The sequence below is a fragment of the Arthrobacter sp. UYEF20 genome, assembly GCF_040546335.1.
Taxonomy (GTDB): domain Bacteria; phylum Actinomycetota; class Actinomycetes; order Actinomycetales; family Micrococcaceae; genus Arthrobacter.
On the sequence record NZ_JBEPNP010000014.1, the window covers coordinates 55,575 to 113,245 of the forward strand.

At 67.2% G+C, this 57,671-nt stretch carries 52 protein-coding genes (1 of these 52 only partly in view); 33 read left to right on the plus strand and 19 right to left on the minus strand.

The window, feature by feature from the left end:
- On the plus strand, positions 1–646 hold the 3' portion of the coding sequence (locus ABIB26_RS15715; protein WP_354244997.1) for a M20/M25/M40 family metallo-hydrolase. 659 nt of this gene lie to the left of the window's left edge; only the last 646 of its 1,305 coding nucleotides appear in the window; its start codon lies off the left edge, out of view; the stop codon is at positions 644–646.
- Between the two features lie 20 nt (positions 647–666).
- Positions 667–1,830 carry an acyl-CoA dehydrogenase family protein gene (locus tag ABIB26_RS15720; protein WP_354245000.1) on the plus strand — a complete coding sequence of 388 codons (1,164 nt, stop codon included), beginning with the start codon at positions 667–669 and terminating at the stop codon, positions 1,828–1,830.
- Between the two features lie 397 nt (positions 1,831–2,227).
- On the opposite strand, the gene ABIB26_RS15725 is transcribed toward ABIB26_RS15720, so the two are convergent.
- Positions 2,228–3,523 (minus strand): alpha/beta hydrolase, encoded by a 1,296-nt coding sequence (locus ABIB26_RS15725; protein ID WP_354245003.1) that lies wholly within the window; start codon positions 3,521–3,523, stop codon positions 2,228–2,230.
- Between the two features lie 233 nt (positions 3,524–3,756).
- Between ABIB26_RS15725 and ABIB26_RS15730 the strand changes: the two genes are divergently transcribed.
- On the plus strand, positions 3,757–4,470 hold the full coding sequence (locus ABIB26_RS15730) for a response regulator transcription factor (protein WP_354245006.1): 714 nt from the start codon (positions 3,757–3,759) through the stop codon (positions 4,468–4,470).
- A 28-nt stretch (positions 4,471–4,498) separates the two neighbouring features.
- On the opposite strand, the gene ABIB26_RS15735 is transcribed toward ABIB26_RS15730, so the two are convergent.
- From ABIB26_RS15735 to ABIB26_RS15750, 4 genes are all read right to left on the minus strand, one after another.
- Positions 4,499–7,156 carry an ABC transporter permease gene (locus tag ABIB26_RS15735; protein ID WP_354245008.1) on the minus strand — a complete coding sequence of 886 codons (2,658 nt, stop codon included), beginning with the start codon at positions 7,154–7,156 and terminating at the stop codon, positions 4,499–4,501.
- Positions 7,153–7,764, minus strand: a complete 612-nt coding sequence (locus ABIB26_RS15740; RefSeq protein ID WP_354245011.1) for an ABC transporter ATP-binding protein — start codon at positions 7,762–7,764, stop codon at positions 7,153–7,155. Before ABIB26_RS15740 ends, ABIB26_RS15735 begins: the two co-directional genes overlap by 4 nt.
- A gap of 116 nt (positions 7,765–7,880) precedes the next feature.
- On the minus strand, positions 7,881–8,582 hold the full coding sequence (locus ABIB26_RS15745; RefSeq protein WP_354245014.1) for an ABC transporter ATP-binding protein: 702 nt from the start codon (positions 8,580–8,582) through the stop codon (positions 7,881–7,883).
- Positions 8,570–9,085 carry a hypothetical protein gene (locus ABIB26_RS15750; RefSeq protein ID WP_354245017.1) on the minus strand — a complete coding sequence of 172 codons (516 nt, stop codon included), beginning with the start codon at positions 9,083–9,085 and terminating at the stop codon, positions 8,570–8,572. The genes ABIB26_RS15745 and ABIB26_RS15750 overlap by 13 nt, the downstream gene beginning before the upstream one ends.
- A 303-nt stretch (positions 9,086–9,388) precedes the next feature.
- Between ABIB26_RS15750 and ABIB26_RS15755 the strand changes: the two genes are divergently transcribed.
- Entirely contained in the window at positions 9,389–10,579 is a 1,191-nt protein-coding gene (locus tag ABIB26_RS15755) for a sensor histidine kinase (protein WP_354245020.1), read from the plus strand.
- A gap of 186 nt (positions 10,580–10,765) precedes the next feature.
- Here ABIB26_RS15755 and ABIB26_RS15760 read toward each other — a convergent pair whose 3' ends face one another.
- On the minus strand, positions 10,766–11,704 hold the full coding sequence (locus ABIB26_RS15760; RefSeq protein ID WP_354245023.1) for an alkaline phosphatase family protein: 939 nt from the start codon (positions 11,702–11,704) through the stop codon (positions 10,766–10,768).
- 771 nt (positions 11,705–12,475) lie between these two features.
- Here ABIB26_RS15760 and ABIB26_RS15765 point away from each other — a divergent pair.
- Positions 12,476–13,810, plus strand: a complete 1,335-nt coding sequence (locus ABIB26_RS15765) for an alpha/beta hydrolase (protein ID WP_354245026.1) — start codon at positions 12,476–12,478, stop codon at positions 13,808–13,810.
- 216 nt (positions 13,811–14,026) lie between these two features.
- Here the strand turns inward: ABIB26_RS15765 and ABIB26_RS15770 are convergent, their stop codons facing one another.
- A complete protein-coding gene (locus tag ABIB26_RS15770; protein ID WP_354245029.1) occupies positions 14,027–16,663 on the minus strand; it encodes a bifunctional lysylphosphatidylglycerol flippase/synthetase MprF in 2,637 nt (878 codons plus the stop codon).
- A gap of 919 nt (positions 16,664–17,582) precedes the next feature.
- Positions 17,583–17,816 (minus strand): DUF5703 family protein, encoded by a 234-nt coding sequence (locus ABIB26_RS15775; protein ID WP_354245032.1) that lies wholly within the window; start codon positions 17,814–17,816, stop codon positions 17,583–17,585.
- Positions 17,817–17,855: 39 nt separating this feature from the next.
- Between ABIB26_RS15775 and ABIB26_RS15780 the strand changes: the two genes are divergently transcribed.
- Positions 17,856–18,122 carry a hypothetical protein gene (locus ABIB26_RS15780; RefSeq protein ID WP_354245035.1) on the plus strand — a complete coding sequence of 89 codons (267 nt, stop codon included), beginning with the start codon at positions 17,856–17,858 and terminating at the stop codon, positions 18,120–18,122.
- Between the two features lie 43 nt (positions 18,123–18,165).
- On the opposite strand, the gene ABIB26_RS15785 is transcribed toward ABIB26_RS15780, so the two are convergent.
- The gene (locus tag ABIB26_RS15785; RefSeq protein WP_354245038.1) at positions 18,166–19,101 is read right to left on the minus strand and encodes an aldo/keto reductase; all 936 of its coding nucleotides are present in this window, start codon (positions 19,099–19,101) and stop codon (positions 18,166–18,168) included.
- Between the two features lie 52 nt (positions 19,102–19,153).
- Between ABIB26_RS15785 and ABIB26_RS15790 the strand changes: the two genes are divergently transcribed.
- Together ABIB26_RS15790 and mshC are read left to right on the plus strand one after the other, a co-directional pair.
- Entirely contained in the window at positions 19,154–19,987 is an 834-nt protein-coding gene (locus ABIB26_RS15790) for an undecaprenyl-diphosphate phosphatase (protein ID WP_354245041.1), read from the plus strand.
- 15 nt (positions 19,988–20,002) lie between these two features.
- Positions 20,003–21,283, plus strand: coding sequence for a cysteine--1-D-myo-inosityl 2-amino-2-deoxy-alpha-D-glucopyranoside ligase (gene mshC, locus ABIB26_RS15795; RefSeq protein ID WP_354245044.1), 1,281 nt, complete (start codon positions 20,003–20,005; stop codon positions 21,281–21,283).
- Positions 21,284–21,338: 55 nt separating this feature from the next.
- On the opposite strand, the gene ABIB26_RS15800 is transcribed toward mshC, so the two are convergent.
- A complete protein-coding gene (locus ABIB26_RS15800) occupies positions 21,339–22,244 on the minus strand; it encodes a PAC2 family protein (protein WP_354245047.1) in 906 nt (301 codons plus the stop codon).
- Between the two features lie 164 nt (positions 22,245–22,408).
- Here ABIB26_RS15800 and ABIB26_RS15805 point away from each other — a divergent pair, with 164 nt between their 5' ends.
- The 18 genes from ABIB26_RS15805 to ABIB26_RS15890 all read left to right on the plus strand — a co-directional run bounded on the left by ABIB26_RS15805 (position 22,409) and on the right by ABIB26_RS15890 (position 43,188).
- Positions 22,409–23,152 (plus strand): HAD family hydrolase, encoded by a 744-nt coding sequence (locus ABIB26_RS15805; protein ID WP_354245049.1) that lies wholly within the window; start codon positions 22,409–22,411, stop codon positions 23,150–23,152.
- The gene (locus ABIB26_RS15810; RefSeq protein ID WP_354245052.1) at positions 23,149–24,351 is read left to right on the plus strand and encodes a site-2 protease family protein; all 1,203 of its coding nucleotides are present in this window, start codon (positions 23,149–23,151) and stop codon (positions 24,349–24,351) included. The genes ABIB26_RS15805 and ABIB26_RS15810 overlap by 4 nt, the downstream gene beginning before the upstream one ends.
- Before the next feature lie 126 nt (positions 24,352–24,477).
- Positions 24,478–25,602, plus strand: a complete 1,125-nt coding sequence (locus tag ABIB26_RS15815) for a tRNA (adenine-N1)-methyltransferase (protein WP_354245055.1) — start codon at positions 24,478–24,480, stop codon at positions 25,600–25,602.
- A gap of 97 nt (positions 25,603–25,699) precedes the next feature.
- Positions 25,700–27,502, plus strand: coding sequence for a proteasome ATPase (arc, locus tag ABIB26_RS15820; RefSeq protein ID WP_354245057.1), 1,803 nt, complete (start codon positions 25,700–25,702; stop codon positions 27,500–27,502).
- A 59-nt stretch (positions 27,503–27,561) separates the two neighbouring features.
- Positions 27,562–29,172, plus strand: a complete 1,611-nt coding sequence (dop, locus tag ABIB26_RS15825; protein ID WP_354245185.1) for a depupylase/deamidase Dop — start codon at positions 27,562–27,564, stop codon at positions 29,170–29,172.
- A gap of 90 nt (positions 29,173–29,262) precedes the next feature.
- Entirely contained in the window at positions 29,263–29,466 is a 204-nt protein-coding gene (locus tag ABIB26_RS15830; protein ID WP_024365265.1) for a ubiquitin-like protein Pup, read from the plus strand.
- Positions 29,467–29,544: 78 nt separating this feature from the next.
- On the plus strand, positions 29,545–30,396 hold the full coding sequence (prcB, locus tag ABIB26_RS15835) for a proteasome subunit beta (RefSeq protein WP_354245060.1): 852 nt from the start codon (positions 29,545–29,547) through the stop codon (positions 30,394–30,396).
- Between the two features lies 1 nt (position 30,397).
- The gene (prcA, locus tag ABIB26_RS15840; protein ID WP_354245063.1) at positions 30,398–31,105 is read left to right on the plus strand and encodes a proteasome subunit alpha; all 708 of its coding nucleotides are present in this window, start codon (positions 30,398–30,400) and stop codon (positions 31,103–31,105) included.
- A gap of 1 nt (position 31,106) precedes the next feature.
- Complete coding sequence (pafA, locus tag ABIB26_RS15845; protein WP_354245066.1) at positions 31,107–32,471, plus strand: Pup--protein ligase; 1,365 nt, start codon at positions 31,107–31,109, stop codon at positions 32,469–32,471.
- A gap of 110 nt (positions 32,472–32,581) precedes the next feature.
- Complete coding sequence (locus tag ABIB26_RS15850; RefSeq protein ID WP_354245069.1) at positions 32,582–33,514, plus strand: FKBP-type peptidyl-prolyl cis-trans isomerase; 933 nt, start codon at positions 32,582–32,584, stop codon at positions 33,512–33,514.
- Between the two features lie 50 nt (positions 33,515–33,564).
- Positions 33,565–33,960 carry an FKBP-type peptidyl-prolyl cis-trans isomerase gene (locus ABIB26_RS15855; protein WP_354245072.1) on the plus strand — a complete coding sequence of 132 codons (396 nt, stop codon included), beginning with the start codon at positions 33,565–33,567 and terminating at the stop codon, positions 33,958–33,960.
- A gap of 128 nt (positions 33,961–34,088) precedes the next feature.
- Complete coding sequence (locus ABIB26_RS15860; RefSeq protein ID WP_354245075.1) at positions 34,089–36,122, plus strand: helix-turn-helix transcriptional regulator; 2,034 nt, start codon at positions 34,089–34,091, stop codon at positions 36,120–36,122.
- A 26-nt stretch (positions 36,123–36,148) separates the two neighbouring features.
- Positions 36,149–36,547, plus strand: coding sequence for a hypothetical protein (locus tag ABIB26_RS15865; RefSeq protein ID WP_354245078.1), 399 nt, complete (start codon positions 36,149–36,151; stop codon positions 36,545–36,547).
- A gap of 33 nt (positions 36,548–36,580) precedes the next feature.
- The gene (gene tatA, locus ABIB26_RS15870; protein ID WP_354245081.1) at positions 36,581–36,850 is read left to right on the plus strand and encodes a Sec-independent protein translocase subunit TatA; all 270 of its coding nucleotides are present in this window, start codon (positions 36,581–36,583) and stop codon (positions 36,848–36,850) included.
- A gap of 6 nt (positions 36,851–36,856) precedes the next feature.
- Positions 36,857–37,693 carry a twin-arginine translocase subunit TatC gene (gene tatC / locus ABIB26_RS15875; RefSeq protein WP_354245084.1) on the plus strand — a complete coding sequence of 279 codons (837 nt, stop codon included), beginning with the start codon at positions 36,857–36,859 and terminating at the stop codon, positions 37,691–37,693.
- 24 nt (positions 37,694–37,717) lie between these two features.
- On the plus strand, positions 37,718–40,624 hold the full coding sequence (locus ABIB26_RS15880; RefSeq protein ID WP_354245086.1) for a DEAD/DEAH box helicase: 2,907 nt from the start codon (positions 37,718–37,720) through the stop codon (positions 40,622–40,624).
- Positions 40,625–40,664: 40 nt separating this feature from the next.
- The gene (locus tag ABIB26_RS15885) at positions 40,665–42,332 is read left to right on the plus strand and encodes an amidohydrolase (protein WP_354245089.1); all 1,668 of its coding nucleotides are present in this window, start codon (positions 40,665–40,667) and stop codon (positions 42,330–42,332) included.
- Positions 42,333–42,453: 121 nt separating this feature from the next.
- Positions 42,454–43,188 (plus strand): polyprenol monophosphomannose synthase, encoded by a 735-nt coding sequence (locus ABIB26_RS15890; RefSeq protein WP_354245092.1) that lies wholly within the window; start codon positions 42,454–42,456, stop codon positions 43,186–43,188.
- Positions 43,189–43,310: 122 nt separating this feature from the next.
- Here the strand turns inward: ABIB26_RS15890 and ABIB26_RS15895 are convergent, their stop codons facing one another.
- The 9 genes from ABIB26_RS15895 to ABIB26_RS15935 all read right to left on the minus strand — a co-directional run bounded on the left by ABIB26_RS15895 (position 43,311) and on the right by ABIB26_RS15935 (position 51,682).
- Positions 43,311–43,658: an RNA polymerase-binding protein RbpA gene (locus ABIB26_RS15895; RefSeq protein ID WP_354245095.1), complete on the minus strand. Its 348-nt coding sequence runs from the start codon at positions 43,656–43,658 to the stop codon at positions 43,311–43,313.
- A 350-nt stretch (positions 43,659–44,008) separates the two neighbouring features.
- Positions 44,009–45,031 (minus strand): SPFH domain-containing protein, encoded by a 1,023-nt coding sequence (locus tag ABIB26_RS15900; RefSeq protein ID WP_354245098.1) that lies wholly within the window; start codon positions 45,029–45,031, stop codon positions 44,009–44,011.
- Between the two features lie 183 nt (positions 45,032–45,214).
- Positions 45,215–45,676, minus strand: coding sequence for an NfeD family protein (locus tag ABIB26_RS15905; RefSeq protein ID WP_354245188.1), 462 nt, complete (start codon positions 45,674–45,676; stop codon positions 45,215–45,217).
- 161 nt (positions 45,677–45,837) lie between these two features.
- Positions 45,838–46,716 (minus strand): methyltransferase domain-containing protein, encoded by an 879-nt coding sequence (locus tag ABIB26_RS15910; protein ID WP_354245100.1) that lies wholly within the window; start codon positions 46,714–46,716, stop codon positions 45,838–45,840.
- 39 nt (positions 46,717–46,755) lie between these two features.
- Positions 46,756–47,436: a peptide deformylase gene (locus ABIB26_RS15915; protein ID WP_354245103.1), complete on the minus strand. Its 681-nt coding sequence runs from the start codon at positions 47,434–47,436 to the stop codon at positions 46,756–46,758.
- A 9-nt stretch (positions 47,437–47,445) separates the two neighbouring features.
- The gene (locus ABIB26_RS15920; RefSeq protein WP_354245191.1) at positions 47,446–48,357 is read right to left on the minus strand and encodes a hypothetical protein; all 912 of its coding nucleotides are present in this window, start codon (positions 48,355–48,357) and stop codon (positions 47,446–47,448) included.
- Between the two features lie 215 nt (positions 48,358–48,572).
- Entirely contained in the window at positions 48,573–49,742 is a 1,170-nt protein-coding gene (locus ABIB26_RS15925; protein ID WP_354245106.1) for an FAD-dependent oxidoreductase, read from the minus strand.
- A complete protein-coding gene (locus ABIB26_RS15930) occupies positions 49,735–50,472 on the minus strand; it encodes a class I SAM-dependent methyltransferase (RefSeq protein ID WP_354245108.1) in 738 nt (245 codons plus the stop codon). Before ABIB26_RS15930 ends, ABIB26_RS15925 begins: the two co-directional genes overlap by 8 nt.
- 10 nt (positions 50,473–50,482) lie before the next feature.
- Entirely contained in the window at positions 50,483–51,682 is a 1,200-nt protein-coding gene (locus ABIB26_RS15935) for a type III polyketide synthase (protein WP_354245111.1), read from the minus strand.
- Positions 51,683–52,371: 689 nt separating this feature from the next.
- Here ABIB26_RS15935 and ABIB26_RS15940 point away from each other — a divergent pair.
- The 7 genes from ABIB26_RS15940 (at position 52,372) to ABIB26_RS15970 (ending at position 57,608) form a co-directional block, all read left to right on the plus strand.
- The gene (locus tag ABIB26_RS15940; protein ID WP_354245114.1) at positions 52,372–52,809 is read left to right on the plus strand and encodes a TnsA-like heteromeric transposase endonuclease subunit; all 438 of its coding nucleotides are present in this window, start codon (positions 52,372–52,374) and stop codon (positions 52,807–52,809) included.
- Positions 52,806–53,078 carry a hypothetical protein gene (locus tag ABIB26_RS15945; RefSeq protein WP_354245117.1) on the plus strand — a complete coding sequence of 91 codons (273 nt, stop codon included), beginning with the start codon at positions 52,806–52,808 and terminating at the stop codon, positions 53,076–53,078. The genes ABIB26_RS15940 and ABIB26_RS15945 overlap by 4 nt, the downstream gene beginning before the upstream one ends.
- Positions 53,075–53,299 carry a hypothetical protein gene (locus ABIB26_RS15950; protein ID WP_354245120.1) on the plus strand — a complete coding sequence of 75 codons (225 nt, stop codon included), beginning with the start codon at positions 53,075–53,077 and terminating at the stop codon, positions 53,297–53,299. The genes ABIB26_RS15945 and ABIB26_RS15950 overlap by 4 nt, the downstream gene beginning before the upstream one ends.
- A 108-nt stretch (positions 53,300–53,407) precedes the next feature.
- Positions 53,408–54,913: a TnsB C-terminal domain-containing protein gene (locus ABIB26_RS15955; RefSeq protein WP_354245122.1), complete on the plus strand. Its 1,506-nt coding sequence runs from the start codon at positions 53,408–53,410 to the stop codon at positions 54,911–54,913.
- Between the two features lie 246 nt (positions 54,914–55,159).
- The gene (locus ABIB26_RS15960; protein WP_354245125.1) at positions 55,160–55,492 is read left to right on the plus strand and encodes a TniB family NTP-binding protein; all 333 of its coding nucleotides are present in this window, start codon (positions 55,160–55,162) and stop codon (positions 55,490–55,492) included.
- A gap of 877 nt (positions 55,493–56,369) precedes the next feature.
- A complete protein-coding gene (locus tag ABIB26_RS15965; protein ID WP_354245128.1) occupies positions 56,370–56,945 on the plus strand; it encodes a DUF6262 family protein in 576 nt (191 codons plus the stop codon).
- 234 nt (positions 56,946–57,179) lie between these two features.
- The gene (locus tag ABIB26_RS15970; RefSeq protein ID WP_354245130.1) at positions 57,180–57,608 is read left to right on the plus strand and encodes a hypothetical protein; all 429 of its coding nucleotides are present in this window, start codon (positions 57,180–57,182) and stop codon (positions 57,606–57,608) included.
- The last annotated feature ends 63 nt before the right edge of the window (positions 57,609–57,671 follow it).

Below are 57,671 nucleotides of genomic sequence, written 5' to 3' on the forward strand. Positions count from 1 at the left end.
CGCCGTGACTCGGCTCGCCGGTGCCGTCTCACGGATCGGTGAATACAAGTGGCCCGTGGAACTGACGCCCACCACCCGGCAGTTCCTGGACGGCGTGACGGAACTCACGGGGGTTGAGTTCGATCCCGATGATCCGGAAAAGATCCTGAAGGAGCTCGGCACGGTGGCCCGCTTCGTCGGCGCGACGCTGCAGAACACCACCAACCCGACACTCCTGAAGGGCGGCTACAAGCACAACGTGATCCCCGAGTCCGCCGAGGCCCTCGTGGACTGCCGGACGCTGCCCGGCCAGGAACAGCAGGTCCTGGAGATCGTCCGCGAACTGGCCGGCACCGGCGTGGAGGTGAGCTATGTCCACAACGACGTCTCCCTGGAAGTCCCCTTCGCCGGGAACCTGGTCGATTCGATGATCGATGCCCTGCACTCCGAGGACCCCGGCGCCAAGGTCCTGCCGTACACGCTCTCCGGGGGCACGGACAACAAAGCGCTGAGCCGGCTCGGCATCACCGGCTACGGCTTCGCCCCGCTCCAACTGCCGGACGAACTGGACTTCACCGGAATGTTCCACGGCGTCGACGAACGCGTACCGGCCGAGTCGCTGAAGTTCGGCGCGCGGGTGCTGGACACCCTGCTCACCAACTACTGAGCCTGAAACGACGACACACCATGAGCCCCGAAGATGTCCTGCCCGAGGCCCTGCTGGAGCGGATCCGCGGCCGCGCCGCCGGTTACGACCGCGACAACTCGTTCTTCCACGAGGATCTGGCCGAACTCGCCGCGGCGGGGTACCTGAAAATCTTCGTTCCAGCTTCCGACGGCGGCCTGGGACTGGGGCTCGCCGCGGCGGCGCAGCTCCAGCGGCGGCTCGCGACGGCGGCCCCGGCCACGGCGTTGGCGATCAACATGCACCTGGTCTGGACCGGCGTCGCGCACGTCTTGGCCGCCCGGGGTGACTCCTCGCTGGATTTCGTCCTGAAGGAAGCCGCCCAAGGGGAGATCTTTGCCTTCGGGAATTCCGAGGCGGGCAACGACTCGGTGCTCTTCGACTCCCGCACCGACGCGGTCCCGCAGCCGGACGGCGGCTACTCCTTCACCGGCCGCAAGATCTTCACGAGCCTCTCTCCGGCGTGGACCCGGCTCGGGATCTTCGGCAAGGACCCTTCTGCCCGGGACGGCGAGGGGGAGCTGGTGCACGGCTTCATCAGGCGGGACACCCCCGGCTACCGGATCCTGGACGACTGGGACACACTGGGCATGCGGGCCAGCCAGTCGAACACCACGGTGCTGGACGGCGCCGTCGTGCCGGCGGAGCGGATCTTCCGGAAGCTGCCGGTGGGCCCGAACGCGGATCCGCTGATTTTTGCGATCTTCGCCTGCTTCGAGACGTTGCTCGCCGCCGTGTACACCGGCATCGGCGAACGCGCGCTGCTGCTCGGCGTGGAGGCTGTCACGCGCCGTACCTCGTTCAAGAACGGCGGCCGCAGCTACGCCCAGGACCCTGACATCCGCTGGAAGGTGGCCGAGGCGGCGATGGCCATGGACGCGCTGTACCCCCAGCTGTCCCGCGTCACCGGGGACGTGGATGAACTGGCCGAGCACGGCAGCCAGTGGTTCCCGCAGCTGGTGGGACTCAAAGTACGGGCGACTGAGACGGCACGCACCGTGGTGGACCTCGCCATCCGGGTATCGGGCGGCTCAAGCTACTTCCGCGGTTCGGAGCTGGAGCGGCTGTACCGTGACGTGCTGGCGGGCATGTTCCACCCGTCCGACGACGAATCGGCGCACAACACGGTGGCTAACGCCTGGCTGGGTCCGCTGGAAACGCCGTAGCGGCGCGGTTGTGCAGGGCGGCCCAGCAAGCACATCCAACTTCTCGATCAAATTTCCGGCGAGCACACGGCCGAAGTTCGCAGAGCACCGGCAGAAACCTCCTTCAGGCCGCCGGAAGCTTAGGCGGGACGCCGGCCACAAGATGCTCTGTGCCCCCGGCAGCGTGGCCTCTTTCTCGGCCAAGCTTCCGGCTCGATTGAGGTCGGACCGTGACGAGCTCATAGGGGATGTCTGCACCGCATTGGCCATTGACAGAGGAACGCGGGTGGCCACGACGCCGCGGCCGCACAACGCCCCGACGTCAATGACGCCGGGGGATCCTGCAGACAAGTCCGCGCCGAACCGAGACGTGCGGTTGGGGCCGGCGCCGGCCCGGGCAGCGCTGACGGGCATGCTCCTACGGGGTGGGTGGGGAGAGACCGAGCCGGGGGTAGAGGACTTCGAATCCCTTGCTCAGGCCGCCGTTCAGCGCCCCGATTACGTGTCCCCCGTTAGGGACCTCGTAGTAGGTGACGGTCATTCCCGCGGCCGCGGCCGCTGCCGAGACATGACGGGCAGCCTCCAGGTAGACGGGATCGTCGGTTGAAGCCGTGAAGATGGCTTGGGTATCGCGATACGTCTGTTGCTTCATGATGTTGACCGGTTTTTCGGCGTCGTAGGCTGCCTGGTTGCCGCTGAACATTTCTTGGAGGTTGGCCTCGGGATCCTCTGCCCCCGGGTATTCTTCCCCGGATATGTCCAACACATTGCCCCAGATGGTGGGGTACTTGGCGGCGAAGGAAATAGCGCACTGGCCGCCGTGTGAATAGCCCGCGATGGTCCAGTATTTCGGGTCGTCACTGATGTTCAGGTGGCTTCGTGCCCAGTCGACCACGTCACGGTTGACGAAGGTCTCCGGTCGACCATGAAGGGTTGAATCGAGGCACAGGTTGTCGACCAGGGGATCCCCGAGCTGGTCCGCTACGATAACGATCGGCGCCAGCCCGTCGTGGCGTGCTGCATAGTCGTTCAGGACAGCCGCGGCGTACTGCGGGTCCGGATTGCCGGGCTGTCCCATCATCAAGACCACCAGAGGAAGATCCGGAGGATTGGGGACCCGTGCTGCCGGGGGCAGGTACAGACCCGCCGGCCGCGAGGGAAAACCGGAAATCTGCGCCGGGATGACGATCTGGGCCGTTGAACCCTCGGAGGGCATTCCTGCAGGCGCCTTCCAAGTTTCCCACAGGGGCACCTGGGGCGTGGCGGAATGGGGCGCGACCGGTCCCAAGTCAACCCTCGGGGCGAGGGGGACGCCCAGGAACGACGCCAGGGTCGGGTTCAGTCCGTAGAATGCGTTGATTCCCAAGGCCGCCGTGGCAGCGAAACTGAGAGCTGCCACCGAAGCGAGCACCTTCCGCCGTGGTCCGGATGTCCGGAGGTTCGCGCCGCAGATGCCAAGGCCGGCGAAGAACGCTATGACCCAGATGCGAACAGGCCACCCGAGGGGACCGCCGACTGCGTGCATGATCCGCTCCGCCACCAGTAGGATGACGGCCCCGACCGCGGCGCCGGCGGCGCCTGAGAGAACCGCAATGGCCACCAGCCTGCCCGAGCGTCGCACCAGAAGAACGGCGCCCAGGACCACGCTGAGCACGTAAGACACGACGATCAAAGGCCCGTCAACGATGTTGAGAGCCAGAACGTATTTTTCCATGGCACCTGCCGACCATATTGTGCGGCCACCGTCCCGCCGGAACTGCATCTTCCGGAGCACCAGAGCGGTGATACCGCTGAACCAATCCCGGACTGCCGGTCCGGTCACCGGGGCCGATCATACCGGCTGAAGATGGCAGCCGGCTGTGCGCGGGCGGCTGTTCCGGGCGCCGAAAAGATGTCGGCACCTGCTTGCCCCGGGTACCGGGCTGGTCCGGAGTCTAGAATTCCGGTATGTCCAGAATCCTGGTAATTGAGGATGACCAAACCATTGGCGGGGTTCTGGTGTCCGCGTTGAGCGCCAACGGCTATAGCGTCCAGTGGCAGTTGAACGGCGGCGGCGGGTTGGCTGCCGCGGCCGCGGGCGCCGATCTGGTGCTGTTGGATCTGGGGTTGCCGGACCGGGACGGTTTCGGCGTGTGCCGGGAACTGCGGAGTATTTTGCCTGGCGCCGTGATTGTGGTCCTGACGGCACGTCGGGAGGTCATGGACGTGGTCTCGGGCCTGGAATCCGGCGCCGATGATTACCTGATCAAGCCGTTCCGGGTCATCGAGCTGCTGGCCCGCGTCCGGGCACATCTGCGCCGTAACGCCGGGTCCGCCACCGATGCGGACGGCGCCTCGTCGGTGGTCGTGCTGGGATCGCTGAGGATCGATGGGGCGCGGCGGGCCGTCGTCGGCGAGGTGGAAGTGCCATTGCGGGCGCGGGAATTTGATCTGCTGCTCAGACTCGGGCGGGAGCCAGGACGGGTGGTGAGCCGGGAGACGCTGATGGCCGATGTCTGGGACGTCAACTGGTTTGGTTCCACGAAGACCCTCGATGTGCATGTGGCGTCGCTGCGGAGCAAGCTTGCCGCCGCAGGGCCGGGTACCGCGGGCACTCCAGTGATCAGTACCGTGCGTGGACGGGGGTACCGTCTGGAGGACCCGGGCCGTTCTGGCAAGTGAGGGCCGGGATCGCCCGAGGCCCGGCTCGTCAGGGTTCCCGCAGGGAATCGATCGCCGGGAGCCGCCGGGCGCGGAGGGCAATCAGGTCTGCTGTCAGGATGCCCGCCACGGAGGCGACTAGCAGGAGGGCCAGATACGGGCCGGGGACGGCCGGCGCCGCCGGGGGCGGATCGAATACGCCGCTGAGCACGGCAATCAGCATCAGGGATAACGCCCAGCCCGCGGCCGCCCCGGCGGCGACGCCTGCGACAGTGGTCACTGCCCCTTCGCTCAGGATGAACCCCCGCAGTTGGGACTTGGTGGCACCGAGCACCGTGGCAATGGCGAAGGTGCGTCGTCGCTCCACGAGCCCGAGGGCCGTCAACAGGCCCCCGGCCGCGAGGGCCAGGACCAGCGCGAAGCTCAGCTCGACCCGGGTGAGGCCGGTGAGGTCCACGGAGGTCAGGCTCGACCCGATGGTCGAGCGTACCGTGTCGATGCCCGTCACCGTTGCCGTGGGCCCGAGTTTCCGGGAGAGCTCGGCCGCCACGGCGGACACGTTCCGGCCCTCGGTGTTAACCAGGACGGTGCTGTTTGCCCCGTCGTGTGTGGCTTGTGCAACGTAGCCGGCGTTGGCTACGAAGAAGCTGTCCTTGGGTGCCGTCGGGAATTCGGTCACGACGCCGACGTACCGGAATTGGACGGGCGTGAGTCGGTGGGTGGCGGCGTCCTGCAGCCGCAGGGTCAGGCTGTCCCCGGCCTTCAACTGGAAGTCCGTTACGGTCTCTGCGCTGACCAGCACGCCCTCGGGATCGGCGGCGAGCCGGTGCATCATCTCTGCGGCAGTCGCGCCTTGGAAGTAGCCGTCCTGCAACGCGGCGGCCTGTGCGATGGATCCGGGGTTGACCCCGTACATGTCCTGGAGGTCAGCTCCCACATAGGCGTAACGGTGCAGAAGCGCTTCGACAGACACGACCCCGGGCGTACGGGTGATCGCCGGCCCGATGCCGGCGTCCAGCGTGGTGCCCGGCGGCGCCGTGACCGCGACGTCGGCGCCGTTGGTCAGCCTGGCATCGACCTCGGCCTGCTGCCGGTAGGTGGCGTTGAAGGTCGCCGTCGAGGCAGCGAAGGCGAGGGCCAGGGCAAGGACTACGACCGCCTGGCTGATCACCGACCGCTGCCGGACCATGCTCGCGGCCACGGTGGGGGCCAGATTCCCGGCCAACGGCCTGATGAACGCGGCGATTCCCCGCCGGCGGCGCAGGAGGACATCCATGACCCGCCAGATCAGCAGCCCTGTTCCGATCCAGAGCAGGGCCGGGCCCAGAAAGGCCCAGTAGTCGACGGAAATCGAAGCGACACCCTCCGGCGCCAGAACCAGCTTGTAGCCTGTCCCACTCGTTCCCAGAAAGGCCAGCAGGGCTGCCGCGAGGACTATCAGATCGAGACCGGTGCGCAGCCACCAGGGGGCGCGGTGGCGGCCCATCTGCAGACGCGCACCGGCGACCGTGCTCGTCCGATAGTCACGCAGGGCCGGTGCAACGAGGGACGCCCCGGAGATGAGAAGGCCTCCGGCGAACGCACCGGCACCCCAGAGGACCGCGGTGGCGGGGGAAGCCCCGAAAGCGCCCGACCCGAAGGTCGCTGCACCGATCACGGCCGCTCCGCCGAGCCCGGCCAGGCCGCCGGCCGCACCCACCAGGGCAGCTTCGAGGACCGCCACCCGGGCCACCTGGGCTGCGGTTGCACCTCGGGCGCGCAGCAGCGCCTGCTCCCGGCGGCGGCGCACCGCCCCCGTCCCGGCGATGCTGATGCTCAGGATTCCGGCCAGCACCGCGCCCGGCAGGCCAAGGAAGAGAAACAACACCTTGGAATAACTGGCGTCGCTCCGCGCCGCATCAAGGGCTGCCCCGAGGTTGTTCCCCACAATGCCGGATCCGGCCAGTGCCGCTTCCAGATTGCGGGCAGCGCCGCCCACGAAGATGAAGGCCTCGGCAGGGTCGGCTGGCAGTTCGCCGGACCGTTGGACGTGGATCTGTGTGGACACCAGGTCGGGGCGGGACGCAGACAGTGCGGCCGTGACCTTGGCGAACGTGGCGGCCGGCAACAGCACTATGTTATCCGGGGGCGCCGCAGGCTGGGACTGTGCCGGTGCGCCCACGGTCTGGAACAGCGAATTGGCCTGCGGGATATCCACGACACCCCGGACGGTGACGGTCTGTGGCGCCGTTCCCGCCAGCCGGATGGAAATGCTGTCTCCGGGGCCGACGTGGAGATTGGCGGCGGTCTGCTGTGCAATCAGGATCCCGGTGCCGGAGCCAACCAGTGTCCGGGTCTCGTGGGGAAAAGTAGACGCATAGTTCTCGGGCAGGCCCAGGACGATCCCCGGCCCGGTGGTCTGTGCGGAACCGCCGGCGGCGCTCTGAAAACCGTCCGTCCTGGCAAAACCCACGGGCAGGGCGCTTTTGACGCCGGGCGCCGCCGCGATGGTGGACAGGGAGCCTTGGACGTCTGAGCCTTGGCTGAGCTCCACCTGCCAGTCCACGGCCACTGTCCCGGCCGCCCGGGCAGTCATGGATGCCTGCGCGGCGGTCAGGAAGGAGCCCAGGCTGGCCACCAGGGCGACGGCGACGGCGATTCCGGCGGCGATGCCCAGCAGGCGGCCGCTGCGGCGGATACGAAGCCCGCGAAGCCATAGCCAGATCATGATGTCTCCTGTTCATCCGGGTCCCTCAGTCCGCCGTCCTGCATCTGCCACATCTCCGCCAGCATGCCGGCGATCAACGGATCATGAGTGGAGACCAGCAGGGCCGCGTCGAGGGAGTCCGCCGCCTGGATCAGAACCTCGATGACGTGGACCCCGGTGGCGTGGTCAAGCTGGCCGGTGGGCTCATCGGCCAGGATCAGCCGCGGCTGGCAGGCGAGGACACGGGCGACGGCGGCCCGCTGGGCCTGGCCGCCGGAAAGCTGTTCGGGAAGATTGCCCTCCAGCCAGTCGATCCCCAGCAATGCCAGGGCGTCACGGGCCGCACCGCGCGCCGCACCTTCCGGACTCCCTGCCAGGATCAGGGGCAGGGCCACGTTCTCCAATACATCCAGAGCCGGGATGAGGCTCGGGCTTTGAAAGACCAGGCCGACCGTGCCGGGTCCTGCAGGCTTTCCTGCCTCCACCAGCTCTCCCTCGATAGACCCGGACGTCGGCCGTACAAGGCCGGCCAGCAGGTGCAGCAAGGTGGATTTCCCTGACCCGGACGGTCCCATCAAGGCAACCCTGGCCCCCGGGAAGATCGCGCAGCTTACGTTCCGCACTGCCACGACGGCATTCGCCCCCGAACCGAACGTGAGTCACGCCTGATGACAGCGGACCAGCGGCGCGGATGCGGTTTCCGCAGAATCCGCGCCTGACGGACTGGACTGTACGCGGCCAATGTTCATGATGCTTCCTTCCGTGGCGGTTCCTGGACCCGGCCGTCCGCCAAGAACACCACGCGGTCGGCGGCGGCCACGGCGTCGGGGCTATGGGTAACGATCAGGATCCCGCAACCGGAATCTGCCTGACGGCGGAGCAACTGCACGAGCCGGAGCCCGGCCTCCGAGTCCAATTCACCGGTGGGTTCATCAGCCAGCAACAGCTCCGGCTCGTTGGCCAACGCCACCGCGAGTCCGGCGCGGGAGGTCTCACCGCCGGAAAGCTGTGACGGATACGCCCTGGCGCGGGTGCTGAGGCCCACGGATTCGAGGACCTCACCGGGTCCATTCGACTGTTTCCCGGCAAGACGTTGAACCAGCGCAACGTTTTGTGCCACGGTCAGGTGAGTGAACAGATTCTCGGACTGGAAGAGGATGCCCACGTGCCGGGCCCGCAGGGCCGCACGTTCGGCCTCCGTCCGGGCATTCATGCGTTGCCCCAAAATCCGCACCGTGCCCCCGGCCGGTTCATCGAGCCCGGCCAGACAGCCCAGAAGGGTTGATTTCCCGGATCCGGACGGTCCGACTACGGCCACGACTTCGCCCGCGGCGACGCTGAGGCTGACACCGCGCAGGGCCAGTACTTCTTCCTCGCCGTTGCGGTAGAAGCGGTACAGTTCATCGGCGTCCAGCAGGGGACCGGGCCCGGGCCCTACCGGAGCCATCGGAACGATCCGCTCACCTTGGACCACGGATCCGCGTTGTCCGCGTCCTTCGGCCCGGCCAGGGTCAATGCGGCAACTGTTCCATTCTTCCAGAACAAATACCGTTCAACCGCCTGGCGCCTGACCTTTTGCGTCACCGGGTCCGGGCCCGAGTCCGCCTGATACCGGATTCGTAAGCCCTTCCCGCCAGGGAGGCTGAACTCGGTGACATCCCCCAGCGCCATGCTCGGCGTGGTTTTCTGCAGCTGGGGCAAATCGTTGGCGGTGACGGACTTAATGGTCGGGGCCGCCGTGGCCTGCGCCTCGTCGACGGTGATGCTGTTGAGTTTGTCGGTGTAACTGATAGAGGATTCGGTGCGGGTCTCCGCCCAGCCTTCGGGAACCTCGAGCCGGTAGCTGCCGGACGGCCCTGCCGCAGTGACATAGGCCTGGTTGTCCGGAATGTCGCCTGGGGGGGGGGGTGGTTTCCGGGACCGCGGCGCTGACCGGCCCGGAAGCGGCACCGGCGGGTGCCTGGGGCGCGGAGCAGGCGGACAGGCCCGTCAGTACGGTCAGGGACACCGCCAGCACAACGGCAGTAGGATGAAATTTCATGGGGCCCTCCACTCCGGTGTTGCTGTTGTTTTCAGCGTACTGAGGCGACAGTTAGCTCCCGGCCAGCCGCAGGTTAGGGCTTGGCAAAATCAGCTATCCCTCGGAGGTGATTGTGAGGCGCCGGATCATCGGAGTGGCGGTGGCCAGCGCGGCCCTGGCCGTGCTGCTCTTCCTCGTTCCGCTCGCGGTGGCGGTGCTCAACCTCTTTTTTGGTGCAGGAACAGTCAGACCTTGAACGCGAGGCGCTGAACGCCGCTCTCGTGGTGGACCCGGCCTTCTCGGGCCGGGACATGCCCGAGATTCCCTCCGCGGCCCCGGAAACTGAGCTGGGGCTCTACAACACCGCCGGGCAGCTCGTTGCGGGGGCGGGCCCTGCTAGAGCGGACGCCGCAACCGCCCCTGCCCTGGGCCTGCCGGCCGGTCACGACAGCCAGGAATGGCTGGTCGCCGTCGTGCCCGTTGCGGCCGGCGAAAAAACGACCGGCGCACTCCGGGCAGCCAGCCCGGCGGCCCGCGTGTGGCAGCGGGTCGGCATTGGCTGGGCTGCCCTGCTGGCCGCTGGCCTGCTGGCCGTCGCCGTCGCCTGGCTCCTGGCCCGGAAACTCGCACGCCAGATCAGCCGCCCCATGGAGCAGCTGGCGGAGGCATCCGTACGCCTCGGCCACGGCGAGTTTGACCTGCAATTGCCGCACACCGGGGTGCTCGAGGTGGACCGGGCCGGCTCGGCCCTGAACGCTGCGGCGGCCAGCCTGGGAGAGCTGGTGACACGGGAACAACGTCTCGCCGCGAACGTCTCGCATCAGCTCCGCACCCCGCTGACGGGGCTGCGGGCGACTCTCGAACACGCGCTGTCGGATCCGACCGCCGATCTGCGCGCCGCAGCCCGGCAGGCGATCGGCAGCGCCGACAAACTCGAATCCACCATCGCGGATGTGATGACACTGACGCGGGGACCAGTGCCCGCGTCGCCGGAGGTGGACCTCGCAGCGCTCGTGGACGGAATCGCCTCCCTGTGGCACGGGCCGCTGGCCGCCCGCGCCCGGCCCTTGCGGGTAAGCCTCGCGGAGGACGTGGCGCCGTTGGCTGTCGCACCCAGAGCCGTGGAGCAGATCCTTGACGTGCTCCTCGACAACGCCCTCCAGCACGGTTCCGGTACCGTACGGTTGGAAGTCCGGGCACTGGAACGGGCCGTGGCGATCGACGTGGCAGACAGCGGAGGCAACGCGCCGGACGAGGACATCTTCCTCCGCGGAACGTCGGGTGACGGCGGCACGGGTGTCGGCCTCGCCCTGGCTCGCCAGATGGCAGAAGACCTCGGCGGCCGGCTCCTGCTGTCAAGGAGAAGCCCGGAGACACAGTTCACCCTTCTGCTGCCGCGGCAAAAGGCACCCGACGCCCCCTGATCAACCGCCTGATGGCGATATCGGACCAACCATGCCCGCGGCACGGTCCTTGTTTGGACGATCGGATTCGTTCCCCGCCCCAGCCGTTGCGCACGCATCGTCCAATAGTCGCCAGGTCAACGACCCGTGGCGCGGCCGTCGCGGGACAAGCCACCTGCACCCGAAGCGGCAACCGCAGGCGCCGGGTCAGGGCTTGCTGTTGAAGACGTCCGGGCCGAAGCTGTTCTGACCGGGCGCCCCGGCGTATCCGAGGCGGGGCAGGGAAAAGATGTCTTCGATGCTGGCCAGCAGGCTGAAGTGGTTGTACGTCCTGTCCGACGTCGTGCCGCCCTTGGTGAACGGCGAAAGCACCAGCGCCCCGACCCGTCCGCCCGCGGTCCCGCCGGGAACCCCGGCCGGGCCGGACGTGTTGCCTTCGGATTCGTCGAAGGTGATGACCAGCACGCCGTCCTGCTTGAAGGCCGGGGAGTCCAAGATGGCCGGGACCTGCTGCTGCAACCAGCTGTCGGCACTTTCCAGGCCACCTGGGCTGCCGTCGACGCAGGGGTTGTCATGCCCGTCATTGCACAAGTTGGGCGAGATGTAAGAGAGGTTGGGAGTCGTGTCCGCGGACTTCAGGTCCTCAGCCAAATGTGTGAAGTCGACAACGTTCTGCTGGCAGTCCGGGGACGATGTGATCGACTCGAAGTAAACGAACGGATTGTGGCGGGTCGCGTACTGGTCGCCGACCTGGGCGCTTTGGTGATCGTCCCTGGCGCCGAGCTCGGGATGCCGGCAGGGGGTCCCCATGTCCTCCATGTAACCTTTCCAGGTCCTGCCGGCCGCGCTGAGCTGGCCGGCAAGAGTGGGTACCGAGGACGGATACACGCACCCGGTACCCTGCACCTGGCCCGGCGCGGACGTGCCGGTCTGCTTGAACGCGGCATAGGTCGGGCAATCCTTGCGGGTCATCTCGTTCGAGGCCTGCCCGGAAATCTGGGCCAGGTAGTCCGGGTGGGAGTTGTGGGCAGTCCCGTAATATCGGGAGAGCAGCACGCCCTGCGCGCGCAGGGTCTTCGACAAAAAGGGAGCAGCCGAGCCGCCGCCCCAGACCTTGTCGTAACCCTTGTTCTCCAGATTGATCACGAAGACATGCCCGGGTTTCCCCGACGCCACTGTCGATTGTGGAGAGGGGGTTTTGGAGGGCGTGGCGGTGGGGGTGCCTGACCTACCCGTTGTGGCGCTCGTGGTTGGTGATGGTCCGCCCCCTGGCGGCGTGGGCTCACAGGCCGTGGCCGCCACGGCAAGGACCATGGCAAGAATCAGCCACGCGGATCGCGCCGCACGGTTCAGGCCTACGAATTTTGCGACATTCCGGCTCATCGATTCCGGCTTTCTCTCTGGCGAGACGCTTATGGATCTGGCACCCAGATGCCACCACAGTTCCACACCTCGATTAGTAGTGTTCCGCAGTTCCCTGCGGAGACCCTGTGAACGCCCATTTCCTGGAAGTGATTCCATCCCGGGCACCAGCGGAAGGATTGTGCCGCAGCACCCTGCAGCGCTGCACCAGGTATCAGCGTTGTCATGGCCGCAGGAGTGGGGATTTTGCGTCGGCTGCAGGGTCCGACCATGGTCAGGAACATCAGGACACCGGCCAGGACCGCGACGGTCCGGCAGCTAACGCCGTTGCCGGGAGGGGGAGGACCGGCGACGCTGCCGATGGGCGGTTCGCGGGTTTTGCTTCGCCGGTGGCGGGAAGGGCGCCGTCGTCATTGCCGTGTTGGCCCAATTTCCCAGCTTCTCTGATGGCTGCCGTGCTATAAAAAGCCTTAGTAGCCGCTGGCGGCGGCCGCCGTGGATCGGCGCCCGAGCTGGACGGCCGGCACGGGCCAATGCCAAACAGAAGGAGGCGGGGTGGAGCAGCTTTTCAACCTCAACATCGTCGAAAAGTCACTGCTGTACGCCCTCTATGCCCTCTGCGCCATGGCAGCCCTCTACCTACTGATACGCCCCGTGCGGTTGCCGCGTCCGATGCGCCGCGGGACCACGGAGCCGGGACCTCGGACGTGGATCATCACCGCCACCGCGGCCGTGGCCGGCGGCGCCCTGACAGGCGCCGTCACACTGTTCATCTGCGAAGTTATGCTGAACGTCTTCGGTCTCCCACTGGACGCGGACACCCGCGCCTGGGTGATCTTTGCGTTCTCCGGCGTCGGTCTTGCCGCCGTGAACCTGTGGCGGTCACGCTGGTGGCGGAAGGCGGCTGCCATTGTCGCCGGTCTGGTGTTCATTGTGACGGCGGCCCTGGGGATCAACGCAGGGTACGGCCTGAACCCGACGTTGGGAGCCATGCTGGGCATGAACCAGACACAACATCTGGCCCTTCCCAAACTCAACCCGGCGCAGCAGACGCAGGGTGGGGCCGCGTTGTGGCAAAGCTGGAAGCCCCCGGCGGGGATCCCCGCTGCCGGACGGAGCGGGACAGTCACGATACCGGCGGACGCCTCTGGATTCCACGCCCGCGACGCCTATCTGTATCTGCCGCCCGCGGCACTGGTGGACAATCCGCCGGCGCTGCCGGTCATCATCATGATGATGGGCCAGCCGGGAGGCCCCGAACAGAGCAAATCCGCCGTTCGGGAGCTGGATGCCCTGGCGCAGCGAAACCACGGACTGGCACCGATCGTGCTCACCGTCGACCAGTTGGGCGATCCCTACCGGAATCCGGTCTGCGTGGATTCGGCGAAAGGCAAGGTCTACACCTACGTCACCACCGACGTCGTCAACTACATCCGCAAGAATTTCAACGTGGCGTCTGGCCGGACCCAGTGGGCCGTGGCCGGGTACTCCAACGGCGGCGAATGCGCCCTGTCCTTCGCGGCCAAGAGGCCGGAGCTCTTCGGCTCGCTGCTCGACATCTCGGGGGAACTGGACCCGCTGGTCGGCTCAGTGGACAACACGGTCAAGACCGTTTTCGGAGGGAACAAAGCCGCGTTCACCGCGGAGAAACCTGCCACCATCCTCAAAGCACACAAATACTCCGACAATCTCGCCATTTTCACCAGCGGCGCCCTAGACTCGAAGTACGGGCCGCAGGGCGCCACGGCCGAGGCGGACGCGAAGACCGCCGGTATGACCACCCGCCGGTTCGTCGGCGACGGGGTCGGGCACCGCGGGGACGCAGTTGACTATGGCCTCAAATCCGGGCTCCCGTTGCTGTACCAAAGGTTCGGCCTCGCCCCGCCCTGAGCAGTGTCCCCCATCGCCGCCGCAGGACACGCCGAGGGCCCCGAGGACTGGCAGAGGACCCAGCCGGGCGGCGGACATGGGTTTCTCCGGTCTCTGCCCGGCGGGATTTTGGCACCCTTCAAGGGCCGGTGCGGCGAGGGCGGAGGCCCTCCTGCTGATGGCCGTACTGCGGGTCCGCTCTGGCCGTTTTGCCCGGAGTTACTGCCGCCCGGACGTTCATCCCTTGGGCCCGTCGCCGTGCTTTGGGCCGGGGACGTGCGTTGGGTTGCGGCCGCCGGCGGGTTGGGAGCGTTTGGGGCGGCGGAGGATCCGGCGGGCCAGTGCCAGGCTTTCTCCGAGGCTGATGGTGGGGAGGTAGGCCCGGGTGACGGCGTTTCCGATGGCGGGCAGCGACGCCGCGTCGGGGTAGAGCATGTAGAGAGGTTCGTAGTGGGGCTGGAATTTTGCCTTGAACGCCAGCAGGGACCTGAACCCGTACACGGGTTCCAGGGTTGCGCCGAGCCAGTCGAGCAGCCGGTCCAGGCCGCCGGCGGCCTGCGGGTCTGAAGGTGCGGGCAGGTGCGGTGAGTCGGTGTTCACCCGGGCCAAGGGCGCGCCGGAGAGGCTGATGAATCCACATCCTTCGTCCTTGAGGCTGAGCGCGGCGGAGGCGATGAGGAATTCGATGCCGGCACGGAATCCGGTGCTGCGGCGCCGCATGTAATCCAGGGTCCAGCCCTCAATTATTCCGTTGCGGTAGACGGGCAGCCAGGACAGGACGGCGTGGACCCTTTGATGCCCGTCGATGGCGAGCAGCAAGCGGACGTCTGGGTCGTTGAGTTCGTCCAGGCTGCCGAGGGTGAACCCCATTTCGGGCAACTTTTTGTCGGCCACCCATTCTTCGGAGAGCTCCTGGATCTGGGCCAGGACGGAGAAGGGTGCGGTGGCGTATGTCGTCCATTCGGCGCGTATGCCGGCTTTGGCCGCGTTGTTCATGGCGGTGCGGATGTCCTGGAATTTCTTTCCCCTGAAGGACATCGATTCCAGCGGCAGGATCGTCTCCTGTGCCACCTGCACGGACCCCCAGCCCAGTGACGCGGCGTGGTCCCGCAGGTCCTGGGGGACGGAATAGAAGCACGGTGTCCATCCTTCCCCGGTGCAGAACCGGGTGAAGTCCGCGAAGGTGGCTTTGGTCTGGGGTCCGGGTCCGACCGGGACGCCCAGGGTGAGGGCGATCCCCCCGACAACACGGTAGGCGATGAAGCTCTCGCCCGTGGAGGAGAACCAGTAGCTGTTCCCGGGCCAGGTCGTCATCCACGACAACGAGCTCCCTTGCCGTGTTTTCAGTATTTCCCGGGCGCGTGCGGCGCCGGCGTTGTGCTGGATCGGGGCCGCGCGGAGGAAAGTGTTCAGGACCAGACCGGCGGTGGCAGCCCAGAAGATGACGCCGATGCCTTCGTAGAGCAGAACCGCCGCGGTGCTTTGGGGGAAGAACGCCGGGGACACGTCCAGCATGTATCCCAGTGGCAGGAACCTGTCCGGAATGTCTGCCAGCAGTTCGGCGGGTCCGGGAACGGGCGTGAAGTCGCCGGCGAGAGCAAGTCCCGCAAGCAGGTAGAACGCCCCGAGGGCCGCTCCGACGAGAAAAATCTGTAACGCGAGCCGGGTGTAGGTCCCCGGCGGGGCCGCCACAAGGAAGAGTCGCCGGGTTATCAGCAACACAATGCTCAGGACGACGGGCAGCAGCAGCGGCAATACCAGGCTGAACGGATGGGGGTACCCCGGTGCTTCGATGGTGCCGATCCCCTCGACGGCCGCGGTGTCCGGTGCTGCTCTCTGAAGAACTCCGGCAATGGTGATGCCGGCCAGCAAGGACAGAGCCAGCTGGATCAGCACGGCGCCGGCCCAAGCGAAGCGGCGCCCGCGGCGAAGACCGTCGGCAAGCAGCAGCAGCAGAAACGATGGAAGGATTGCCATGAAGATCCCGCCGGCCCCGGCGCGCAGCTGCAGTTGGGCGGCGGCACAGTCCTTGGCCTGCCCCGGGTCGGTGCACAGGCTCTGGAGGGTCTGCGGGTCCACGGGCTGGATGTTGGTGAACAGGAAGCGCAGGACCGATAAAGGTCCGGCTGCGTGCGGGACAAGGCCGGCCACGACCGGGCCGGCGGCCGAAACCGCCACCAGGAGCGCGATCAGGACGCGGCCTTCATGTCTGGAGCTCACGGGGCGCCGGAACCGGGGAGGCCGGCCCAACAGGAGTGGCCCCAGGAGGGCGCCGGTGCCTGCGGCGCCGAGCCGGACAAGGTCCGCGAACCCCCCGCTGTAGAGGGCCAGGAGTACCAGTAAGGCGAACACGACCAGGCGGACCCGGCGCCGCCACAGGGTAGGCATCATGGCGGTCCCCGCCATCGCCACCCCGGCGGTAAGGGCACTGGGACCCAGGAACAGATGCCCGCTCATTTCCTGGGCCCAGCTCCCCATCGTCTGCCGTGCCGCGGCCAGCAAGGCCAGGGCAGCGCCGATGCCCAGAACATGAGAAGCCAGGGCAGCTGCTGCGAACTTCAGGCTTCCCATCCGACGTTCCAGGGGCATGCCGACGGCGAGGACCAGAGCCGTGCCCAGGACGTACCCTCCCAGGTTCTGTGCCCAGAGCGCGCACGTCAGCAGAGCCCACCAGTTTCCGGGCAGGGAGTGCGCGGTCGCTGCCACGTGGGGCCGCAGGGCCCCGGTAGGACCGGAGAAGAGGCTGGAGGACAGTGCCCCCGCAGCCCAGAAGGCCAGGACAAAGCCCACGGTGAGCGGTGCGCCGCGCAGAATTTCCTGCCATAAGGGCCTGGTGCCGGAAGATGCCGCGCTTACGTGATGCTGCGGCAGCACTGGCACGGGAATCCTTTCAGCGCGGTCGGCGTCAATGAGCACCCTTGGACATTCCGGCGGGGTGTCCGGTCCACTGGCTCACCACCGTTCTGAAGCCCTGGCGTCGAGCCCGTGCATCCGATTCACAGCGGAGACCGTGGGTGCAAGGAAATTGTTCCACACCATCACCTGGTTCAAGGACGGCTGCACTGCTGATGAGAACGGAACCGATCACGTCGCGGAGGTAGTGCACCCCGAGATGCTAATTTCAGCAGCGGACACGCCAGTCGAACGCTGGCGATGAGCAGCCGATCAGCTGTTTTCATGGTTCCCCGTCAAGTTCTTCCATCCCATGGCAGGCGTCCCGATAGGAGATTTCGCCGTCCCGCCAAGCCTGTTCCAGTCCGCTGGCAATGCGCTTCCTGTAAGTGCTCCCGGTTGGTCCTGGCAGGCCGTCGAGATGATCGAAGCGGGAGTATGTGGGGTGAGGGTCCCCGGGGATCAGATGCCGACGGATCATCGTTCGGAACCAGATGCTAAAGTGCGGGGACCGGTGCTCGTAGGCTCTTGCATCGACCAAGTACATGCCTTCATGCTCCAACTGCCGACTGGGAGGACCATGAACATTTACTGGGTGATCGGCCGTAGAGGCGCTGCCCGGCTGGTCCAGGCGTCGCCAGAAGTGGCTACCGGCCCCGGATTCCTCCCACCCAAGCTTCGCCGGACGGGATACTCGGGTGAAGCTGTCCTCAAAGCGACCCGAACCCTCGGCATCCGGACCTCACCTGGCGCTCAGAATGGCACTGACGGCGGAGCCTTGAGTGTGCGGCCGCGTAGTCCGGCTAAGCGGGGTCGCCAGCGCGGACGCACTTATTGTCGAAGACGGTTTATGTCCAAGAAAGGCGATGCACACAGAGTCTGCGGACTGCGGGAATCTCAGTCACACGGTCCGCTGGACCTGGATGACCTTGCGGCGGAGCCAGAAGCGCCGTCCGCCGCCCAGATAGAGGACGCTGCGCTCCAGTTCCCACTTGCCGTACTCGGAATGCTCCACGAGGCGGCGCCGGGCCTCGGACAGGGAATCCTCAGGACTGACGGTCAGTACGAGGTACTCGTACTGCTTCAGGTAGTCCCGCTCCCGCCGGACCGAGCTGCTCAGAAAATGTTCCTTCATTGCTCTCCATTTTCGTCCTTTTCCGGCTAACGTGAAGTCATGAGCATCGATCCGCGTGTCGCGCTTCAGTCCCTGACCGCCGCCCTGGAAGAACACATGGTCGCCGCTGCGGCGCGCCGGGGCGACGGGGACCCCGCGGTCGAGGCGGCGTTTTTTGCCGTTGCTGACGCCTTCGAAGTCTACGACGATTCACTCTATGAAGCGTATGGCGAAGTTACTCCGCTTGAGGTGATCGACGACGACGGCGAAGAGGACGATGAGGAAGACGTCGACGACGAGGAAGACCTCGAGATCCTCGCGGACTGACCGGCTGACGCGGACTGACCCCGGCCGGATCGGAAGTGTCTGCTCAGGCCGGGCTGGACACGTCTTCCAGCGCCTGGGCAATCTCCGGCGGCAGCGGTGCCAGCGTCGCATCCAGCAGTTCCTTGAGCTGCACGGGGGTCCGTGCGCCCACGATGGCGGCGGCAACTCCGTTCTGTGACAGCAGCCAGCCGAGGGAGACATCCAGGGCCGTCCGGCCCAGTCCCTTCGCCGCCATCGCCACGGCTTCCACCACGCTGGATGCGGCACCCTCGAGGTACGGTTCCACGTAGCTGGCCAGCCGCGAATGCGCCGCCCGCGAATCCGCCGGGATGTGCCCGCGGTACTTTCCGGTCAGCACCCCGCGGCCCACCGGCCCCCACGCCAACAGACCGAGTCCCGCGTCCTCGACGGCCGGAATCAGCTCGGCCTCCGGGGTTCGGTGCACGAGGGAGTACTCGGACTGGTTTGCGATGAGCGGGAAGCCCGCCACCGCGGCTGCCTTTGCCGTCTGCCAGCCATTGAAGTTGGAGACGCCTGCGTACCGGGCCCGGCCGGAGCGGAGGGCAAACTCAAGCGCGGACAGGGTTTCCTCAAGCGGGACGTTGGGATCCCAGGCCTGGGCAAACCAGATGTCCACGTAGTCGGTGCCGAGCCTGGCAAGGCTCGCGTCCAGACCGGAGAGCATCGCATTCCGGGAGGTGTCAACGCTACGCCGCTCGTCCGACGTCGAAAGTCCTGCCTTCGTGGATATGACCACTTCCGACCTGGCCACCACATCGCCCAGCATGGCGCCCAGCATGGCCTCGGCCTGGCCGCCGGCGTAGGAAGCGGCCGTGTCGATCAGCGTGCCGCCCGCGTCCACGAACGTGCGGAGCAGCCCGGAGGCATCCTGCTCATCGGTCTCCCGGGCCCAGGACATAGTGCCAAGGGAGAGGGCGGACACGCGCAACCCACTGTTGCCGACATAACGCTGCTGCATGTCAGCAAGCTTACGGGGATTCGGAATGGTTCATGACGTAGGGTCTATAAACGTGAACTGGTTTGAAGCGGCCCTGCTGGGCCTTGTGCAAGGCCTGACGGAATTCCTCCCGATTTCTTCCAGCGCCCACCTGCGGATTGTCGGCTCCTTCCTGCCAAGTGCAGCCGATCCCGGCGCGGCGTTCACCGCCATCACCCAGCTGGGCACGGAAACCGCCGTGATCGTGTACTTCTGGCGCGACATCGTGCGGATCGTGAAAGCCTGGTTCGGATCGCTCCGCGGCAAGGTCTCGCGGCAGGACCCGGACGCACGGATGGGCTGGCTGGTGATCCTGGGCAGCCTGCCGATCATCGTCCTGGGCCTGCTGTTCCAGGACCAGATCGAGTCCGTGCTCCGCAGCCTCTGGATCGTTGCCACCACCTTGATCGTCTTCGGCCTGTTCCTGGCCGTGGCGGACGCCGTCGGGCGCCAGGACCGCGACCTCACGCAGCTCACCTATAAACACGGTCTCTACTATGGGCTCGCCCAGGCCATGGCGCTGATCCCCGGTGTCTCCCGCTCCGGCGGAACCATCACCGCCGGCCTGCTGATGGGCTACACCCGGGAGGCCGCGGCCCGCTACTCCTTCCTGCTGGCCATCCCCGCCGTATTCGGCAGCGGGCTGTACCAGCTCTACAAGGTCCTCTCCAAGGAGGGCATCACGGGCCCTTACGGCCTCCCGGAAACCGCCCTCGCCACCGTCATCGCCCTGGTGGTGGGCTACGTCATCATCGGCTGGTTCCTGAAGTACGTCTCGACCCGCAGCTACCGCGTGTTCGTCTGGTACCGGATCTTCCTGGGCCTGGCGCTGTATCTGCTGCTCGGTTTCAATGTCATCAGCGCCTAGCACTAGGCTTGGTCTGTGAAATCCTGGACCTCCCGCCCTGTTCCCCAGCTCCCCGGCCGCATGCCTGCCCTCCGCCTTTTCGACACCGCCAAAGGCGGCATGGCCACCTTGGCGGCCACCGGTGAACAGTCGATGTATGTCTGCGGGATCACCCCGTATGACGCCACCCATATGGGCCACGCCGCCAGCTACGTGGCCTTTGACCTGCTGAACCGCGCCTGGCGCGACGGCGGGCAGCAGGTCTCCTACGTCCAGAACGTGACCGACGTCGACGACCCGCTGCTGGAGCGTGCGACGGCGACAGGCGTGGACTGGCGCGAGCTGGCCGCGAGCCAGATCGAACTCTTCCAGACAGACATGGCAGCCCTCAACGTGCTCGCTCCGGACCACTACGTGGGCGCCGTCGAAGCGATTCCGATGATTGTTCCCGCGATCGAACGGCTCGTGGAGCGGGGCCTGGCGTACCGGGTGGCCGGCGGCGACGGCGAGCCCGACGGAGACGTCTACTACGACGTCGAAGCCGCCGGCAAGCACGCCCCGGAAACCCAAGACGCATGGACGCTGGGTGCCATCTCCGGCCTGTCCGACGCCCAGATGCTTGAGCTCTTCGCCGAGCGCGGCGGCGATCCCGGCCGTGCCGGCAAGCGCCAGGCACTGGACCCGCTGCTCTGGCGGGTGGCCCGCCCGGGCGAACCGCGCTGGCCCGGCGGCGCGCTGGGGGAGGGACGTCCCGGCTGGCACATCGAATGCACCGTCATCGCCCAGAAGTACCTGCCCGCACCGTTCACGGTGCAGGGCGGCGGCTCGGACCTGATCTTCCCCCACCACGAGATGGGTGCCGGCCACGCCTACTCCCTGGCCGGGGTGCCGCTGGCACGGCACTTCGCCCATGCCGGCATGGTGGGCCTCGACGGCGAAAAGATGAGCAAATCCAAGGGAAACCTCGTGCTGGTCTCCCGGCTCCGCGCCGACGGAGAGGACCCGGCCGCGATCCGCCTGGCCATCCTGGCGCACCACTACCGCACGGACTGGTCCTGGACCGGTGCCGGATTCGCCGAGGCCAAGGACCGGCTCCGCACCTGGCGTGAGGCCCTTGCCGTGGCCCCCGAGGGCTCGGCCGCCGCGCTCGTGGCCCGCATGCGCGCCGAACTGTCCAACGACCTGAACGCCCCCGGGGCACTCAACGCCGTGGACGAATGGGCCCAGGCCGCCGTGAAGGGTGCCGGTAAGCGAGCTGCCGGCGACGCTGCGCTGGTGAGCGACGCCGTCGACGCGCTCCTCGGCGTCGACCTCTGACCGCCTGAGCCGCCGGGCCGGCTGACCGCCGGGCCGGCTGACCGCCGGGCTCCGCTTAGGGCTTGTCCTTGCCGCGGCGCTTGAGGTAGCGCTCGAACTCCCGCGCGATCGACTCGCCGCTCGCCTCAGGGAGGTCGGCGGTATCCTTCGCTTCCTCCAGCTGGCGGACGTAAGCCGCAATCTCAGGGTCCTCGGTGGCGAGCTCGTCGACGCCGCGCTCCCACGCGTCCGACTCCTCGACGAGCTCCGTGGTGTCCAGCGGAACCTGCAGCAGCTCCTCAATCCGGTGCAGCAGAGCCAGCTGGGCCTTGGGCGAAGGCGCCTGGGCCACGTAGTGCGGCACGGCGGCCCAGAGGGAGACCGTGGGCAACCCGGCCAGCAGCGCCACCTCGGCCAGCACCCCGACGATCCCTACCGGCCCCTCGTACTGCGAGGCCTCCAGCTCCATCCGTTCGCGCAGGGCGCTGTCGTCCGTGGATGCGCTCACCGGGATCGGCCGGCTGTGCGGCACGTCAGCGAGCAGGGCACCCACCAGGATCACGTAGTCCACATGGAGCGCCTCCGCATGGACTAGCAGTTCGGCGGTGTAGGCACGCCACTTGTAGGACGGCTCCGTGCCCTGGACGAAGATGACGTCCACCTTGGAGTCCGCAACGCTGGCCTTGAAGATCCGGGTGGAGGGCCACTTGATCTTCCGGTCGCCGGAGGAGGTCCGGCGGATGGTGGGCCGGGTGAACTGGAAGTCGTAATACTCATCGGCGTCGATCGAACCGACCTTCTTGCCGCCCCACAACTTGTTCAGGTACCGCAGGGCATCGCTTGCAGCCTCGCCGGCGTCGTTCCAGCCTTCAAAGGCGGCAAGCATCACCGTGATGCGCTGGCCCTCGGGCACCGGCTGCAGAAGCCGCTCCGGCTCCGGCACGCCGCCCGCTTCTGTGGTGTCTGCCTCGAAGCTATTCATTTCCTCACCCTACGTCCAAGGACCCGGCACACGCATGGAATGAAGCGCCGGAAATCTTGCTCCGGCGGGTGAAGCCGGCTCCGGAGCGGGCCACGCGGTACCTGGTATTCGCCGTGGGCGTAGTACCGGGCGGCGAAACAACGCCGCACCGTAGACTTGAGGGCATGCGATCCTCAGCTTCCCAGCCCCTTCTCAAAGCCGCGCTATGGGACATGGACGGCACCATTGTCGACACCGAGCCGTACTGGATTGAAGCCGAACACACCCTCGTCGCCGCCCACGGCGGGCACTGGTCACATGAGAAGGCCACGCAGCTCGTGGGCCAGTCCCTCATGTTCTCCGCCGGGATCCTGCAGGAGGCCGGCGTCAAGCTGGAGCGCCGCGAAATCATCGACACCCTCACGGAGCACGTCATCAGCCGGGTCCGTACCTCGGTGCCCTGGCGGCCGGGGGCCCGGGAACTGCTCGATGAGCTCCACACCGCGGGCGTCCGCTGTGCCCTCGTGACTATGTCCGAGGCCCCGCTGGCCCGCGAAATCGTGGCCAGCCTGCCGAAGCCCTACTTCGAATTCCTTGTCACGGGGGACACCGTCACGCAGGGGAAGCCCCACCCCGAGGCCTACCTGAAGGCCGTCGAACTCCTCCAGGAGGCAGATCCGGAGCTCGGCCTGCAGCACTGCGTGGCGCTCGAGGACTCGGCACCCGGAGTAGCCGCGGCGGTGGCCTCCGGTGTCCTGACCGTGGCGATTCCGCACATTGTCCCGCTCCCGCCTGATCCCCGCCACGCTATCTGGGACACCCTGGCGGGGCGCACCGTGTCCGACCTCGAAGAGCTCGTGGCGCTCCGCCTCGAGTTTCCGGACGCGACGTTCGGGCTGGAACGCGCCGCCGGGAGCCTGGCCCAATGACGGACACCGAGACCCAGGGACAGCCGGGAAAGGCCGCGGATACGCGCAAGGACGGGATCCCGCTGGGCCGGATCGCCGGTATCCCCGTGGTTCTTGCCTACTCCTGGTTCATCATCGGCGCCTTCACCGTGATCGTCTACGGGCCAGTGCTCCAGCGCAACAATCCCGATCTGGGCGTCGCCGCCTTCTTCGTGGCCTTTGCCTACGCCGTGCTGTTGCTGATCTCGGTGCTGGTGCACGAACTTGCGCATGCCCTGACCGCCAAGATCTTTCATTGGCCCACCGAGAAGATCGTCCTCAATCTGTGGGGCGGCCACACCCAGTTCGAGAGTTTCACGGCCTCGCCGGGGCGGTCTGTCCTGGTGGCTCTGGCCGGACCCGCCGCCAACTTCGTCCTGGCCGCGGGCGGCTGGGTGCTGCTCACCAGCGGAAACCTCAGCGGCGTAGCGGGCATCCTGGCCAACATCTTTGTCTGGGCCAACCTGCTGATCGGCATCTTCAACGTCCTGCCCGGACTTCCGCTGGACGGTGGCCGGCTGGTCGAATCCGCCGTGTGGAAGGCGACCGGCAGCCAGGAGAAGGGCACCGTGGCAGCCGGCTGGGCCGGCAGGATCATCGTGATCGCACTCGTGGTGTGGTTCGTCGCCCTGCCCTTGCTCGGCGGTGAGCGCCCGGACATTTCGCTCATGCTCATCACGGTCCTTGTGGGCAGTTTCCTCTGGATGGGCGCCACCGCGTCGATCCAGCAGGCGCGTCTGCGCGGGCGGCTGCATCTCGTGGACGCGCGCGCCCTCGCCGAGCCCGCCGTCGGACTTCCCGAAACCGCCACGGTCGCGCAGCTGCAGGACCTGGCACGGGACTCCGCCCCGGGCGCAGCGCCCGCCGTCGTGCTGTGCGCCCAGGACGGCCGCCCCGTGGCGGTGGTCGACGCCGGCGCTGTCGCCACGGTGCCGCCCGCAGCCGCGGCCACCACGCCGCTCACGGCCGTCTCGTACGCCCTCGGCGTCGGGGCCTATGTTCCCGAATGGTCAAAAGGCCAGGAGCTGATCGAGTACCTGGCCCAGCTCGACGGCCAGGAGTACGCCGTCGTCAACGGGGACGGAACCGTCACCGGGCTGCTCCGGCAATCAACCGTCCTGGACGCCATCACCGGCAAGAATCCCCGGGGCCGCGGACGGATCTACGGCCGGAACGGGTAGAGTTACCTGCCGGCCGTGAATTTCCGGCACTGGGCGCAAAGTCCCCAGGCACAGACCCCAGGCACAAGCAGCCGGACCGCCGGCAGATCCGCGGCCACACAGCTTTACAGGAGCGAGGAATTCTTCATGAGCAGCGACACCGCCGCCAACGCGAGCCCGGCCGACACCGGCGCAGCCAAGACTGCAGCTACCAGCACCACTGCAACTACCAGCACCGCTGCGGGCCCGGCCGGCAGCACGGGTGCCATCTCGGCGGGGCCGGTCGGTGCCGCCCGCCGGCGCGGCCCGTTCCGTGAAGGCGAGCGCGTGCAGCTCACGGACGAACGCGGACGGATGAACACGATCAGCCTGGAAGCGGGCGGCGCCTTCCATACGCACCGCGGATTCCTGAACCATGACGAGATCATCGGCGAGCCGGACGGCTCCGTCGTGGTGAACAACGTCGGCCAGCAGTACCAGACCCTGCGCCCCCTCCTTTCGGACTTCGTGCTCTCGATGCCCCGCGGCGCGGCAGTGGTCTACCCCAAGGACGCCGGCCAGATCGTGACCATGGCGGACATCTTCCCCGGCGCACGCGTAGTGGAGGCCGGGGTGGGTTCCGGGGCGCTGTCCATCTCGCTGCTGCGCGCGGTGGGGGACAACGGCTACCTGCACTCCTTCGAACGCCGGGAGGAATTCGCCGACATTGCCCGCGGCAACGTCGAAACGATTTTCGGCGGCCCGCACCCGGCCTGGAAGATCTCCCTCGGTGACTTCCAGGAGGAAGTGGTCCGCACCGAGGCGCCGGGCTCCGTGGACCGCGTGGTCCTGGACATGCTCGCGCCCTGGGAGTGCCTGGATGCCGTCGCCACGGTGCTCGCCCCAGGAGGCGTGTGGATCAACTATGTCGCGACTGTGACTCAGCTGTCCCGGACCGCCGAGGCCATCCGCGCAGACGGCCGCTTCACCGAGCCGGACGCCTGGGAGTCCATGGTCCGTGGCTGGCACCTGGAGGGCCTGGCGGTCCGCCCGGACCACCGCATGGTTGCCCACACCGGATTCCTGCTCGTCACGCGCAGGCTGGCCGACGGCGTCACCGGCATCTCCGTCAAGCGCCGCCCCTCCAAGACCGGCTTCAACGAAGAGGACGTCAACGCCTGGACCCCCGGCGCCGTCGGGGAGCGTGCCGTCTCGGACAAGAAACTGCGCCGGGCAGCCCGGGACGCCATCGCCGGGACCAACGTCAAGGATGACCCGGACGCGACAAACTGACGCGAAAATTCCCTAGTCCGAATTCCGGAAGTCTTCAGCAGCACGTGGCGTCTTGGGGCTAATGTCTTAATAGAAGCGCAGGAAGGGGCTGAAGACGATGGAGACTCCGAACACCGACCCGGGCCGCACATCGGCAGACGATGCAGCGGAAACGGCAGCACAATCGGCGGTACAGGGTGCCGATGGTGACCGCTACGCCGCCAACGAGCTGTCCGTGGCCGAGCGGCAGGTCAATATCCTCCGGGACAAACTCCGGCATATTGACCGCCAGCTCGCCGCCGCGACGCAGAACAACTCTAAACTCGTGGGCATGCTGGAGGCGGCGAAGGCTGAAATCCTTCGGCTTAAGAACGCCCTCGACCAGGAGGGCCAGCCGCCTTACAGTTTCGGCACGGTGCTGGCGCTGAATCCGAAACGCCAGCCCACGGCAGGTAACAGCGGGCAGGCAGCCACCGAGGAATCGGTGGACATCTTCAATGCCGGCCGCAAGATGCGGGTGGGGATCAGTCCGCTGGTGAACATGAACCAGCTGGCGGTCGGCCAGGAAGTGCTGCTTAACGAGGCGCTGCTCGTGGTGGCCGGTCTGGGTTACGAGCGGGCCGGGGACCTCGTCACGCTCAAGGAAATGCTGGGCCCGGACCGTGCCCTCGTGGTGGGTCGCGCGGACGAGGAGCGTGTCATCCGGCTCTCCGGCGCCCTGCTGGCCCAGAATCTCCGGGTGGGCGATGCCCTCTCCATCGACTCCCGCACCGGCTACGCGCTCGAGAAGGTACCGCGCTCCGAGGTGGAGAACCTTGTCCTCGAAGAAGTTCCGGACATCACGTACCAGGACATCGGCGGCCTGGGACCCCAGATCGAGCAGATCCGCGACGCCGTCGAACTCCCGTTCCTGCATCCGGATCTGTACCGTGAGCACGGGCTGAAGGCCCCCAAGGGCATCCTGCTTTACGGCCCGCCGGGCTGCGGCAAGACACTGATCGCCAAGGCCGTCGCCAACTCCCTGGCGGCCCGGGCAGCCGAGCGAACCGGCAAGACGGACATGAAGAGCTACTTCCTGAACATCAAAGGCCCGGAGCTGCTCGACAAGTACGTCGGCGAAACCGAACGGCACATCCGGCTGATCTTCGCCCGCGCCCGGGAGAAGGCCTCCGAGGGCAGCCCCGTCGTGGTGTTCTTCGACGAAATGGACTCCCTGTTCCGCACCCGCGGCACCGGCATTTCCTCGGATGTCGAAACCACCATTGTCCCGCAGCTCCTGAGCGAGATCGACGGCGTGGAGCGGCTCGACAACGTGATCGTGATCGGGGCCTCCAACCGGGAGGACATGATCGATCCGGCCATCCTGCGGCCGGGCCGGCTGGACGTGAAGGTCAAGATCCAGCGGCCCGACGCCGAAGCCGCGGCGGACATCTTCCAGAAGTACATCACCGTGAACCTGCCCTTCCACCAGTCCGACCTCGCCGAACACGACGGCGACGTGCAGGCCACCGTGGACGCGATGGTCCAGCGCACCGTCGAGGCGATGTATTCCACCGACAAGTCCAACGAGTACCTCGAAGTGACGTACGCCAACGGCGACACCGAAATGCTCTACTTCAAGGACTTCAACTCCGGCGCCGTGGTGCAGAACGTCGTGGACCGGGCCAAGAAGTACGCGATCAAGGACCTGCTCACCGTCGGCCAGAAAGGCATCCGCATCGACCACCTGCTGCGGGCCGTCGTCGACGAGTTCCGCGAGCACGAGGACATGCCGAACACCACCAACCCGGACGACTGGGCACGGATCTCGGGCAAGAAGGGCGAGCGCATCACGTACATCCGCACCATCGTCCAGGGCAAGGCGGGCCAGGAGCCCGGGAAGTCCATCGAGACGATGCCCACCACGGGCCAGTACCTGTGAGCGCACCTGCGACCGGCCGTCCGGCGGACACTTCCGGCGGCCTGCCCGCTGGCGGCGCCATGCGGGTGATGGGCTCGGAGACGGAATACGGCATCCACGCGCCCTCCGCGCCGGGGGCCAACGCCACCATGATGTCGGCCCGGGTGATCCAGGCCTACGCCCAGGTGACACGGCAGCGTGCCGCCGGCGGAGCGGAAACCCGCTGGGACTACACCGACGAGGAGCCGCTGCACGACGCCCGGGGCTGGACCCTGGAGCGGAGTGCCGCCGACCCGGAGCAGCTCACGGACCAGCCGCCGGTCCTGGACGCCGAGGCGGTTGCGTTGGCCTACGGCCGGGCCGAGCTGGACCACGACGGCGAGGACGAATCCGGCACCCTGCTGATGAACATGGTGCTGGGAAACGGTGCCCGGCTCTACGTCGACCACGCCCATCCCGAGTACTCCAGCCCGGAGGTAACCAACCCGCGCGACGCTGTCGCCTGGGACGCCGCCGGCGACCTGGTGGCCCTGGCCGCGGTGCGGCGGCTGGCGGGCGACCCGGAACTGCCGCCGATCAACCTCTACAAGAACAACACGGACAACAAGTCGGTGTCCTACGGCTCCCACGAGAACTACCTCATGCCCCGCACCGTCCCCTTCGGTGACATCGTCCGCGGCCTGACCCCGTTTTTTGTCACCCGCCAGATTATCTGCGGCTCCGGCAGGGTAGGCCGGGGGCAGGACAGCGCCCGGCCCGGATACCAGATCAGCCAGCGCGCTGACTTCTTCGAGACCGAAGTGGGCCTCGAGACCACCATCCGCCGGCCCATCATCAACACCCGAGACGAACCGCACGCCACTGCCGACAAGTACCGCCGGCTCCACGTCATCATCGGCGACGCCAACCTGAGCCAGGCGTCCAACTACCTCAAGTTCGGCACCACCGCGATGGTCCTGAGCCTGATCGAGGCCGGCCTGGCCCCCCGGCTGGAGGTCCACGAGCCGGTCGGCGCACTCCAGGCCGTCAGCCATGACACCTCCCTCACGGCCACCCTGCGCCTGCTCGACGGCCGCCGGATCACCGCCCTGGACCTGCAATGGATCTACTATGAGGCGGCCGCAAAGCACGCCCAGGACACCGGCGTCGCCGATGCCGTGGACGGCGACGGCCATACCCACGCCGTGCTGGAGCGCTGGTCCGCCACCCTGACCGAACTGGGCACGGACCGGGCCGCCGCCGCCTCGTCCGTGGAGTGGCTGGCCAAACTCTCCCTGCTGGAGGGTTACCGGGACCGCGACGGGCTGGACTGGGACAACGCCCGGCTGGGCCTGGTGGACCTGCAGTGGGCGGATATCCGGCCGGAGAAGGGGCTGTACCACCGTCTGCTCGCCCGCGACCGGATGAAGCGGATCGTCGACGACGCCGCCATCGGCCGGGCGGTGACCGAACCGCCGTCGGACACCCGGGCCTTCTTCCGGGGACGCTGCGTCAGCCGCTTCGGATCCGACCTCGTCGGTGCCAGCTGGGACTCCGTGATCTTCGATGTGCCCGGCCGCGGCAGGCTCCAGCGCGTCCCCACCCGTGAGCCGCTGCGCGGTACGGAGGCCCTCACCGGCGGCCTGTTTGCCCGGCACCGGGAGGCCGGACCGTTCCTCGCCGAGCTCCTCGGGCTCAGCCCCGGTTCGTAGGAGCAAAGGCCCCCGCCGACGCCTCGGGCGTGGCAGTATTGCTACAGGATGTCCCTTCGAAAAGATGGGGACGGACAGAAGGAGAAAACAATGGCAGGCCAGGAGCAGCAGCAGCCGCAGTCGCGCGATACCGAGGTTGACGAGGACGTCCCCGCCGCCCCGCCGGCACCCGCGGAAGGGCAGGCATCAGCCGCCACGCAGGGCGTGGACGATCTGCTCGATGAGATCGACGGCGTGCTGGAATCCAACGCCGAGGAATTCGTCCGCGCCTTCGTCCAAAAGGGCGGCCAATAAGGCCGCGGCCGGCCGCCGGATGAGGGCGGGACCGGGCTTGAGGAAGTCGTTGATCCACCACGTTGAGGGAGTGCACCAGTGCAGGAAACCACAGCCAACCAGGTAGCAGCCAACGCGACGTCCTCCTTCACCGAGCACCTGCAGCGCGAACGCCCGGGTTTACTGCCCCTCGGCCAACTGCCCTTCAACCAGCCGCATTTCGGCCAGCTGCCACCCGGAACCCTGGCGGCCAACGCACCCCTTCAGGTGCCCCACGGGACCACGATCGTCGCCCTCAGCTACGCCGGGGGAGTGCTGATGGCTGGCGACCGGCGTGCCACTATGGGCAACGTGATCGCCAGCAGGCACATCGAGAAGGTCTTCCCGGCGGATCAGTACTCGGTGCTGGGCATCGCCGGGACCGCCGGGATCGCCCTCGACCTGACCCGGCTGTTCCAGGTGGAGCTTGAGCACTACGAAAAGATTGAAGGGACCCTGCTGAGCCTCGAGGGCAAAGCCAACCGGCTCGGCGCGATGATCCGCGGAAACCTGCCGATGGCCATGCAGGGACTCGCCGTCATCCCGCTGTTCGCCGGCTTCGACCTGCCGGCCGGAGCCGGTCGCCTCTTCTCCTACGACGTCACCGGCGGCCGCTACGAGGAACAGGAACACCACACGGTGGGCTCCGGCTCCATGTTCGCCCGCGGCTCGCTGAAAAAGCTGTGGCGGCCCAACCTCTCCGAACAGGAAGCCGTCGCCATCGCCGTCGAGGCCCTCTACGACGCCGCCGACGACGACTCCGCCACCGGCGGCCCGGACCCGATCCGGCGGCTCTGGCCGGTGGTCTACACCGTCAACCGGTCCGGCGCCGTCCGGGTCCCGGACCGGGAACTCGCCGCGGTGGCGGGCAGGATCATAGAATCAAGGGCCATAGCCCAGCGGGAGGCCTGATATGACCCAGCAGTTCTATGTATCGCCAGAACAGCTGATGAAGGACCGTGCGGATTTCGCACGGAAAGGCATCGCACGGGGCCGCTCGGTGGTGGTGGTCAGCTGCCGGGACGGGATCGCCCTCGTGGCGGAAAACCCCTCTCCGTCACTGCACAAGATCGGCGAGATCTACGACAAGATCGCCTTTGCCGCCGTCGGCAAGTACAACGAGTTTGAAAGCCTGCGCCAGGCCGGGGTGCGGTATGCGGATGTGCGCGGCTACTCCTACGACCGCGAGGATGTCACGGCGAGGGGACTGGCCAGCGTGTATGCGCAAAGCCTGGGCGCCGTCTTCACCGCCGAGCAGAAGCCGTTCGAAGTCGAACTCGCCGTGGCCGAGGTTGGCCCTAGCCAGGACCAGGACCACCTGTACCGGCTGACCTTCGACGGGTCCATCGCCGACGAAAAGGGATTCGTGGTGATGGGTGGCCAGGCGGACAAGGTAGCCGAGGCCGTCGCGGCCGGCTGGCAGGGCGAGCTCGACTTCGCCGCCGCCATCCGGCTCGCCCTGGCGGGACTCGTGGCGGACAAGGAAACCACCACCCTGCCGGCGTCGGCCGTGGAAGTTGCCGTACTGGACCGCGGTTCGGAAAGCAGCCGCGGCACCCGCCGCGCATTCCGCCGCCTAGAGGACGCCGACATCGTGGCATTGCTCGCTGAGGAGGACTGAGATGGACAAGCGTATTTTCGGCATCGAAACCGAGTTCGGGATTTCCTATTCGAGCCCGGAGTCACGTCCGCTGGCTCCCGAGGAAGTGGCCCGCTACCTCTTCCGGAAGGTGGTCAGCTGGGGGAGGTCCTCCAATGTGTTCCTGACCAACGGCTCACGCCTGTACCTCGACGTCGGTTCCCATCCGGAGTACGCCACAGCCGAGTGTGACGACCTCGCCCAGCTGATAGCGCACGACCGGGCCGGCGAACTGATCCTGGACGACCTCGTGGACGAGGCGCAGGAACGGCTTGCCTCCGAAGGCTTCAACGGCACCGTGTACCTCTTCAAGAACAACACGGACTCCGCGGGCAACTCCTATGGCAGCCACGAGAACTACCTCATACCGCGCCGCGGGGAATTCTCCCGGCTTGCGGAAATCCTGATCCCGTTCCTGGTGACTCGCCAGCTCATCGCGGGGGCAGGAAAGATCCTGAAGACCCCGCATGGCGCCACGTTTGCCTTCTCGCAGCGCGCCGACCACATCTGGGAGGGCGTTTCCTCGGCCACCACCCGGTCCCGGCCCATCATCAACACCCGTGACGAGCCGCATGCCGACGCCGAGTTCTACCGGCGGCTGCACGTGATTGTGGGCGATTCCAACATGTCCGAGACGACGGCGCTGCTCAAGGTAGGCACCGTGGACCTGATCCTGCGGATGATCGAGGCCGGGGTGATCATGCGCGATATGCGGATGGAAAACCCGATCCGCAGCATCCGCGAAATATCCCATGACCTGACCGGCCGTGCCCTGGTCCGGCTCGCCAACGGCCGGCAGCTCACCGCCCTGGAGATCCAGCGCGAATACCTGAACAAGGTCACGGCGTTCGTCGCCGAGCAGGGTGCCCACAATGCGCATGTGCCGCTGATCCTGGACCTGTGGGAGCGCACCCTGGACGCCATCGAAAGCGGCAACACCAGCACGATCGACACCGAGGTGGACTGGGCCATCAAGAAGAAGCTGATGGACAACTACCGCGAACGGCACGGACTGGGGCTCGACGCGCCACGGATCGCGCAGCTGGACCTGACATATCACGACATCTCCCGCACCCGCGGGCTCTATTACCTGCTGCAGTCCCGGGGCGCGGTGCGCCGGGTGGTGGATGACACTGCGGTCAAGGATGCGGTGGATGCCCCGCCGCAGACCACCCGGGCCAAACTCCGCGGCGACTTCGTCCGGAGGGCGCAGGAACTCGGCCGTGACTACACGGTGGACTGGGTGCACCTGAAGCTCAACGACCGCGCCCACCAGACCATTCTCTGCAAGGACCCGTTCCGCAGCGTGGACGAGCGGGTGGATGCCTTGTTGGACTCTATGGGCTGATATCCAGCTTTCCACGTTATTCTGGTAGAGGCCGCCAGGCGGCCAGTGCTTTCTTTGCCGCGGGAATCCATGCGGCATCGCGTCCACCCTGCCTCGACGAAAGTTTTTAAGTGCGCCGACTACTAGCAATTCTTCTTCCCGGACTGCTGCTGCTGACCGCTTGCGGCGGCGGCGAGCCTCCCGCGCCGGAGCCCACCAGCCAGTCCGCTGGCGAGACCGCAAAGCTCGACTCCGTCAAGGTGACAGAAAAGGGCGACAAGGAGGCGCCTGGTGTTGAGTTCACCAAGCCCCTGGAAGTCGCCGAACCCACCGTCAAGGTGATCACGGAGGGCAGCGGCGAGCGGGTCAAGGCCAACCAGATCGCGGAAATCTCCATCCTCGCCCTCAACGGCACGGATGGCAGCACCCTGGAAGACACCTATGCCGGTGACCCGGAGCCGCTCGAACTGAACGACGAGCTCAAGACGTCCAGCGCCGTCATCTACAACGCCTTTGTCGGCGCGAAGATCGGCTCCCACCTGGCCCTGGCCGTCCCGGGCAAGGCCGCCGCCGAGGGTGCCGAAGCGCAGCCCAGCCAGCTCCTCGTCGTCAAGGTGCTCTCCGCCAAGGAGGCTCCGAAGGTGCTGGACAAGCCCGAGGGCGAAGCCGTGACCCCGCCGGCAGGACTGCCCACCGTGAAGGACAACGACAAGGGCACCCCGGAGATCTCGGTCGCCGGCGTCGCCGCCCCGACCGCCCTCATTTCCCAGGAGCTCATCAAGGGCACCGGCCCCGAGGTCAAGGAATCCGATACCCTCACCGTCAACTACGTGGGCGTGACCCTGACCGAGGGCAAGGTGTTCGATTCGAGCTTCGACCGCGGTGAGAAGGCCACCTTCGCGCTCACGGGCGTCATCAAGGGCTGGACCCAGGGCCTGACCGGCAAGACCGTGGGCTCCCGCGTCCTCCTGGTCATCCCCAAGGACCTCGCCTACGGCGACGAAGGCCAGGGCGACGCCAAGGGCGATCTCGTCTTCGTCGTCGACATCCTCGGCGTCAAGTAACCCGCCTTACCCACCACACGCCACCCCAAGCCACGCAAGAAGGAGCAGCCATGTCATTTGGAGAGCGCAACATCGACCGCCAGAAGCCGGAAATCGACTTCCCCCAGGGCGACGTTCCCACCGAACTCGTCATCACCGACCTGATCGAGGGCGACGGCGCCGAGGCCAAGTCCGGCGACACCGTCTCCACCCACTACGTCGGCGTGGCCTGGTCCACGGGCGAAGAATTCGACGCCTCCTGGGGCCGCGGCGCACCGCTGGACTTCCGCGTCGGCGTCGGCCAGGTCATCCAGGGCTGGGACCAGGGCCTGCTGGGCATGAAGGTGGGCGGCCGCCGCCGGCTGGAAATCCCCTCCGAACTGGCCTACGGTTCCCGGGGCGCCGGCGGGGCGATCGGCCCGAACGAAGCCCTGATCTTCGTCGTCGACCTCGTCGCCGTCCGCTAGCTAGGAAGCGCCGGTCCGGGGAACCGGACCGCAATATAACGACAGAGCGCGGTAACAATCGGAATCTACTTTCCGGCGGTTACCGCGCTTTTGTTATTTTCCCGCAGGGACTTTAGTAGCCTTGCGGGGTGTCCGCCTCACGTACAGAACGCCTCCTGAACCTGCTCATCGCCCTGCTCAACACCGAGTACGGGCTGCGCCGCCGGGAGCTGCGCGAAAAGGTCTACCACGACTCCACGAGCACCGACGTCGCCTTCGGGCGGATGTTCGAACGCGACAAGGGCGAGCTGCGCCAGTTCGGCTTCGAGGTGGAGACGTTGACGGACAAGGGCTGGGGCTCGGATGACCCGGCCACCACCCGGTACCGGATCGGCAAGGAATCCAACCGCCTGCCGGACGTCAGCCTCACGCCCGAAGAGTGCACGGTCCTGATCCTGGCAGCCCAGCTCTGGGAACACGCCGCCCTCGGCTCGGCCGCCCTGGACGCGGTGCGCAAACTCCAGGCAGCCGGCGGCCTCGTCTATGCCGAACTTCCGGCCGGGGTCCAGCCACGCATCCGTCCCGCCGGGCAGGCCTTCGAGGACCTCGTTGCCGCCATGCATGCCCAGCACCCGGTCAGCTTCCGCTACCTCGCCGGCAGCACCGGCAAGGAAGAGGAACGGCTGGTGGAGCCCTGGGGGATCGGCAGCCGCTTCGGCCAGTGGTATCTGGTCGGACACGACAGGACCCGCGGGGACAAGCGCTTCTTCCGGCTCTCCCGCCTGGCCTCGGCTGTGACCGTGCTCGAGAAGGAAGCCTTCACCCCGCCGTCCGGATTCAACGTCCGCGCCGAACTTGCGGGGCTGGCGGAGCTGCCGGTCCGCACCGCCGTCGTCGACGTCCAGCACGGCAGGCTGCTGGGACTGCGCAAACGGGCCGTGGCCGGTTCGTCCGACACGCCGTCAGCGTCCGGGGCGGAGCAGCCGGGGGCGCACCAGCCCGGCGCGCAGCAGCCGGGGGCGGGCAGCGACCGGCTCATTGTGCCGTTCCGGGACGCTGAGACCCTCGGCGAGGAACTCGCCTCCTACGGCCCCCGGGTAAAGGTTGTGTCCCCGCCCGAGCTTGTCACCGCCGTGCGGCGCCGCCTGTCCGCCGCCGCGGACTTCGCCGCCGCACCCGTCCCGCCGGTCATCTTCCCGGCCGCCGGCGCCGGTAACGCCAAGCACCGACGCAAACGCACCTCCGAGGACCAGCTCAAGAGGATGCTCCAGCTGGTCCCGTTCCTGGCGCACAACCAGGGCCTGCACATCAGCGAGGTCGCTGCACGCTTCGGGATCACCCGCAAGGAACTCGAGGAGGATCTGCGGATCCTGATCTGCTCGGGCCTGCCGGAGGGGTACCCGGACGATCTGCTGGACATCCAGTGGGACGACGACCACGTCTTCATCAGCCAGGACCTGGACCTCAGGCCTGTTCGCTTCACTGTGGAGGAGGCCTGTGCACTGCTGACCGGCCTGGAGACCCTCAACGGACTGCCCGAGCTCGCCGAGGGCGGTGCCCTGGAGTCCGTGACGGTCAAGCTCATGGCCGCGGCGGGGGAGGAGGGGCTGAAGGCGGCGTCACTGTCCGGCCCCGAGGTGGGTCCGGACAACGCGGCGAGCCTTGATACGGCGCGGGAAGCCATCAGGAAGGGCGCGCAGCTGCGGCTCCGGTATTTTTCCCCGCAGACCGACTCGGTCTCGGAACGCGATGTGGATCCGCTGCGGCTCTATTCGCTGGACAACACCTGGTATCTCGAGGCCTACTGCCACTCCGCCCGGGGCCTGCGCAACTTCCGGCTGGACCGGATCGAGGAACTGCACCCCAACGGCAGCCCGGTGTCAGCGACGGCCAAGCCGGCCGGGAGTTTCCCGGTGAAGCTTTTCACCCCGAACGACGACGACACGGTGGTGGTCGTGGAACTGACCCGCCGGGGCGTCGGCCTCGCCGATGACTACTACGCCGAACGGACCGCGCCGCTGCCGGGCGGCGGCCTGCTGGCCGAGATCCGCTTCGGGAGTCCCGACTGGCTGCCGATGTTCGAGGCCCAGCACGGCGGGACCGCCCGGATCCTCCAACCGGAGGCCCTGGCGGCCAGTGCACGGGACTGGGTCGATGCCGCACGGGCCCAGTATGAAGTCTGAGCAGTACGCCAGCTAGACTACTCAGCATGCCTTGGTGGTCCTGGATCGTAATCTGGATAGCGCTTGTCGCGCTCTCCCTGTTGTTCTTCGTCGTGCTCGGCGTGCGTTTGTTCCGGCAGTTCATGACGACAGTCAAGGAAGTCGGCGAAGCGGGGGAGCGGTTCAGCCACCTGCCGTCCAGCCCCGTTGCCCCCGGTTCTTCCGCCGTTCATGTTGACGCCGTAGACTCCAACGGTGCCGAGGCGGCGACAGCATCCGGTCCGCCCGCGGAGCCCGGCTCCGCCGTTTTTGCCTCGCCCGCCCGGATGCGCCACGATTACCACGCAGCCAAACTGTCCCGGCAGGAGGGACGCCGCCTGCGCCGCGTCCGGCGCAGGACGGACCGCGGCCAGCCCCAGCGGCTGCGCGACATCGGATTCAGTTAGACATAGGATGTACTCAAACGAAAGGACCTTGCCATGAGGCTTGAAGGCTGGCATCTCATCATCATCATCGTTCTGGCATTGGTGCTTTTCGCCGCGCCGAAGCTGCCCGGCATGGCCCGCAGCCTGGGCCAGTCGATGCGCATCTTCAAGTCGGAAGTCCGCGAAATGAAGAAGGACGGCAACACCGACGCCAAGGATGATTCCGAGGCCGTCGAGGGCCGGGTGGTAAACCACCCGCGGACCCCCGGCACGGAAAGCCGTCCGGCAGAAGAGACCGACGTTCCGCCCCCGAACCGCGCCTAAGTCCACATGGCAGTAACCATGGGCCGTCGATCCAACCCCGAGGGGCGGATGGCGCTGCTCGACCACCTGAAAGAGCTGCGGAACCGCCTCTTCAAGTCGGCGATCGCCGTCGTGCTGGGAACGGTCGTCGGATTCCTCGTCTACCAGCCGATGCTGGCCGCCCTGATCAAACCGATCCGCGACCTGAACGGACATGAGGGCCGGCAGGCCACCCTGAACTTCGACAGCGTGGCAAGCTCCTTCGACCTGATGATCCAGGTGTCCGTCTTCCTGGGCCTGATCGTCGCCAGTCCCGTCTGGCTCTACCAGCTCTGGGCGTTCATCGTACCCGGCCTGCACAAGAAGGAACGCCGCCTGGCCCTTTCGTTCGTCGCCGCCGCCGTGCCGCTGTTTGTCGGCGGCGTGCTGATGGCCTGGCTCGTGCTCCCGAACGCCGTCCGCGTTCTGACCGAATTCACCCCGCTCGGGGGATCCAACTTCATCAGCGCCCAGGTGTACCTGTCCTTTGTGCTGCGACTGATGCTGGCCTTCGGCATCGCCTTCCTGTTGCCGGTGATCCTGTTCGGCCTGAACCTCGCCGGACTGGTGAAGGGCAAGCAGCTCGTCAAGAGCTGGCGCGTCACCGTGTTCCTGGTCTGCCTGTTCGCCGCCATGGCCGCACCCGGGGCTGACGCCACGAGCATGTTCTATCTCGCCGTTCCCATGCTGGTCCTCTTCTTCGCCGCCATCGGGCTCTGCCTGCTCAACGACCGCCGCCGGGAACGGCGCGCCGTCAAGCGCGCCGAGGAAACCGAGGCCACCGCGGACCAGGCAACTCCCAGCTCCGAGCTGGAGAATCTCTAGCCGTTCGCGCACTAGGCTGGAACCATGTCCTCACTACCCGGGCCGGAGTCGCCGGCTGAGCGCTACCGCGCCAGCGCCGAACGGGCCGCAGAAGCCAAAACCTATCTGGGCGGGTTCATCCGGACGCTGGAATTCGAACTCGATGACTTTCAACGTGAGGCATGCCTGTCGCTTCAGGCCGGCCGCGGCGTGCTGGTGGCGGCGCCCACGGGGGCGGGCAAGACGATCGTGGGGGAGTTCGCCATCTACCTGGCCCTCCAGCGCGGCCTCAAAGCGTTCTACACCACCCCGATCAAGGCGCTCAGCAACCAGAAGTACGCCGAACTGGCCGCGAAGTACGGTGCGGCCCAGGTGGGCCTGCTGACGGGCGACACGAGCATCAACGGCGAGGCGCCGGTGGTGGTGATGACCACCGAGGTGCTCCGCAACATGCTGTACTCGGACTCCGACACACTCGAGGATCTGGGCTTCGTCATCATGGACGAGGTCCACTATCTCGCCGACCGCTTCCGCGGCGCCGTCTGGGAAGAAGTGATCATCCACCTGCCCAGCGAGGTCCAGGTGGCCTCGCTCAGCGCCACCGTCTCCAACGCCGAAGAGTTCGGCGCCTGGCTGGACACCGTGCGCGGCCAGACAGACGTGATCGTCTCCGAACACCGCCCCGTGCCGCTCTGGCAGCACGTCATGGTGGGCCGGAAGATCGTGGATCTCTTCGCCGGGGACACGAGCTTCGATGAGATCGCCCCCGCCGGGGAGGCCGATGTCTCCGCGGTAACTGCCGGCCCCAGCACCCGCCCGGGCTTCGAGGTCAACCCCGAGCTTCTCTCCATGGCACGGGCCGAAAGCCAGATGAACTTCCGCGGACGCTTCGGCCACGGCGGCCGCAGCCAGCGGCGGCAGCGCGACCAGCAGAATCAGCAGAACCAGCAGAGCCAGCGCGACGACGCCCCGCAGGGCGGCCCGCGCAGCCCGGTCCGCAAGGCCGGCCGGCCGCAGGTCATTGCCAGCCTGGACCGGCAGGACCTGCTGCCCGCGATCACCTTCATCTTCTCCCGCGCCGGCTGCGACGCCGCCGTCACGCAGTGCGTCTCCGCCGGGCTCTGGCTGACCACGGAGCAGGAACAGCTGATCATCGCCCGGCGGGTCGATGAATCCACCCAGGACATCCCCGCCGATGACCTCGACGTCCTCGGGTTCTGGAGCTGGCGCGACGGGCTGCTCCGGGGCCTCGCCGCCCACCACGCCGGCATGCTGCCCACCTTCAAGGAAGTGGTGGAGAAGCTCTTCGTCGACGGACTGGTCAAGGCCGTCTTCGCCACCGAAACCCTCGCGCTCGGCATCAACATGCCCGCCCGCTGCGTCGTGCTGGAGAAGCTGGACAAGTTCAACGGCGAGGCGCACGTCAACATCACGGCGGGGGAGTACACCCAGTTGACGGGCCGCGCGGGCCGGCGCGGGATCGACGTCGAGGGCCACGCCGTCGTCCTGTGGCAGCCCGGCACCGATCCGGCCGCCGTCGCCGGCCTCGCCTCGAGGCGGACCTACCCGCTGGACTCAAGCTTCCGGCCCACCTACAACATGTCCATCAACCTGCTGGCCCAGTTCGGCAGGCCACGGGCCCGGGAGATCCTCGAGTCTTCCTTTGCCCAGTTCCAGGCGGACCGCTCCGTCGTCGGGCTGGCCAAGCAGGTCCGGGGCCGGGAGGAATCCCTCGCCGGGTTCAGCAAGGCGATGACGTGCCACCTCGGCGACTTCACCGAGTACTCCAGGCTGCTGCGGGCGCTCTCAGACGCGGAGAAGAAAGCCTCCAAGGGCACCTCCAGGGCGAGGAAGTCCCTCACGGAGGACTCCCTGAGCCGGCTGCTGCCCGGCGACGTGGTGGACGTGCCCAGCGGCAGGACGCCCGGCCTCGCCGTCGTCCTCAGCTCGGACCATGACGCCCGGGAACCCCGCCCGGCCGTCATGACCCTGGACAACCAGCTGCGCAGGATCGGCCTCCACGACGTCGAGGGCCCGCTCTCGCCGATCACACGGATCCGGATCCCGAAGTCCTTCAACGCCAAAGTGCCCAAATCGCGGCGCGACCTGGCGTCCTCCGTCCGGAACGCCATCCGGGAGAACCGGCCGCCGGCGCCGCCGAGCCGGAACGACGACTTCGGCCGCGCCGCGGCCTTGCCGAACCAGGAAAAGCGGATCGCGGACCTGCGGCGCGAACTGCGCGCCCACCCGTGCCACGGCTGCAGTGAACGCGAGGACCACGCGCGCTGGTCCGAACGCTGGTGGAAGCTCCGGCAGGAGACGGACGGGCTGGTCCGCCAGATCCAGGGCCGCACGAACACCATCGCCAAGACCTTCGACCGGGTATGCGGCGTGCTGGCCAGCTACGGGTATCTGGAAACCTCCGCCTCCGGCGTGCTCACCATCAGCCGGGACGGTCAGCGGCTGCGCCGGATCTACGGGGAGAAGGACCTGCTCATTTCCCAGGCCCTGCGGATGGGCGCCTTCAGCGACCTCGACGCCGCCGAAGTCGCGGCCATCGCCAGCGTCCTGGTGTACCAGGCCAAGCGTGAAGACCGGGGGCTGCGGCCCAAGATGCCCAGCGTCTCGCTGGAATCCGCCGTCGACACGGTGGTGCGTGAGTGGTCTGCCCTCGAAGACGTGGAGGAAGCCAGCAAGCTGCCGCTGACCGGCGAACCCGAGCTGGGACTCGTCTGGCCGATCTTCAAGTGGGCCAGGGGCCGGCACCTGCAGGAAGTCCTCAGCGGCACGGACCTCGCCGCGGGGGACTTTGTCCGCTGGGTGAAGCAGGTCATCGACCTGCTGGACCAGCTGGCCAAAATCCCCGGCCTGGACCCGCGTATTTCCCGGCTGTGCGGGGACGCGATCAAACTCATCAAGCGCGGCGTCGTCGCGTATTCCTCGGTGGCGTAGTGCACGCCGCCGGCCACCAGCTGCAAGGAGCTCCCGCACCATGACCGATTCACCGGCCACCCCCGCGCCCAGCAAGGTGACGATGTACCGCAACGGTTCCGTCTACACGGCCGCCGATCCCTTTGCGACGGCGATGCTGGTCGACGGCGGCACCGTCGCCTGGGTTGGCTCCGAACAGGCCGCCACGTCCATCGCTGATTCCTCGATGGACGTCGTGGACCTGCGGGGTGCGCTCCTGGCCCCCGGCTTCGTCGACTCCCACATTCACCTGGCCGAAACGGGGATTGCGCTGGGCTCGGTGCAGCTCGGCGGCGTCGGCTCCGCGCGGGAACTGCTCGACGCCGTGGCCGGATCCTGCGTCTCCGCTTCCAGCGCGGGAGGCACCGTGCTGGGCCACGGCTGGGACGAGACCCCGTGGGCCGATCCCACCCTGCCGTCCCTGGCGGAACTCGAACGGGCAGCCGGCGGCCGCAAGGTCTACCTGTCCCGGGTCGACGTGCACTCGGCACTGGTTTCCCCTGCCCTGGCGGCGTCGGCCGGCCTGGCGGGTCTCGATGGCGTGTCCGCCGGCAGCCAGGTGAAACGCGCCGCGCACACAGCCGCCCGGCTGGCAGCGCGGCAGATGCCCGCAGCCGCGCTCCGCGGCTACCAGCAGCAGGCCCTGGCCGAAGCGGCAGCCAACGGCTACGTGGCCGTGGCTGAGATGGCGGCACCACATATCGGCAGCGTTGAGGACCTGCAGTTCGCGGTGGCCTGGAACGACGGGACCCACGACGGTCCCGCCGTACCCGAGGTCCTGCCGTACTGGGGCCAGCTGGCACGTTCCGCGGAACATGCCCAGTCCATCCTCGACGGCCTGGGCGTGTCCGTGCTGGGCCTCGCCGGCGATCTGAACATCGACGGCTCGATCGGTTCCCGGACCGCGGCCCTGCGCTCGGACTATGGCGACGCCGCGGGGGAGCGGGGCACCCTCTACCTCTCGGAGGAGGAAGCCGCCGCGCATCTGGCCGCCTGCTCGCTGCTGGGCATCCAGGCCGGCTTCCACGTCATCGGCGACGCCGGACTGGACGCGGCCCTGAACGCCCTGGACGCGGCCGCGGCGGAGGTCGGGGAACAGAAGGTCCGGGCCGCCGGGCACCGCTTTGAACATGTCGAGCTGGCCGACGCCGACGCCATCGGCCGGCTGGCCAAGTACTCGGTGACGGTCAGTGCGCAGCCGGTCTTCGACGCCCGCTGGGGCGGGGCCGGCAAGCTCTATGAGCAGCGGCTCGGGTCACGGCACATCGGGATGAACCCCTTCGCCTCCTTCTACGCTGCCGGAGTCCCGATCTGCTTCGGCAGTGACAGCCCGGTTACGCCGCTGCGGCCCTGGTCCAGCGTCCGCGCCTGCCTCGAACACAGCAACCCCGCCGAACAGATTTCGGCCCGCGCCGCCTTCCTCGGGCACACCCGGGCCGGCTGGCGGGCAGCCCGCTACCGGAACCCGATGGCCGGCCAGCTGGTCCCGGGCGCTCCGGCCAGCTTCGCCGTGTGGGCGGTCGAGGAACTCATGGTCCAGGTGGCCGACGGCAGGGTGCAGTCATGGAGCACGGATCCCCGGGCCCGCACACCTCTGCTGCCTGCACTGGACACGGGCTCCGAGCCGGACTGCCTGCTGACCGTCCGCGACGGACGCGAACTGTTCTCGAACGGGACCCTCGGCGGCTGACGGACGAGGCACCCGGCCGGCGAGGCTCCGGCGATTCCCTATAATGGAGAGTTGCGCCTACTGCCAGCTATCAGCAGACTCCGTGGCGCACCGCCCGCTCCCTCCAAGGAAAGGCCTCGCTGTGCGTGTCCTCACGATCATCCCGACCTACAACGAGCTGGAATCGTTGCCCAAGACCCTCGGGCGCCTGCGCACCGCTGTGCCGGCCTCCGACGTCCTGGTGGTCGACGACAACAGCCCGGACGGGACCGGGCAGCTCGCGGACCGTTTCGCGGCCGAGGACAGCCAGGTCCACGTGCTGCACCGTAAAGGCAAGGCGGGTCTCGGAGCCGCCTACATCGCCGGTTTCAGGTGGGGCCTCGACGCCGGCTATGACGTGCTCGTGGAAATGGACGCCGACGGTTCGCACCAGCCGGAGCAGCTTCCGCAGTTGCTTGAGGCCGTGGACCAGGGCGCAGACCTTGCCATGGGTTCGCGCTGGGTCCCCGGGGGCAGCGTGGTCAACTGGCCGCTCTACCGTCAGGCGATCTCCCGGGTGGGCAGCACCTACGCGCGGATCATGCTCGGCGTCAAGATCAGGGATGTGACCGGAGGCTTCCGCGCGTTCCGCCGCGGCACCCTGGAGAAACTCAACCTCGACGCCGTCGACTCTGTCGGCTATGGCTTCCAGGTGGATCTCGCCTGGCGGGTGGCGAAGCTCGGACTGACGATCGTGGAACGGCCCATCACCTTTGTTGAGCGTGAACTCGGCGCCTCCAAGATGAGCGGCAACATTGTTGTCGAAGCCATGATCAACGTCACCAAATGGGGCCTCACGGCCCGCTGGAACAAGCTCACCGGCAAGAAGGCCCGCTAGCAGCCCGTCCGCCGGCCGGATACGCCGGCGGATTGCCGCCGTAACGCAAATGGGCCGGGTCCGCACCATCAGGAATGGTGGTGCGGACCCGGCCCTTTTGCTATGGCTGGTGCGCCGGCTGCCTAGGCCGAGCGGCGTTCGCCCCGGCGTTCACGCAGGATCGTGAGGCGGTCGTCGAGGATCTGCTCAAGCTCGGGGAGCGAGCGGCGTTCCAGCAGCATGTCCCAGTGCGTGCGGACTGCCTTCTCGTTGCTGTTCACGGGACGTTCGCCGTTGACCAGCAAGGCTTCCTTGCCCGTCTTCGAAACCCAGACCGGGGGGATCTCCGCTTCGGAGGAGAAGGTCACGAATACCTGCTCGCCGTCCGCGCAGCGGTACTCAACCCGCTGGCGCGGAGCCGGTTCGACGCCGGATTCGGTCTCCATGCTCTGTGCGCCAAGGCGCATACCCCGCAGGCTGCGATCGCTCATCTTTTCTCCCTCTATTCGGTTCGCAGGGCCGTGCCCTGCGTGATCCGGGGGCCTGGGGCCTCGCCGGACTACTGGGTGCATTGCGTTGCCTTGACTGGCCAACCACTGGACAAATACTGGCTAAATCGTCACTGGATTCAACGCTTTGCGAAGCATAATTGTTCCGACGGACTGAACCAGCCGGACAAATATTCAAGTATACCGGAAGGACGCGCCCGGGGTAAAGTCTTTGCGGCGGTTCCGCGCGGCCGGCAGGGGCCATCGGGCAACACAAAGCCGGCAGGACAAGGCCCGCAACACAAACAAGGAGGCACCCGCCCAGACGGATGCCTCCCTTGTCCCTTGTGCGCCTAGATTGGCGGCCGCGCAGGGGGAGTCGGGCCGGCAGACGGAGCGACGGCTTCCGTGCCCACGGCGCCCGCCGCTTCGCCCGATGCCGGGGCCGCGGGAGCCCTGCCGTCCGCGTCCGGGCCGAACAGGCCAACGGATGCCTGGCCGGAAACCGCCCCACCCAGGGAGCTGCCGATTCCCTTGAGCGCTTCGCCGACCTCACTCGGAATGATCCAGAGCTTGTTCGCCGAGCCCTCGGCGATCTTCGGGAGCACCTGCAGGTACTGGTACGCAAGCAGCTTCTGGTCCGGGTTGCCCTTGTGGATGGCGTCGAACACCTTCTGGATGGCCTGGGCTTCGCCGTCGGCCCGGAGGATCGCGGCCTTGGCGTCGCCCTCAGCCTTCAGGATGGAGGACTGCCGCTGTCCTTCGGCCGTAAGGATGGCCGACTGCTTGGTGCCTTCGGCGGTCAGGATGGCGGCGCGGCGGTCACGTTCGGCCCGCATCTGCTTTTCCATCGAGTCCTGGATCGAGTGGGGCGGATCGATCGCCTTGAGCTCCACCCGGGAGACGCGGATCCCCCAGCGGCCCGTCGCTTCATCCAGCACGCCGCGGAGCTGCCCGTTGATCTGGTCGCGGGACGTCAACGCTTCTTCGAGGTTCAGGCCGCCGACGACGTTGCGCAGCGTGGTGGTGGTGAGCTGCTCCACAGCCTGGATGTAGTTGGCGATCTCATAGGTCGCTGCCCGGGCATCCGTGACCTGGAAGTAGACCACAGTGTCTATCGAGACGACAAGGTTGTCTTCGGTGATGACAGGCTGCGGCGGGAAGGAGACCACCTGTTCACGCAGGTCCAGCAGCGGGAGCAGCCGGTCCACGAAGGGGATCAGGATGGTGAGGCCGGGGTTAAGGGTGCGCTGGTACTTGCCGAGCCGTTCCACCACGCCGGCCCGGGCCTGCGGGACAATCCGCACCGAACGCACCAGCACAATTATTACGAACGCAACGAGAACCAGCAGCACGATTGCGACTGCGATATCCATACATCACCTTTTCCCCAGTTATGTGTTCCTGCTATGGCTGCGGCCGGATGCCTGCCGCGTGTCCTGCCGCCGGTGACGGCGGCTGGAAGTCTGTTTCCCCGCCAGCGGGACGCCCGCTGCACTGCGTCCGGCGGCCAGCGTCTGCCGACCAGCGTGTACTGACTTGCGCCTACTGACCTGCATCTATTGACTTGAGATTTCCGGCTGCGGGGCCACGACGGCCGTTGCACCGTCAATGGCGCTCACGACGGCGTGCTGGCCGGGCGCGAGGACACCGGTCTCGGAGCGGGCGCTCCAGACGTCCCCGCCGATCTTGACCAGTCCGCCGCTCTCGCTGACGGGTTCCATGACCAGCGCGGATTCGCCGATCAGGCGTTCGATATTGCTGCGCTGATCCGCCGGGCCCCGATGGAGATGCTTGAGGGCGACGGGCCGCACGAAGCCGATCATGAGAAGGGAGACCACGCAGAAGGCCACGATCTGGAGCCAGAAGTCTGCGCCGGCGAAGTCGGCCAGCAGCCCGGCCAGGGCGCCGCCGCCGAGCATGATGAAGAAAAGGTCGAGAGTGATCATCTCCACCACAGCGAACGCCAGGAAGCCCGTGAGCCACAATGCCCACCAGTTTTCGGCCAGCCAGTCCAACATCTGTTCCCCCTTCGCCCCCGGGGGCTGCCGGCGCAGACCCTCAGTAACTGTCATTCCATCCTAAGCCGAAGCTTGCGGGCAGCGGGGGGCAGCGGAAGACAGTTCGGCAACGTGGCCAAGTCGTTACTTTGGCTTCTCCCGGCAGGGCTAAGGAACCGGGCTCAGGACCGGGGTTCGAAAACGCTGATCCTGAACCGGGCGGACACTGCGGTCACCGGCGGAAGCCCCGCAGAAAGCGTGGCGAGGGCGGCGCGGTCCAGATGGTGTCCGGCCGGGCCCATCAGGGCCAGTCTCGCAGCGTCGGCAGGGGAAAGGGCCAGATCCAGGTCCAGGTCCCGGGAGCCAGAGGCGGAGAAATACCCCTCCAGCGAGGCGGCGAGACGTTCATCCTTCGCCGGTTCGATGCCGAGCATGCCGGTCTGCCCGGCGACCTCCGCGAGATGACCGGGCCGGGGCGTCACCACCACAAGGCGTCCGCCGGGGCGCAGTACGCGGGCGAACTCTGCCGCGTTGCGCGGCGCGAAGACTACGGTGACGACGTCGACGGCGTCGTCCGCGACCGGCAGCGGCTGCCACACATCGCTGACCAGGTTCACCGCTTCCGGGTTCAGTTTGGCCGCACGGCGGAGCGCAAATTTCGAAATGTCCACTCCGATGGCGGTGGCGGGTGCCCCGTCCAGCAGCATCCTGTCCAGCACCGCCCGGAGGTAGTGGCCGGTCCCGGTTCCGGCGTCGAGCACCGTGGCCGGCCTGCCGCCGGCACCGCCTGCGAGGACCCGCCCGGACAGTTCAGCCACGGCATCGGCGAGCGGCCGGTAGTGCCCGGCGGAGAGGAACTCAAAGCGGGCCGCCACCATGTCGGCCGCGTCCGCTTCGAAGACGGTGCCTTTGCCGACGAGGAAGTTGAAGTACCCCTGTTTGGCGGCGTCGAAACTGTGGCCCGCCGGGCACACCAGGGTACGGCCGGAGCCGTCACCAAACTTCAGGCTGTTCCGGCAGACCGGGCACAGCAGGGCGGAGGCAACGGACGCGGGAAGCATACCGTCCATCCTAGGACGGCCCCCGTGCCGGTGTGCGGACTAGGCGCTGGCCGCAGCCGTCGCGTCCGGCAGAAACCCGAGTTCCTGCCGGGCGAGGCTGATGTCCGGCTGGGCCCACCGGGCGGAGTATTCGGCATTGTTGCTGATGGATCGGAGCTCGGCCCTGTCCAGGTACAGGATCCCGTGCACGTGGTCAGTCTCGTGCTGGACGATCCGCGCTTGCCAGCCGCTGAAGTCCCGCTGTCGGGCGCCGCCATCCGGCGCCAAGAAGTCAAGCCTGACGGACTCGGGCCGGGACACGGCGGCCTGCAGGCCGTTGAGGGACAGGCATCCTTCGTAAAACGCCACGGTCGAGGCGCCGAGCGGACGGTAGGAAGGGTTCAGCATGGCGAAGAACGGCAACGGCTCCCGCCCGCGGACGGCGGCGACCTCGGGGTCAACGTCGAACTGGTCCTCGAGAACAGCCAGCTGCAGCGGAATGCCGAGCTGCGGGGCCGCGAGGCCGACGCCTGGCGCCTTGTGCATGACGCTGCGCATGAGGTCGATCAGCTGCCCCAGTTCCGCCGCAGTCAATTGGCCGTCGAAGGGCGCGGCCACGTGCCGGAGAACCGGGTGGCCCGCCTGGACAATCGCCGGAAGCATCCCGGCGGTGAGAATCTGCTGGACGGTTTCGTGAATACGTGCGGCGCTGAAGTCCGTGGGCTTGGCGTCTGGTGACATGGCAACAGACTACTGGCGTCCGCATGCGGTCGTCACAAAGTCGTAGATGCGTCCCCGCAGGAGGGCACCGGCGTCGACCTTCAGCAGCCCGTCCCGTCCTCCCACGGTCACCCGGAGGGGAAGCAGCGTCCCGACTTTGTCCTCCGCCACCGCGTGCGGGTCGCAGCGGGCGGGCCTGATACCCAGCCGGAGCTCCCGGCTTGCCCCGCCGGCGGGCACCGGAACGGCGTGCGGCCACGGGGCGGACTGGTCCTCCGCCAGCAGCGTGGTGCCCTCAATCCGGTCGAGCGTCAAGGAAGCCGGCCCAGCCGCCGGGCCGGCATCGTGCGGCGTAATGACGAGCCGCACGACGGCGGTCCGGCCGTCCGCGGCGACCTCCAGTGCCGGATCCAGCTGGAATCCGGCGACCGCGGCTGCCGCCTGCGCGAGACACATTTCGGTGTTGTTCCGGCTCAGGACGCCGAAGGGGTCGGCCGCGGCCACCGCTACCGTTTCGCCGGGCGAGGCGGCCGCCGCTAGCGTTTCGCCGGGCGAGGCGGCCGCCGGCGTCGTTTGGGTGGCCCGGGCCATCCGGAGGGATACTGTCGGGGCGTCGTCCGCCTGGCCGCCCGCCGGGCCGCAGACCGGCGCCGGTAACTGGGCCGGGAGGCTCTTGGTCTGGCCGGGCGGGAGATCGATCCCGCCGGGCGGCGCCTGCCAGCCGAACTCCGCCGTGAACAGCGCACTCCCCAGCCGGGCACCCAGCACGGTCAACACGCCGTCGGAGTTGTTGGTGAGCTCGATCGAGACGATCTGCTTGCCGTAGTTGTCGCGGAGCTGGTTGATCTCGGCGCTAATAGGGAACGCCTGTGGTGTCTCGCCGGGGCCGGTGCCGGCTGTAGTTCCGCCGCCCGGACTGCACGCCGCCATGACGGCCAGCACCGCCGCCAATGCGGTTGCTGGCAGAGCAGTTCGGAGGGCTGTTGGCAGTGTTGTTGGCGGTGTTGTTGGAACTGCCGAGCGCCGGTGCTTCGCGGGGAGGCAAGCCATGCGGTCAGTCTAATCCTCCTCAACGGTGCCACCGGGTGCCCGCCGGGACCACGCGGCAGGTCCCGGTCCATGACTGGACAGGCCCCTCCTGACCGCGCCTTCCCTGCTCACTGCATCGTGAACCGGCGGGCCACAAACGAATTCACGGCAGGAACGGCGGCGGCCGCCGCGATGGCATGACTGCGGATGTTGAGGAGTCCGCCGCCGAAGGGCCTGCCCAGCGCCATGTTGAGCTCGGACTGCCGTACCGCCCTGGCTGCTGCCGTCATCCGGCTCCGTTCGAAACTGCGCAGCTGCGCTCCCACGCGGTCACCCTGCAGGGCGGCGAGCACGAGCGGGGCCAGGGCCACCGCGTCGAGCCAGCCCAGGTTCATGCCCTGGCCTCCGATGGGGCTGACCTCATGGGCGGCATCGCCGATCAGCACCGTCCGGCCGGTCACCATCCGGCGGGCCAGCCTGGACCGCACGCCGAAGCTGCTGAGCATGCTGTTGCTGCCGGCGTCGACGTCAATGCCTGTCCGTTCGCGGACCTGCTCCGCCAGCCAGCAGGCGTCCGGCAGGGTGACAGGTCCGGAGTTCGTCCCGGGGTTCCAGCCGGGCTTCGTACCGTCCAGCCGGATGACCCAGCGCCGCAGCCCGCCGGGCAGGGGAAAGGACTCGACAATCCCCTCCGGGGCCAGGAAGAGGGCCGCATCCGGGCCGAAGCAAGTGCTGTCGGCAAAGTCGCCCATCAGGTACCTGTCGGGATAATGCTTGGCCCTCACGGCCGTTCCCTGCAGGGTCCGCACCGCCGAGCGGACACCGTCGGCGGCGATCACGAGGGCCGCCGAATGCCGCACCGGACCGGCGGGTGAGCTGCCCGCCACCCCGACCAGTCCGCCGTCGTCGTGCAGGCCGGTGAGGCGGACACCGCGGCGCAGGGCGCCGGGATCGAGCTCCCTGACGCGCTGTTCGAGGACCGCTTCGGTACGGCTCTGCGGCAGGGACAGGACGAAAGGGAAGCTGTCCGACACGCCGGCAAAGCTCATCTGGGCCAGTTGCCGGCCGCCGCCGAGGGCGATGCCGCGACGGATCGGGACCCCCTGTGCCACCAGCTCCTGCGCGACGCCGATCCGCCGCAGCACGTCCAGCGCCGGGGGATGGATGCCGATGGCCCGGGAGTGCTGGTCCCGCTCCGTTCGCTGTTCGAGCACCCGGACCCGCACGCCGCTTTGCAGCAGCAGGGCGGCCATGAACAATCCCACCGGCCCGGCGCCGACGATCAGGACCTCAGCCACCTGCGGCTCCTTTGTCGGTGTTGGTGCCGGTGTTGGTGCTGGCGTTCTTGTCGAGGATCAGCAGATTCCGGTAGGGGGAGTGGCGGGCCACGTTCCAGCCCGGGGGAGCGGCGGCGCGCAGCTCCGCCGCGGTATAGCTCCGCCGGATGGAGGTCAGGCCGTCCTTCCGGATGTAGGAGCCGGTGAAGGGCCAGGAGCCGGCAAAGAACAGCGCATAGGCGACGGCGCTGCGGCGAAGGTCGTTGTGGATCACCCGTCCGTGGCACAGCTTCGCCGACTCTGCCAGGAACTCGGGCAGCTCGTCTGCGGCCAGATGGTGGAGCACGTGATTGGACACGACGAAGTCATAGCTGCTGCCCTCGCGTGCCAGACCGGACGCCGTCGCCTGCCGGAACGTCACGCGGGCGGCGCGGTGCCTTTCCATGGCGAACCGGCTGGCGCGCGGATCCGGGTCAATGGCGGTGATCTCGAGCCTGAGGCCGTCCCGGGCGGCCCAGCGGGACAGCCTCACCGGCACATCGCCGCCGCCGCAGCCGATGTCCAGCAGCGTGGTGGCCGAGCCGGCACGGAGCCGTGGCCTGAGCTGGCGCAGGTAGATGCCCCGCCAGCCGGAGACGGCCCGGTTGACCAGCGCGAACTGAGCGTAGGTGCGCTCCAGCCGTGCCGGGTCGCAACCGGGCAGATCCATTTCCTCGACGGCGTCAGCCGCACGTTCCCGCAGGAGCTCCACGCAGCGCCCCTCAGGCCAGCGCGGATTCCGGCTGCGCGGAGGCGGCGCTTCGCTCCGGCCGGCAGGAATCCGCCGTGCGGTGGTCGCGGAGCTTGGTGAACAGTGCCGTCTCCACCGTCAGCCCGGGCCCGAACGCCATTGAACAAATCCGCCCGTCGCCGTCTTCGGCCGGAAGATCCAGGATGTGCTTGATCACGAACAGCACGGTCGCGCTGCTCATATTGCCAAAGTTCCGGAGGGTTTCACGGGCCGGCACCAGCTGCTCGTCGCTGAGGTCCAGCCGGGACTGCACCTTGTCCAGGATGCTGCGGCCGCCGGGGTGGATGGCCCAGTGCCGGATGCCGCGGTAGGGGAGTCCGAGCAGGGAACTCTCCCGGGACAGCAGCGGTTCCAGGGCGCCGATGATGTGGTCGTCGATGATGTGCGGGACGTAGTTGCCGAGGACCATCTCGAAGCCTTCGTCGCCGATGTTCCAGGCCATGGATTCCTCGCCGACGGGCGTCAGGACCGTTTCGAAGTGGTCCAGCTGCAGGAGCGGAGCTTCGCCGGGGATGTCCCGCGCACTGACGATTGCCGCGGCCGCACCGTCGGCAAACAGGGCAGATCCCATGATGGTGTCCGGATCGTTGGAGGTCCGGACATGGAGCGAGCAAAGTTCCGCGCAGACCACGAGCACCACGGCGTCCGGGTCCGCCTCGCAGAAGGACTTGGCGGCCCGCAGCGCGGGAAACGCCGCGTAGCAGCCCATGAAGCCGAGGTGGTACCGCTGCACGGCCGGGTTCAGCCCGAGGGCGCGGACGATCTTGTAGTCGGGACCTGGGTTGAAGAATCCGGTGCAGGAAACCGTGACAAGGTGAGTTATGTCAAGTAGATCGATTCCCGGGCAGGCGTCCAGGGCCTTTTGCGCCGCCTCAACAAAGAGTTTGGTGGCCTCCGTGGCGAAAATGTCGTTCCGTACCTTGGTACTGGGGCTCAGCAGCAGGCCGGTGGCGGAATCAAAGAACCGGGGATTCTCCGCCCGGCTGTCCAGGGTCATTTCCGCAACGGCCGTATACCGGGTGTCAATGGCTGCCGAGTCAAAACACGTGCTGACTAGCCGGGTGCCGAGCCTCGTGAGCCCGGGCTGGGCCGCAAACACGTCGCGGGCTTCGGTTTGGATCAGGACAGTTGGCGGAACAGCAGTTTCCAGGGATCTCAGGTAGACCGTCATGGTTCATTCTCAGTGAGGCCGGCGCTTAAGACAATGGATTCGCCGGGGCAAAGCCCGGGGACAATCCGCATCGAACCATCAGGATCCGCCCCGGTTGTCCGGCCCCTCCCGCGCACGCTCCCATAACGCCGATAATCCACATTATGTAAAGTAGAAGTGATCCGATTGCAGAATCTGCAGAATGAGACCCGGTGTCCCGTTGTCCTGTCTCATCTAAGTTGAGGCAATCTCACTACAGATGATGCATTGGCGGTTTCTGTCTCACCACACTTAAGGCATTGGTGCGGCGTGTCTCACTTCACTTAAGGCATCAGCCGGTTCCGTCTCACTACAGTTAAGGCATGGGACACGCTGCGGCGGCGTCCGAGGCTTGTGCCGGACGCGACATTGCTCCAGGCACCCTGACCTTCAGGGGGCAGTATTCCCCCGCAGCCACGACCGGCCTTCTTACCGAGTGCTGGATGATCCCGTTTGAGAACTCCCTTTCGATCCGGCGCCCAATGGCATTCAAGGGACAACGCAGCTTTGCCGGCCTGTGGTGGTGTGCCACGAACCAGCGGCACGTTGGTTTCGAGTCCTGGTGCGAACGCGACAATCTGATGTCTCTGGACTTCGACCCCAACGTCACAGGGTTCTCCTCCCAGCCCTTCCGGATCGCTTAGCCCGCCTCGCTCCCCCAGCGTTCACATGTGCCGGACTACTTCATCCGGCTGGCGGACGGATCCGCTGTCGTGATCGATGTCCGGCCCGATGGCAGGGTGAATCCGGCTGATCAGGAGGTTTTTCAGGCGACGGCGGAGTTATGCGCTACCGTCGGCTGGGCCTACAGACGCCTCGGCGGGCTGGCTCCTGTTTTTCTGGCGAATCTGCGGTGGCTGGCCGGATACCGGCACCCAAGGTGTTTTCGGGCATCGGCAGTGGGCCTGGTCCTGGACAGGCTCGCCCTGGACGGCCCTGTGTCAGTGCGTGACCTGGCCGCGGCAACCGGTGACCCTGTCACAGCCCTTGCGCCCACAGCCCTTGCGCCGCTGTTCCACCTGATGTGGAAGCAGGAGATCAGCGCAGACCTGAGGCGCAGGGTCCTCCATCTGGAGACAATGGTCTGGCTGAAGGGCGAGACGCCGTGACGGGCAGGCCCGCGGTGCTGACCCTCGGCGATGACGTTGAGCTCCGCGGGGTCATCTACCGGCTCACCGCTCTTGACGGCGACGTCGCCATGCTCGCCGTTGCCGGCGAAGCGCCCGTCGCGATCAAGGTCGGGTCGCTCCTGGCCGATGACACCTTCAGAATCGTCGGAACACGGCCAACCCGGCGGCGAATCGCCGGCCCATCAATGCTGTTCGACTCGTTACCCGCCGACGTGCAGGAAAAGCGCGGTGGATGGAGGGCCACATGACCGAGGTCCTGGATGGGGTCCCCAGCAACGCTGATCCGGGCCAGATCGCCAGACGGGCCTTCGACGTCGCACTCACATCGTTGCGGCAACGTGAGCAGGCCAAACTGGCGGAGCTTCACGAGTTGGGCGAAACCATGAGCATCGGCTCGCTGCAGAGACTGCGCCATGCCTATGAGACGAAGGGCGTCCTTGGGCTGGTTGACCGGAGGCTCATCCGCTAAACGCCCCTGGCCGGCCGGACGGACCAGCGCGTCGTCGTCGCCATTCTTTCAGTGCTGGAGGCCAACACCCATCAGTCCTCAGGAACCACGGACCGCCTGATGCGCCAAGTGGGCAAGCAACTCGAAGCCGCCTACGGGCCGGACATTGTTCCGTTGCCGTCGAGGGCCACCTTCCACCGCCTTATCGGCAAACTCGCAGAGGGACGCCACGCCACCGGGTCAGCCCGAACCAGACGTACCCTTGCACAGCAGCCCGAAGGCCCTTTCGGCGCCGTCTATCCGGTCAGGCCCGGGGAACTAATGCAGATCGACTCCACTCCCCTGGACATCGCCGTCGAACTCGACGACGGCGTCATCGGGCGCGTGGAACTGACCGCCATGGTCGACATCGCCACCCGCAGCATCCCTGCCGCCGTCGTCCGGCCCGCCACGAAGGCCGTGGACGCTGCCCTCCTGCTCGCCCGCTGCCTGACCCCCGAGCTGATGCGCCCCGGGTGGGCCCAAGCGGCATCAATGGCCGCCTCCGCCCTGCCCTACCGGTCGATGAAATCCATCGACGAACGCCTCGAAGGTGCCGCCGCGAAACCGGTCATCGTGCCCGAAACCATCGTCTGCGACCACGGCAAGGCCTACCTCTCCAACACGTTCAAGAGCGCCTGCCGCAGCCAGGGCATCAGCCTCCAACCGGCCCACCCCGACACTCCCACCGACGAGCCCGTCATCGAACGCACCCTGCAATCCATGGGCACACTCTTCGCTCAATACGTCACCGGCTACCTGGGCTCCTCGGTCGAGCGGCGGGGCAAGAACGCCGAGCACCAGGCCGTGTTCTCGCTGCCGGAGATCCAGGACCTGCTCGATGAATGGATCGTGACCGGCTGGCAGAACCGCCCCCACGACGGGCTTCGGGATCCCTTCACGCCCTCCCGGGTAATGACACCGAACGAAAAGTACGCGGCCCTGCTGGCCGTCAGCGGCTACGTCCCCGTCCCTTTCGGTGCGGAGGATTATCTGGAACTCATGCCTGCGGAAACCAGGGTCATTAACAGCTACGGGGTCAAAATACGCCACCGCGTCTACGACACCGCAGAGCTCAACCCCTTTCGTGGCCAGAAATCCGGGGTGAAGGCCCTCAACGGATTGTGGGAGGTCAGGTACGACCCCTATGACGCCGGCCGCGTCTGGGTCCGCAACCACCACGACGGCGGCTGGATCACCGCCTACTGGCGGCACCTCTCCGCCTCTCCCCAACCCTTCGGGGACGACATCTGGGAGTTCGGCCGCCAAATCGTGGCCGGCCGAGGCATCACCAGCCCCTCGGAGGACGAGATCAAAACCGCCGTGGACAACATCCTCGACAAAGCCTCGCCACCGGTCAGTCCAAGGAAGCGGCAGCGGAAAGACCAGCGGGCCGCCGCCCGCAACACGGCCGCCGTTACGGCCCAACGGCCACGCCCCCACCTGGATCAGCAGCAGCCGGAAGAGGCGCCGGCCCCGAAGCCCGACGCAGCAGGTGAACCATCCGCGGAACAAGAAGAGGATGCGCCGAAGCTGGCCAAGATCATCCCGCTGAAGATCTATGACCCCCACAAGGAGGCCGAGACATGGTGGTGACGGCTGAACTCCCCAGCAACAGCAGGGCCCCGACCACCACCTTGCAGGGCTGGCGGAGCTTCGTCACGTCCCTCGCGCCGAGGATCGACATGCCCGATTCCGCAGCGCTCACGGCGATGGGCGCTTCCACGCGTGAACATCACGACGAGCAGCGCATCAGCTACCACTCCGAGCTCGTCATCGTTGAAACCTCCACAGTCCGTTCCATCACGAACCAGGGCAGGTTGTTGATGATGCTCAACCAGCGTGAGATCAGCGCCCCGCCGCGGACTGGTCGTTTCCGGCCCCTGGGCATCCGGGAAAACCACGGCAATCAAGCTCCTGGGCAAAACCCATGAACTTCTCGTCAAACGCAAATATCCGACCCAGCGGGAGCGAATCCCGGTCGTCTACATCACCACTCCCCCGAAAGGCTCCCCCAGGAAGCTGGCCAGCGAATTCGCGAACTTCCTGGGCCTGCCCCACCGGCTCCGGCAGAACGTCACCGACATTGCCGACGCCGTCTGCCAAGTCCTCACCATGGCCAAGACCGACCTGGTCATCGTCGATTTTACCGACCGTGATTTGTGCTGTTCGTGATGTCCGTTAGAGCCTGTGACTCGATCGTCACGGGCCCGTTTACCGACCGGGACCGGGACGTTCGTCATGTTCTGGTGTCGGTATGGAGGACGAAGTGGTACAGCGCGTTGTGGTCGGGGACCTGAGGGTCCAGCAAATCAATCGGAAGGACGGGCAGCGGTCGTGGACGATCGTGTGGCCCGAGGGGACAGTCCATAAGGAGGCGGACCGGTTCCTGCGGCAGCACGACGGCTCGGGGACGCAGAAGACCTACGCGTACTACCTGGTGGACCACCTGCGATGGCTGGAGCGCGAATGCCTGACCTTCGAGAAGCTCCGACTGCGGGACCTTGAGCGTTACATGGGCATCGTCGGCGCCGAGGTCCGCATGCCGCTCGGAGAACCGTGGAGGGTCGGCAAGCGCCCCTACGGACGCTCGGCTCTGTCTACCGCGGCGGCCTGTCTGAAGGGCTTCTACCTGCATCAGTCCTCCCTCGGCATTAACGGAGAGCTCGGCAAGAAGCTCGACACGTCCCGGCTGCCGTCGCGAGCGGACCGGCGACGGTCCTTCCTGGGGCACGTGAAGTCTTCGCTGCCGGCCAACCCGATCGCGCCCTCGGGGCCGCACCGTCGGCATCCGAAGATGCTCCCGGACGGCGCGCGGGAGAAGCTTCGAGCCCACCGCCCGCGCCATCGATGGCCTCGAGAAAGCCCTGGCCGGCCTCGGCCTCCTCGAGGACGCCCTGGCCCTGGACCTGCGCAAACCCCAGGACTACTTCCATCGCGTGTGGTCCACCGCTTTCCGCGCCACCGACCTCGCCGACGCGGGCAACGACGAGGAGAGCGAGTACAGCGATACGTGCACACTGGAGGACACCGGCCCCGAACAGGACGTCGCATGAAGGCCGCTAGTGTCCCTGGGTCCCGCACCGCGGCGGCCCAGGCCGCCCGCCGCCGCAAGACCGAAATCGCTCTGGAGCGGGTCCATCAGGCCATCGCCCGGCTCCGGCGCGAGAAGGCCCGGGTGAGCGTCGCCGCCGTTTCACGCCGAGCGGAGGTCTCGCGCACGTTCCTCTATGACAACCTCGAGGCCAGGACAGCCGTCGCCACGGCGATGGCCGAGGCCGGTGAACGCCGGTCCCGGATGCTCGTCGACCAGGACAGCGAACGCGAGGCGACTTGGCGCGAACGTGCCATGAACGCCGAGGACGGTCTCAAGGCCGCCCAGGCCGAGATCCTCACCCAGCGCACCCGCATGGGTGACCTCCTCGGCCAGATCCGTGACTTGCAGGCCGAGTGGACAGAGGAAGCCGTCCAGCGGATCACCACCGAGAACACCACCCTCAAGCAGCGCCTCCGCCAGTTGACGGCAGAGAACCGCAGCCTCGACGAGCGGCTCAAGGCCGCCCGCTCGAACCTGCGGTTCCAGGACCGGCGCATCGCTGACCTCGAAGCCCAGATAGTAGGCACCTGAGAATCCAGAACCTGCACCCCGTCCGGCCCCGGTGACAAAGAAACCCCTCGTCACCGGGGCCGGACCACATTGCCAACACCGAGACACGCGGAGGAGCTATAGCAACGGCCCAACTACCGTCACGGACATGTAGTCTATGAATCGTCGCAGTTCAGAGCCGCTTCACGAGCTCCTGCGGTCGGTAAAATCGACGAAATCCACAACCTGAACCTGGCCACCAGCGCCGGGGAAGACATGTCCGACCACCTCAAATACTTCACCGAGCACATGCCCGCCACCTTCGTCTACGCAGGCATCAACGTCGAAAATTCTGGCCTGTTCACCGGGCTGCGGGGCCGGCAAATCTCTGCCCGGACCGTGCTGATGACCACCGGCCCCTTCCCGCTCACCGAGGAATGGGACTCCCTCGTGGCCACCCTTGAAGACGGCCTGCGCCTCCACGCTCACGAGCCAGGCACGCTCACCTCCCAGACCCAATACCTGCACCACCGCACCGGTGGGAGCATCAGTAGTCTCTCCCACCTCATCCGCGAGGCAGCCATCCTGGCCATCCTCAACGGTACGGAACGCATAGACCGCGCACTGCTCGATGACATCAGCATCGACCATGCCGCGGAATCGATCGCTCCCAGGCCACCGGCCGCGAACCCCTCCGTCCAATGACGCCACGACAGCTGTTCCCAGGGACCGGTCGTCCGCTGCCCATGCCGGTGCGCCCCTACCAAG

Coding starts and splice junctions, on each gene's coding strand:
- ABIB26_RS15720 (WP_354245000.1), top strand. CDS start 667: ATGAGCCCCGAAGATGTCCTGCCCGAGGCCCTGCTGGAGCGGATCCGC.
- ABIB26_RS15725 (WP_354245003.1), bottom strand. CDS start 3,523: ATGGAAAAATACGTTCTGGCTCTCAACATCGTTGACGGGCCTTTGATC.
- ABIB26_RS15730 (WP_354245006.1), top strand. CDS start 3,757: ATGTCCAGAATCCTGGTAATTGAGGATGACCAAACCATTGGCGGGGTT.
- ABIB26_RS15735 (WP_354245008.1), bottom strand. CDS start 7,156: ATGATCTGGCTATGGCTTCGCGGGCTTCGTATCCGCCGCAGCGGCCGC.
- ABIB26_RS15745 (WP_354245014.1), bottom strand. CDS start 8,582: ATGGCTCCGGTAGGGCCCGGGCCCGGTCCCCTGCTGGACGCCGATGAA.
- ABIB26_RS15775 (WP_354245032.1), bottom strand. CDS start 17,816: ATGAAGGAACATTTTCTGAGCAGCTCGGTCCGGCGGGAGCGGGACTAC.
- ABIB26_RS15780 (WP_354245035.1), top strand. CDS start 17,856: ATGAGCATCGATCCGCGTGTCGCGCTTCAGTCCCTGACCGCCGCCCTG.
- ABIB26_RS15785 (WP_354245038.1), bottom strand. CDS start 19,101: ATGCAGCAGCGTTATGTCGGCAACAGTGGGTTGCGCGTGTCCGCCCTC.
- ABIB26_RS15800 (WP_354245047.1), bottom strand. CDS start 22,244: ATGAATAGCTTCGAGGCAGACACCACAGAAGCGGGCGGCGTGCCGGAG.
- ABIB26_RS15805 (WP_354245049.1), top strand. CDS start 22,409: ATGCGATCCTCAGCTTCCCAGCCCCTTCTCAAAGCCGCGCTATGGGAC.
- ABIB26_RS15810 (WP_354245052.1), top strand. CDS start 23,149: ATGACGGACACCGAGACCCAGGGACAGCCGGGAAAGGCCGCGGATACG.
- ABIB26_RS15815 (WP_354245055.1), top strand. CDS start 24,478: ATGAGCAGCGACACCGCCGCCAACGCGAGCCCGGCCGACACCGGCGCA.
- arc (WP_354245057.1), top strand. CDS start 25,700: ATGGAGACTCCGAACACCGACCCGGGCCGCACATCGGCAGACGATGCA.
- dop (WP_354245185.1), top strand. CDS start 27,562: ATGCGGGTGATGGGCTCGGAGACGGAATACGGCATCCACGCGCCCTCC.
- ABIB26_RS15830 (WP_024365265.1), top strand. CDS start 29,263: ATGGCAGGCCAGGAGCAGCAGCAGCCGCAGTCGCGCGATACCGAGGTT.
- prcA (WP_354245063.1), top strand. CDS start 30,398: ATGACCCAGCAGTTCTATGTATCGCCAGAACAGCTGATGAAGGACCGT.
- pafA (WP_354245066.1), top strand. CDS start 31,107: ATGGACAAGCGTATTTTCGGCATCGAAACCGAGTTCGGGATTTCCTAT.
- ABIB26_RS15855 (WP_354245072.1), top strand. CDS start 33,565: ATGTCATTTGGAGAGCGCAACATCGACCGCCAGAAGCCGGAAATCGAC.
- ABIB26_RS15865 (WP_354245078.1), top strand. CDS start 36,149: ATGCCTTGGTGGTCCTGGATCGTAATCTGGATAGCGCTTGTCGCGCTC.
- tatA (WP_354245081.1), top strand. CDS start 36,581: ATGAGGCTTGAAGGCTGGCATCTCATCATCATCATCGTTCTGGCATTG.
- tatC (WP_354245084.1), top strand. CDS start 36,857: ATGGCAGTAACCATGGGCCGTCGATCCAACCCCGAGGGGCGGATGGCG.
- ABIB26_RS15880 (WP_354245086.1), top strand. CDS start 37,718: ATGTCCTCACTACCCGGGCCGGAGTCGCCGGCTGAGCGCTACCGCGCC.
- ABIB26_RS15885 (WP_354245089.1), top strand. CDS start 40,665: ATGACCGATTCACCGGCCACCCCCGCGCCCAGCAAGGTGACGATGTAC.
- ABIB26_RS15895 (WP_354245095.1), bottom strand. CDS start 43,658: ATGAGCGATCGCAGCCTGCGGGGTATGCGCCTTGGCGCACAGAGCATG.
- ABIB26_RS15900 (WP_354245098.1), bottom strand. CDS start 45,031: ATGGATATCGCAGTCGCAATCGTGCTGCTGGTTCTCGTTGCGTTCGTA.
- ABIB26_RS15905 (WP_354245188.1), bottom strand. CDS start 45,676: ATGTTGGACTGGCTGGCCGAAAACTGGTGGGCATTGTGGCTCACGGGC.
- ABIB26_RS15910 (WP_354245100.1), bottom strand. CDS start 46,716: ATGCTTCCCGCGTCCGTTGCCTCCGCCCTGCTGTGCCCGGTCTGCCGG.
- ABIB26_RS15915 (WP_354245103.1), bottom strand. CDS start 47,436: ATGTCACCAGACGCCAAGCCCACGGACTTCAGCGCCGCACGTATTCAC.
- ABIB26_RS15935 (WP_354245111.1), bottom strand. CDS start 51,682: ATGACGGTCTACCTGAGATCCCTGGAAACTGCTGTTCCGCCAACTGTC.
- ABIB26_RS15950 (WP_354245120.1), top strand. CDS start 53,075: ATGACCGAGGTCCTGGATGGGGTCCCCAGCAACGCTGATCCGGGCCAG.
- ABIB26_RS15965 (WP_354245128.1), top strand. CDS start 56,370: ATGAAGGCCGCTAGTGTCCCTGGGTCCCGCACCGCGGCGGCCCAGGCC.
- ABIB26_RS15970 (WP_354245130.1), top strand. CDS start 57,180: ATGTCCGACCACCTCAAATACTTCACCGAGCACATGCCCGCCACCTTC.